The sequence below is a fragment of the Pseudomonas sp. C 49-2 genome (assembly GCF_003970195.1).
Classification (GTDB): Bacteria; Pseudomonadota; Gammaproteobacteria; order Pseudomonadales; family Pseudomonadaceae; genus Aquipseudomonas; species Aquipseudomonas canadensis.
The window spans coordinates 1-46,431 of the sequence record NZ_RXYG01000027.1; the positions used below are offsets into that span (position 1 = coordinate 1).

The following is a 46,431-nucleotide window of genomic DNA, read 5'->3' on the forward strand; positions in this document are numbered from 1 at the left end:
ACCTTGCGCCGTGCGCTGAAAACCCATCTGCCGGATTACATGGTGCCCGCGCACTTCATGTTCCTGGCGCAGATGCCGCTGACCCCCAACGGCAAGCTCGACCGCAAGGGCTTGCCGCAGCCGGACACCGCGCAGTTGCAAGGCGTCTGGGTTGAGCCGGTAACGCCGTTGCAGCAGCAGGTCGCGGCGATCTGGGCGCAGGTGTTGGGGGCCGAGCGTATCGGCTTGAACGATCACTTCTTCGAGCTGGGCGGGCATTCGTTGCTGGCCATGCAGGTGATCTCGCGTGTGCGGCAACTGCTTGGACGAGAGGTCGCCTTGCGTACCTTGTTCGAGGCGCCGCAGTTGGAAGGCTTTGTGTTGGCCTTGCAGGCTGCGGACCAGACGCTGGCGCCGCCGATGCTGGCGGTCGGGCGTGACCAGCCGTTGGCGCTGTCGTTTGCTCAGGAACGCCAGTGGTTCCTTTGGCAACTGGACCCGCACAGCGCGGCTTACCATATTCCCAGCGTGTTGCGCCTGAACGGGCACTTGGATCAACAGGCCTTGCAGCGCAGCTTCGACGCATTGGTGATGCGTCATGAGAGCTTACGTACCCAGGTCCACCAGGACGGCGAGCGTGCGGTTCAAGTGATTCGCCCAGCCACTGCGCTGGTGATTGCACGGGCAGATGCCGACGCCGCCCATCTTCAACAGCAGGTCGAAGCCGAGATTGCCCGGCCCTTCGACTTGCAGAGTGGCCCACTGCTGCGCGTTACCTTGCTGCGCCTGACTGACGATGAACATGTGCTGGTGCTGGTGCAGCATCACATCGTGACAGACGGCTGGTCGATGCAAGTGATGGTCGACGAGTTGGTACAGCTATACGCCGCCTACAGCCAGGGCCAGACGCCGCAGTTGCCGGAACTGGCGCTGCAATACGCCGATTACGCGCACTGGCAGCGCCAGTGGATGGCGGCGGGCGAGCGCGAACGTCAATTGGCGTATTGGCAGCAACTGTTAGGCGGCGAACAGCCGGTGCTGGAACTACCCACTGCGAATGCGCGGCCGGCGGTGCAAAGCTACCGTGGCGCCAGCCTGCAACTTGAATTGCCGCCCGCGCTGGCGGCCGGGCTCAATGCTCTGGCGCAGCGTGAAGGCGTCACGTTGTTCATGGTGTTGCTGGCGTCTTTCCAGAGTCTGCTGTACCGCTACAGTGGCCAGCAGGACATCCGCGTCGGTGTGCCAATCGCCAACCGCAGCCGGGTTGAGGTGGAACGCCTTGTCGGGTTCTTCGTCAACACTCAGGTGTTCAAGGCGGATATCGATGGGCAGCTCTCTGTCGGCCAATTGTTGCAGCAGGTCAAGCGCCGCAGCCTGGACGCCCAGAGCCATCAGGACCTGCCGTTCGAGCAATTGGTGGAGGCCCTGCAACCAGAGCGCAGCCTCAGCCATAACCCGCTGTTCCAGGTGATGTTCAACCACCAGAGTGAGGCGGGGCTGATGACGTCGGGGCAGTCACTGCCGGACTTGCGCGTAGAAGGGCTGGATTGGGGCAGCCAGACCGCGCAGTTCGACCTGAGCCTGGACACCCAGGCTTCGGCGGAGGGTATCCACGCCACCCTGACGTACGCGACCGACCTGTTTGCCCCCGCCGTTCTCGAGCGCATGCTGGCCCATTGGCAGAACCTGTTGTGGGGCATGCTGGATGATCCGCAACAGCGGGTCAGCCAGTTGCCGCTGCTGGAGCCTGTCGAACAGCAGACCCTCGTAAGGCAATGGAATGCCACGGCGCGCGACTATCCACAACAGCCGGTGCATCAATTGATCGAAGCGCAGGTTGCGCAGACGCCGGATGCCCCCGCACTGGTCTTCGCCGCGCAGCGCCTGAGCTATGCCGACTTGAACCGGCGCGCCAACCGCCTGGCCCATCGCTTGATCCAGGCTGGCGTCGGTCCGGACGTGTTGGTCGGATTGGTCGTGGAGCGTTCCATCGAGATGGTGGTCGGCCTGCTCGCCGTGCTCAAGGCCGGCGGTGCCTATGTGCCGCTGGACCCGGATTACCCGCCTGAGCGCCTGGCGTACATGCTTGAAGACAGCGGCGTGAAACTGCTGTTGACCCAGTCCCACCTGCTGGAACAACTACCGCGTGCCGAAGGCATCGAATGCCTGTTGCTGGGCGACTCTGGGTTCGAAGACTTCCCTGACACCAATCCCGGCCTTGCGCTGGACGGCGAGAACCTCGCGTATGTGATCTACACCTCCGGCTCCACCGGCCAGCCCAAGGGCGCGGGCAACCGCCATTCGGCGTTGACCAACCGCTTGTGCTGGATGCAAGAGGCCTACCACTTGACCCCTCGCGATACGGTGTTGCAGAAGACACCGTTCAGCTTCGACGTGTCGGTTTGGGAGTTCTTCTGGCCGTTGATGACCGGTGCGCGCCTGGTGGTCGCGGCGCCGGGGGATCACCGTGATCCGGCGAGGATGGTGGCGCTGATCAACGCCGAACAGGTGACGACGCTGCACTTTGTGCCATCGATGCTGCAGGCGTTCATGCAGGACGCGTCCGTCTCCAGTTGCCAGAGCTTGCGCCGCATAGTGTGCAGCGGTGAAGCGTTGCCGGTGGACGCGCAGCAACAGGTCTTTGCCAAATTGCCTGCGGCCAGCCTGTACAACCTGTACGGGCCGACGGAAGCCGCCATCGACGTGACCCACTGGACCTGCGTCGATGAACAACGCGACACGGTACCCATCGGCCAGCCGATCGCCAATCTGCAGACTTACGTGCTGGATGCCCAGTTGCAAGCGGTCCCCGTCGGCGTGGCGGGCGAGTTGTACTTGGGCGGCCTGGGCCTGGCGCGCGGCTACCACCGCCGTCCCGCGTTGACTGCTGAGCGTTTCATTGCCTCGCCGTTCGAGTCGGGCGAGCGCTTGTACCGCACGGGTGACCGTGTGCGCCAGCGCGCCGACGGTGTGATCGAATACCTCGGGCGCCTGGATCACCAGGTCAAGTTGCGTGGCCTGCGTATTGAACTGGGTGAAATCGAAGCGCGCATCCTCGAAACCGCTGAAGTCCAAGAGGCGTCGGTGCAGGTGGTCGATGGCAAGCATCTGGTCGGCTATCTTGTACTGCAAGCGCCCGGTGAGCACTGGCGCGAACCGCTCAGTGCGCACCTTGCGGCGCATTTACCCGACTACATGGTTCCGGCGCAGTGGGTGTTGCTGGAACAGATGCCCCTGAGCCCGAACGGCAAACTGGACCGCAAGGCCTTGCCCAAGCCCGACGCGTCTCAGCACCAGCAGGTGTTCCGCGCGCCACACACCGAGCAGGAACAGCGCCTTGCAACGATCTGGGGCGAGGTGCTGGATGTCGAGCGCGTTGGCCTGGATGACAACTTCTTTGAACTGGGCGGTCACTCGCTGCTGGTATTGATGCTCAAGGAACGCATCCGCAAGGCCACCGGCAAGACGCTGTCGGTCAGCCAATTGATGCTTAACCCCACGGTCGCAGGGCAGGTGAATTGCCTGGGCAACGGCGCGGGGCAGTCGCTGATCGTCAAGCTCAACAGCCAGACCGAAGGCACGCCGCTGTTCCTGTTCCACCCAAGCTACGGTTCGGTGCATTGCTACAAGGCCATCGGCCTGGCACTGCGCGAGCAACGGCCGGTGATGGGCGTGATCTGCCGCGCGTTGGCCGAGGAGGGCAGCGCCGTACCGAGCTGGCAAGCGATGGTCGAGGACTACACCGGGCAATTGCTCGATGCGTTGCCCGAAGGTCGCTATCGTCTCGCGGGCTGGTCCATGGGCGGTAACCTGGCCATGGAAGTCGCCTATGCCTTGGAGCAAGCCGGGCGTGAGGTGGAAGTGGTCGGCTGGATCGATGCTTCGCCGCCTTACTGGCTCAAGGCTTACTGGGACGCAGCGGTGATTGCGGATGACGATGATCTGTCGGTCAACCAGCGCCGCGTTGAACTGTTGCAGGTGATGTTCCCGGCGTCGAGCCAGCAGATCCACACCGCCTGGTTGGACAGCCAGGCATTCTTCAGTGATCAAGCGCAGCAATGGCAGGCACTGGGCGCCTGGGCTGAAGAGGCGTTGGGCGAGACGTTCCGGGAAATCAAGGCAAGCTTGCTTGAAGGGGATGAAGCGCAGATCTCCTGGGAGCTAGACCGCACCCTGGGCCAGCGGCTCAAGGACGCCGACTTCAAACCGCTCAAGGCGCCGATCCGCTGCTGGTGGGCCGCCGGCAGCCGTGCAGGCCAGCATCGCCAATTGATTGAAGCGACCATGGAGCAGGTGGTGGGCCAGGGGTGTGTCCAACAGTCGGTGCTGATCGACTCCACCCACGATCGCATCATCGATAACGCTGCGTTTGTGCAGAGCTTCGCCGATGCGATGAAGTAACGGTCGGCAGCAACCCAAGCCCCTGGCCTCTACGGCCAGGGGCTTTTTTGTGCCGGGTGTACGGGCAGGCAGGCACTAAAAAGCCCCTGGTCATTGCGCATGGCCAGGGGCTTGGTTGGAACCGCTAGCGTCTATGCATCAGAAGTTCCAGCGGGTGCTGAGCATGATGTTACGCGGGTCACCGTAGTAGACCGAATTGTAGAAGCCGATGTTGGTGTAGTACTTCTTGTCGAAGATGTTGTTGACATTGAGGCTGGCCGATACGTTCTCGGTGACCTGGTAACGGGCCATCAGGTCCACCAGCCAGAGCGGATCCTGGGAGAGTTTATCCTGGCTGCCGGTGGTGTAGTTGTTGGTCAGCACCTTCCAGCCCGTACCCTGCCAGCGCACGCCGCTGCCCAGGGTCAGCTTGTCGAGGGCGCCGGTCAGCTTGTAGCTGGTGTAGAGGTTGATTTGGTCTTCCGGCTCCCAGGTCGAGAGTTTTTCACCGTCTTTGTCGCGCATGATCTTGTGCGTGTAGCCCGCCTGCAACTGCCAGCCGGGGGCCAGCTCGCCGGAGACTTCCGCTTCATAGCCCTTGGTCTTGGCCTCGGTGCCCTTGGACGCGTAGTCAAGACCAGGGTAGCTGTCGGGTATGTAGTCATTGTCGTCGATGGCACGGTTTTTCTCGTGTACTTCGAAGTAGGCGAGGCTGGCGTTGAGGCGGCCATCGAAGAATTCGCCCTTGAAGCCGACCTCATAGTTCTTGCCTTCATCCGGTTCGATCGGCTTGTTGTTGCGGTCGCGGTAGTCGTCCTGAGGCAGGTAGATCTCGGTGAAGCTGGCATAGGCCGAGAGGTTCTCGGTGAAGTCGTAGGTTAGGCCGGCGTAAGGCACGACCTTGCCGGTGTCCTTGACCTGGCTGGTGCCGCTGACCTCGTAGTTGTTGACTCGGGTACCCAGGATCAGGTGCCAGTCATCGGCCAGGCTGAAACGGCCGGTGATGTACTGGGCGCTCTGGCGGGTCAGCTCGTCGTTGCGCTTGGTCTGCGGGCCACGGTCAGGCTTGGGTGCGTCGCCGTCCCAATCGAAGTAATCGTGGCTGTTGTTGTAGTTGGTGGCGTTGGTGTAGTCGCGGCCCAGCCAGCGGGAGCGCGAGACCGAGGCGCCGACCACCAGTTCATGCTCGCGGCCGAACAGGCTGAACGGCCCGGTGGCGTACAGGTCGCCGGTGTCGCTGGTGGTCTCGCCATTGTAGGTACGCGTAAGCAGCGAAGCCTTGCCGGTGGCTGCGTTCGGTGCTAGCAGGGCGGACAACGGTGCCTTGTAGCCGTTGATCTGGTGGTTGTACTGCGCCTTGCCAACCCAGCCGTTATCGAACGTATGTTCCAGGGTCGCGAACCCGGTGCGGGTGTACTGGGCCCACTTGCTGTACTTGGCGCCGTTGTTGAACGAACGCGAGGTGCTGATGCGGTTGCCCTCGGAATCATACAGCGACGCTGCCCCTGACCAGCTGGAGCCTTGTGGGTCGCTGTCCTGGTAGTCACCGCCGACGGTCAGCAGCGTGTCCGGCGCCAGATCGAATTCCAGGATGCCGTAGTACACGTTGGTCTTGCGCTGGTAGTGATCGAGGAACGTGTGTTTGTCCTGGTAGGCCGCCACCGCACGGCCGCGCACGTTGCCGGATTCGGTGAGCGGACCGCTCACATCCACTTCCGAGCGGTAGTTGTCCCAGGAACCGGCGCCCAGGTCGATGTAGCCCTTGAATTCCGAGGTCGGCTTCTTGCGGACCATGTTGATGGTGCCGCCAGGGCCACCGGCGCCGGTCAGCAGGCCGGTCGCGCCCTTGAGGATTTCGACGCGGTCGTAGATCACTGTGTCGGTCAGGGTGTGGCCGGACGAATACTGGGCGTCTTGCAGGATGGGAATGCCGTCGTACTGGAAGTTCTGGATGGCAAAGCCACGGGAGAAGTAGCTGGTGCGTTCGCTGTCATACGCGGCAACAGTGATGCCGGGGGTATGGCGCATCACGTCGTCGATCGACTTGAGGTTGAAGTCATCCATGGCCTGGCGGGTCACCACCGAGATCGATTGCGGCGTCTCCCGTGGCGTCAGCACCATGCGGGTCGCGGTCGCGATGGTTCCGGGTGTATAGGAACCCGAACCTTCGGTAATGGTGCCGAGCTGGTTGGCGGTCACCTGGGTGGCGCCCAGCTCCAGGGCGGACGAGCGGCCGGCAGTCAGTGTCATTGTGTTGCCTTGCAGGTCGAAGTCCACGCCGGTGCCGGTCAGCAGCGTGGTCATGGCCTGGCCAGGCTGCAACTTGCCCTTGACCTTGTGGCTGCGTTTGCCTTCGACGTCGGTCGGGCTGTACAGCACTTGCAGGTTGGCCTGCTTACCAAATTCTTGAAGAGCGCTACCCAGCGACTGTGCAGGGACATTCAGCTCGATCTCCTGCGCCTGAACATAACCGGCGACTGGCAGCGTCAGCGCAACGGCAATCGCGCCAGGTAGCACGTGGGTGTTCAAGAGGCGGCGCATGGAGAGTGCCTTGCTCAAGGGACTCAGACCAAATGTTGCTGGCATGGGTGAATTCTCTTCTAGGTATTTAGTGGGCAGATTTTAAATATTTGTTGGGGTTGGTTCTCATTACCACTAGTGAGACGTTCCTACCTGCAGAAACCGGAAAAGAAATTCACGCCGGTTCCATTTCGTGCACCACTTGGCCGGCGCGCAGGCGCACCAACTGGTCGGCGATGTCGAAGTAGCGGTCGTCGTGGCTGATCACGATGATGGTCTTGCCCAGGCGCTTGAGGTCCGGGAGCAACTCGGTATAGAAAACGCGGCGGAAGGCCGGGTCCTGGTCGGCGGCCCATTCGTCGAACACCAGCACCGGCCGTTCTTCCAGCCAGGCATTGACCAGAGCCAGGCGCTTGCGCTGGCCGGTGGACAGGTCGGTGGTGCTGAACACGCCGTCCTTGACGCTGACCTTGTGCGCGATTTCCAGGCGCTCCAGGTACTTGGTCGCGCTGTCCAGTGACTGGGTGGCGCTGCCTTGGACCAGGTCATCGAACAGGTAATAGTCAGCAAACACCGTGGTGAACAACTGGCGGTAGTCGTCGCGCGCCGGATCGGTCACGGTTTCGCCATTGAGGCGAATTTCCCCGGCCTGGGGTTGGTACAGGCCCAGCAACAGCTTGATCAGGGTGGTCTTGCCGCAGCCGTTCTCGCCCACGATAAACACGATGTCGCCCTGCTTGATGCTCAGGTTGATCGGCCCAAGGTGGAACGGTTGGCTGCCTTCCACCGGCGGCGGGCTGTAGCTGACGCCGCGCAGTTCCAGGCTGTTGACTACTGGCGTGGGGGCTTCGCTGCCATCCATCAACAGGTGGGGTTCGGGCGACGAGAAACGGTCGGACAATTCGGTGATACGCGCAAACGCAATCCGCGCCTTGCCGATGATTGGCAAGTAACCCACCACGTGCTCCAAGGGGCCTTTCATGTACAACAGCACCAGTACGAAGCCAGTGATCACCGCCGGGTCCGGGTTGGGGCTGTAGGCCTGCATCGCCAGGGCCAGGCCGATGACCACGAAAAACAGCATCGAGCCGAAGGTTTTGGCGACGATATAGATGTTCACCGAGCGCACCTGGATATCGCTGATGCGGTCGGCGGTTTCCTGGATGCGGTGGGTGTTCATGCGGTAGCGGCGGGGCCGGTGGATGCGCAATTCCTTGGCGCCCGAGGCGATTGCGGAATAGTAGCGTTGCAGCTCGTCTTCCTGGTCGCGGGCCTCATCGAAACCGCGAATGCCCTTGGCACCGGCGATGAATTGCACGCTGCTGCCAATGATGATGGCGACCACCATCATCAGGAACATCGGCACCGACAGGTAGGCCAGGTAGCCCAGGCAGCCCAGGGTCACCGTCGTTGCGATGGCCAGCGGAGTGAACGCGAAGGAAAAGTCACTGATGGTGTCGACGTCATGGGTCAGCACCGGAATCAGGCGGTGGGAGCGGTACTGTTCGATCTGTTCGATGGGCGCCGACAGCACCTTTTCACCCAGGTCCTTGCGCAGGGCCGCGATAATTCGCTGGCCGACGTAGTTGGTGCCGATATCCGAGACGATCGAGCTGGTCAGGGCCAACAGGCACAGCGCCGCAAACGTCAGGATCACCCCCTGCGTCATCCCGGTCGTAGAGTGCAGGGCGTTATTGATCGTCGCCAGCAGCAACGTGATGGCCAGGCCGCCGGCCATGCCCAGGGCGACGGAGACCGTCACGATGGTGCGAAAGGGCCTGAGCAATGCGAGCAGACCGTTGAAGGCGCCGCGCTTGGGGTCGGTCATAAATACTTCCCGGAAAGTGAAAAAAGAGGGGGCTGGGCACACAGACCCTTACCCATGACAAACGAAGGATTGGCGCGACTATTTAGCTCGGTGTGCCGGGCGGTGGCGGGGGTGGATAAATTGCACGGGGGCTGGTTCGTTCTTGTGGTGTAGGCGCACGCGTATTGGCGTGCCTGATCTATCCAGCGAGAGCGAAACAATGACGAAAAAGAATCTGGTGTACGTGTGGTCCCTGCGCAATGCCGCGGCCGACAAGGCCGGGCAGCCGGTGGCCTACAAGGATCATGAGCGCTACATGATGTCGGTGCTGGAATCCCTGGCGGGGGCGCTGAACGACACGCCGCTGGGCGAGGCCTACAACCTGGTGGGCGTGGTGTATGACGATGACGAGCAGAACCCGCGGGATCAGCAATTGGTGGCCGACTACGGTTTTGCCTACCAGCCGGGGCGCCAGTGGCTGTATCCGGCCGACCTGCGCGTGCAGGGGCGGCTGGTCAATGACTTGCTGCTGAGCGTGCCGTCGACCTATCGACGCCTGCCACGGGGCAGTGCGGAACATATCGCCGGCAAGCAGGATTTCGAACGCCGCCTGCATGACACGCTGGTGGAATTGAAGGCCGATATCGTGGTACTGGACGGCCTGCTGGTGATCCTGGATGAGCTGGTGCGCCCCGGTGCGCCGTTTGCCCGGCGCATCATGAATATCCATCCGGGCATTACCCGTATTGAATCGCCGTACGAGCGCCGTGGTGCCTACGCCACCTGGAACGCCTTGTATGGCGCACGTGGTCTGACGGTTACGGATTGGGCGACCAAGGCCACCACGCCTTCGGAACCGCTGTACCTCACCGGTGCCTCGTTCCACTACGTCGACAACGGCATTGATTCGGGTGAAGTGTTCCACGACGTGCTCAAGACCGAGATCACGCCGGAAGACACCATCCTCGAATTGCGCTGGAACAACTTCAACAACAGCCTGTTCCCGGCGTTGCATGAAGGGCTGGCGTTGTTGGCGCAGAAGGGAATCTAAGCGGGCACGGTTAAGAATGTGGGAGCGGGCTTGCTCCCACATTAAATCTCCTGGGTGTTACAGGTCGCGCACTACGCGGAACCCAATCCAATCCCCCCGCGTCTGCGGATAGATGGTGTTGCGATTGCCCGAGCGCGAAAATACCGGCGCCTCACCCCAGTCATTGCCCCGGATCATGTAGCCCTCGCAGTTAGGCTCCATCCACGCGCTGCCATCGGTAGGCGCGCCGATGTAGTTGGGGTGTTCGCAGTCGGCCACTCGTTCGTAGACGTTGCCATGCATGTCGTACATGCCAAACGCATTCGGCGGGTAACTGCCGACCGGCGACGAGTAGCTGTAGCCATCTGCGGGGCCATAGGTATTGGCGTGCTTGGCGATGCTGTAGTCCTTGCCTTCATCGAACGGGAAGGGGAACGGCCCGGTAGAACCGGCGCGCGCGGCGTACTCACGCTGGGACTCGCTGACCATGTGGTACTGCTGGCCGGTCTTTTTCGACAGCCAGGCCACATAGCTTTTGATGTCGTCCATGTCCATGCACACCGCCGGCTGACGCGGGCCTTGGGGATAGCGCGGCTTGCTGGCGATGCATTCGCGGCCGGGGCGGGTGTCGCCATCGGCGATCTTCACGCCGGTCTGGCGCACGTAGCTGTCCCATTCGCCGGCGGTGATGTGGAAGCGGCTCATGGCGAATGGCTTGGCGAAGGTCACCTCATGCATCGGGCCTTCATCCGGCTCGCGGCCGACTTCATCCTCGGGCGTGCCCATGGTGAAGGTGCCGGCGGGCAGCACCACCATTTCCGGGCAGTCCTTGCAATCCTTGAACACCTTGCCGGGTTGCGGCGCGGCGGCCTGGGCCAGGTTGGGCAGCAAGGCGCCGCACAGGGCGGTGAGCGCCAGGGCCGTGAGGGGTTTGTTCATGTGGGCCTCTCATTCAAAGGGGAAAAGGTGTGCGTCACGCCCGCTGGCTCAGCAAGGTCATGAAGCGCTGGATCTCGGCGGAGGAATTGAGCAGGCCGGGAGCGGTGCGGATCACCGGGCCGACATCGCGGTCCACCGCGTCGATCACCACGCGGTTTTTCATCATGTAGGCCGCCACGGCATCACTGTCCTGGCCTTTGACGCGGAAGAAGGTGAAGCCAGCGGACAGTTCAGGGCTGTGCGGGGTGACCAGTTCAATCTTCGGGTGGGCCAGCAATTGCTCTTTCAGTTCGGTATTGAGTGCGTGAATCCGCGCCTGCACCTGCGCCTTGCCCAGTTGCAGGTGCAGCTTGAAGGCCTCGTCCGCCGCCCAGCGATGCTCGAAGGCGTGGTAGCCGCCCGGGGTCATGCGGGTGGCGAAGTCCTTGTCTTCGGAAAAGGTCGGCACCATCGGGGTCACGTCGTTGTTTTGCGGGTCGCGGGCGCAGACCAGGCCCGTGCCGCGTGGGCCGAACATCCATTTGTGGGTGCCGGCGATGAAAAAGTCGCAGTGCATGTCCGGGAAGTCGAGGTTTTCCACGCCGAAACCGTGCACGCCGTCCACCACATAGAGGATGCGGTCCTTGTCGTCACGGTTGCGGTTGTGTTCTTCCACCAGCTTGCCGATCTCGCCGATGGGCAGCTTCACGCCGCTGCCGGACTGCACCCAGGTCATGCCGAGTACGCGGGTGTTGGCGCGGATATTACGCTGGATGTTGCCCAGCACCTCGTCGACCGATACGCGGTTGGCGTTGTCGAACAGGCGAATCTTGCGGACCTGGGTCTGCTCCTTGCGCACCCGGAAATCCAGGCTGAACTCGGTGGCGTAGTGTTCGTGGACGGTGGTGAGGATCTCCTGGTCAGGCCGCACCTTGATCCCGCCATAAATCATTGCCAAGCCTTCGGACGTACTTCCGGTCAGGGCGATTTGCGGTGGTGTAGCCTTCAGGTAGCGGCCAGCCCACTCGCGCACCTGGCCTTCGCGCTTCCAGGTTTCCTGCAGGTCCCAGTCCATGGCCAGCCCTGGGTTGCGGTCGATCTGCGCGCGGTAGCGCTCGATGGCCTCGCGCACCGGCTTGGGGTGAGTTGCCACCAGAAAGTTGGAAAAATGCAGGTAGTCCGGGTCCTGGTTGAACAGTTGCTTGAGTCCCGTCCATGGGTCATCGGTTGCTGCGTTGGCGGCGATGGCCTGCGGAAGCAGGGCGGCGCCCAGTGGCAGGCTGGCGGCAAATACCCCAGCCTGCTTGAGAAAGGTACGGCGGTCGGTCATGGACGGGCTTCTAGATGATTAGCGGTTGGCCAAGGGCTTGGCGGCTTTTTGGACCTGGTCCCACACCCGCAGGAAGTTGCCTCCCCACAGCTTGGCGATATCGGCTTCGGAGTAACCGCGCTGGATCAGTTCGGCGGTGACGTTGCGTATTTCGCCGACGTTGTTCCAACCCTGGACGCCGCCGCCATCGTTGAAGTCCGACGACAGGCCGACATGGTCGATGCCGATCTTGCGCACGGTGTAGTCGATGGCATCGCCCAGGTCCTTGAGGGTGGCCTTCGGTTCTTCATCGAGGATGCCGTACAGCGCGCTGGCGTACTCGCCGAACTTGTGTTCCGGCCAGGCGGCGATGATCGCGTCGCCCGGCATCAGCGCCACGGCCAGGTTAGGCAGCGGCGGCAGGTCGAAGCGTGCGCGCAGGGCGTTGAGTTTGTCCTGGGTCGGCTGGCTCAGCGGGCGCAGGTAGGCAGAGAAGCCTACGATCTGCACCACGCCGCCACTGTTTTTGATCAGTTGCAGCTCTTTGTCGCTCAGGTTGCGCGGGATATCCACGGAGGCGCGCGGCGCCGAATGGGACGCCACCATCGGCGTGCGGCTCAATTGCGCCACTTGCTCCAGCGCCTTGGTCGACATTTGCGACACATCGATGATCACCCCCAGGTCATTGAGGCGGTGCACCGCTTGTTTGCCGATGTCCGACAGGCCATCAAGGGCGTCGGTGGAATCATTGAAAAACGGCAGTGGTCGCGATGAGTCGGACCAGGCGTTATTGCCCACATAGCTGAAGCCGAACATGCGCATGCCGCGCGCCGCCCACAGGTCCAACTGGTTCAAGTCGTTGCCCAGCGGGTAGGCGTTGAGCATGCTGATAAAGATCGCAAACTTGCCTTCGCCATGCAGGCGCCGGAAGTCATCCGGGGTGTAGGCGATGGCGACCTGATTGGGGAAGTCGCGCACCATGCCGCTGATGATCTTGTAGCGCACTTCCTGTTCGTTGCGCGCGGCCTCGACAAAACCGTCGGTGGGTTTGTGCGGGGCGTTGGGGCCGTTCCAGATTTCCGGCCAGCCGAAGATGGTCAACGCTGCGCCGGACAAACGCCCGCGTGCCGCCTTGATCAGGTCGAACTGGCCTTCGCCGTCCTTGTCCGCCTCGTTGCCGGCGGTGCCGAAATCCACGGGCACGGTGATATGGCTGTCGAACGACAGCAGCCGGTCCTGCATTTCGTTGGCCTGCTTGATCACCGCCAGCGGGTAGCCGGCATTGCCCTTGAACCAGTGATCCCAGACCAGGAAACCGGCCCCGGCCCCGATGGCCAGTGCCAGCGGCAGGCCGATGTACAGCGCCTTTTTCGAACGTGGTTTTGTCATTGCCATCTCAGTCAGTTGAGGCCTTCGCTATCAGGGAAGAACGAGTGATCGGCGGCAAAATTTAGGCGGCGAGGGCGCCTCGGTAAATTTCCCCGGCGGGCAAACGTTCTAGCTCTGATAAAGCCGTTTCCTAAGGTAGACAATGACCATCTCTCGACGTGGGTTCATCGCAGGCCTGGCGCTGACAGGCGCTGCCGTGCCTGCCGCTTTCTATGCCCATCGCGAGTTGACGCGCGAAGAAGAATTCCCCATCACCCCCGGCGAAGCCACGGTGGACCTGGCCGACACCGCCGGCCAGCATTTGGCAAACACCCTGCGTGGGGTGTGGGACCTGCGCCTGGAAGGTCGCGACGCCGGCCTCAAAGGGCTGCCACTGCAAGATTTGCAACTGCTGCTCGACATCGCGCCCCGTGGACGCGGTTTGCGCGGTTACCTGGACACCGCCGCCCACCTGCGCGCCGAAGAAGGCGAGCCGCGTTACCGTGTGCTGGGTGACCTGCTGACGGGGGAGAGCGCTGTGCTCTACTGGCGCCTGATCGACCGTGATTCGGTTGACGGTACACCCGCCTATGAATTCAAGATGACCCTTGATGAGGTCTGGGCGGCCTTTGCCAACGCTGGCAGCAGCACCCTCAGTGGGCAGATCCTCGACCTGGATCGGCCACTTGCATGGGTTGAGCGCGATAATCGCTTCATCGCCCACAAGCAGTGGTTCCCCGAAGCCCGCCAACGCATCGGACTCAACCCGACCCTGCTGGCCTGGCTGATCGCCCCCGAACACCGCCTGTTCCACCAACTGTGGCACGCCACCCGTGACCAGTGGCACAAGCTCTCCGAAGAAAAGCGCGATGCCCTGCGTGGCATCGGCTGGCAACCCGGCCCACGCGGTCAAGAGCGCGATGCCCGGGGCAAACGCAAGGACCGTAACGGCTCGGGTATCGACTTCTTCTTCATGCACCGCCACATGCTCGGCACCGCGCGCTCCATGCAGGATCTGCCCTCGTGGCCGCAATTCCCCGAACCGCAACCGGCCCTGGAGCGTGATCGCCTGGGCTTTCTGCGTTACTTCGACAACCACGACGGCTTCGCGCTGCCGCCCACCTGGTCGGCGCCGGACGACACCGAATACACCCAGTGGGTCAGCGACATCAAGGCCGCCGAGACCTATCACAGCAACTTCCAGGTGTGGGAGTCCCAATACCGCGACCCGCGCTACCTGGCCAAATTCACCCTGGGTCAGCTGGGCTCCGAAATGGAGCTGGGCCTGCATGACTGGCTGCACATGCGTTGGGCCTCCGTGCCGCGCGACCCCTCCAACGGCGCCCCCGTGCCCATGGCCCGTGACCCCGCTGACTTCGCAGCGCGCTGGTATGCAGCGGAAAACGACTTCCTCGGCGACCCGTTCTCATCCCATGTCAACCCGGTGTTCTGGCATTTCCATGGCTGGATCGACGACCGCATCGAAGACTGGTTTCGCGCCCATGAGCGCTTCAATCCGGGCGAAGTCCAGCGCCTGCAAGTCAACGGCGTGGCCTGGTTCGCACCGGGCCGTTGGGTAGAGGTCGGCGATCCCTGGCTTGGCCCGGATACCCATGGCTGCAGCACCACGCCGGGGTTGCAGGTGGGCAAGTCGATGGAGATGGACCCGGAGGTCATGAAGCTGGCCCTGCGCATTACCTTTGGCGAAGACGAGGGTATGTTGCAGGGCCTGTTCAAACGGGTGCCAAAGCGGCCGTGGTATGCGCGTCACCTGAAGCTGAAAACCCCTTGAATGGGGCTGTGGTGGGCGCTCCCACCACAGATTGAACCAACCCAGTTCCTCCTTGTCCCCGCTTCCCATGTCACCCCCCGCCTGCCAAATCCCTTAATTTTCCAAGCCTGCCGGAAGCCTCTCCAGGCCCCCGGCTGCGCCCGCTTTTTTTTGATGCGGGGCGCACAGCACCCGATTCAAGCGGCAGCTGAAAACGGACTTTCTTCTCCACCGTGACTTATCAGGCAGGTTACCCCATGCAGTTCAGCGAATTATTGGCAGCGATTTCCACCCATGCGATCCGTCTGCAACTGGAAGAAGGCGACCTGATCATCCTGGGCGATGACGAAGCGCTGGACGATGCGCTGTGGGATCAATTGATCGCCCACAAGCCCCGGTTGCTCGAACTGGTGGCCGAACATGGCGGCGACTGGCTGAGTCCGGCCTACCGCATCACCCCGGACATGCTGCCGCTGGTCAGCCTCGACCAGGCAGCCATCGACCGGATTGTCGCCGCCATCCCCGGCGGTGCGGCTAACGTGCAGGATATCTACCCACTGGCGCCGCTCCAGGAAGGCATGCTTTACCACCATCTGTCGGCGGAGCAGGGCGATCCGTACGTGTTGCACGCGCAGTTCGAGTTCGACAGCCGTGGGCGTCTGGAGGCCTTTGCCGAGGCGCTGCAGTGGGTGATCGATCGCCACGACATTCTGCGTACCTCCATGGTCTGGGAGCGTCTCGATGAGCCGTTGCAGGTGGTGTGGCGCAAGGCGGCCCTGTCATGCGAGGCGGTTGATTTCGATCCGCGTAGTTATCGTATGGACCTGGGCCAGGCGCCGTTGCTGCGCCTGGTGTTTGCCGAGGATTCGCTCACTGGGCGGGTGGCCGCGACCCTGCTGTTCCACCACACCATTCTCGACCACACCGCCCTGGACGTGGTGCGCCATGAAATCCAGCTGTACCTGGCCGGCGAGCACGCCCAGGCGGGGGAGCCGGTGCCGTTTCGCAGCTATATCGCCCAGGTACGTCATGGCGTCAGCGAGCAGGCCCACGAGACGTTCTTCCGCGAGATGCTGGCGGACATCGATGAGCCGACGCTGCCTTTCGGTTTGCAGGACGTGCAGGGTGACGGCCTGGGCATTGACGAGGCACGCATCCCCGTCGACAGCCTACTGAGCCGCCGCCTGCGTACCCTTGCGCGCCCCCTTGGCGTCAGCGTGGCCAGCATGATGCACCTGGCGCTGGCCCGCGTTTTGGGCGTGGTCTCCGGGCGTGACGCAGTGGTGTTCGGCACCGTGATGCTCGGCCGCATGGGCGCTGGCGAGGGTGGTGAACGGGCCCTGGGCATGTTCATCAACACCTTGCCCCTGCGTGTGGATGTGGGCGAACAGGGCGTGCGTGCCGGGGTCAAGGCCACCCATGAACGCCTCACCACCTTGCTCAACCACGAACATGCATCCCTGGCGCTGGCTCAGCGTTGCAGTGGCGTGGCGGCACCGACGCCGTTGTTCAGCGCCATGCTCAACTACCGCCACAGCGCCGCCACGGACATGGCCGAGGTGATCGAAGTCGCTGAGGGCATCCGTGTACTGGGCGCCGAGGAACGCACCAACTACCCGCTGACGGTCAACGTCGATGACCTGGGTGAAGACTTCGCGCTGACCGTGATGGTCGACGCGTCCATCGGTGCCGAACGGGTCGCCACTTACCTGCACACCGCCCTGGCAAGCCTGGCAGGCGCCCTGGAGCAACGACCGGACATGCCGCTCAGCGGCCTGAACATCCTGCCCGACGCCGAACGCCACACTCTGCTGCACCGCCTCAATGAAACCTCCGCGCACTACGCCGACACCGCCTTGATCCATCAGCAAGTCGAAACCCACGCCGCCGCCCAGCCCGAAGCCATCGCCTTGCGCTTCGACAACCAGCGCCTCACCTACCGCCAACTCAACGAGCGCGCCAACCAGGTTGCCCATCGCCTGTTGGCCCAAGGCATCTGCCCGGACGACCGCGTGGCGATCTGCGTGGAACGCGGCCCGGAGATGATCATCGGCTTGCTGGGCATTCTCAAGGCCGGTGCGGGCTATGTGCCGATCGACCCGGCTTACCCGCTGGAGCGCATCGCCTATACCTTGGCGGATAGCGCGCCTGTGGCCGTGCTGGTGCAAGCCAACACCCGTCATCTGGTCGGCGACCTGCCGCAGATCGACCTCAATGGCTTGCGCGGTGAGTCCCTCGTCAACCCACGGGTCACTGTCAGCCCGGCTCACCTGGCCTACGTGATCTACACCTCCGGCTCTACCGGCCAACCCAAGGGCGTGATGATTGAACACCGCCAGGTCGCTCGACTGTTCACGGCCACCGAGCACTGGTTCGGTTTCAACGCCAACGATGTGTGGGCGTTGTTCCATTCGTTCGCCTTCGATTTCTCGGTGTGGGAAATCTGGGGCGCGCTGATGCACGGCGGCCAGTTGCTGATCGTGCCGCAACTGGTCAGCCGTTCGCCGGATGAATGCTATTCGCTGCTGTGCGAGGCGGGCGTGAGCATCCTCAACCAGACGCCGAGCGCCTTCCGCCAATTGATTGCGGCCCAGAGCCAGCACCCGCAATCCCATTCCTTGCGCCAGGTGATCTTCGGCGGCGAGGCGTTGGAGCCGGGCATGCTCAAGCCGTGGTACGCCCGGGCGATCAACGCCGGCACGCAATTGGTGAATATGTATGGCATCACCGAAACCACCGTGCACGTGACCTATCGCGCCCTGGAGGCGGCGGATGCGCAATTGGTCGGCGTCAGCCCGATTGGTGTGCGCATTCCCGATTTGCAGTTGTACGTGCTGGATGCGCGTCGCGAGCCGCTGCCGTTGGGGGTGGTCGGTGAGTTGTACGTCGGCGGCGCCGGGGTGGCGCGCGGTTACCTCAACCGTGAGGCGCTGACCGCCGAGCGTTTCCTGGCCGACCCGGCCACCGGCCAGCGCCTGTACAAGACCGGCGACCTCGGCCGCCTGCTGGCCGACGGCAGCGTCGAATACCTGGGCCGTAACGATGACCAGGTGAAGATCCGCGGTTTCCGTATCGAACTCGGCGAGATCGAAGCGCGCCTGGCAACTGCCCCTGGCGTGCGTGACGCGGTGGTCATCGCCCGTGAAGACGAGCCGGGCGACAAGCGCCTGGTGGCCTACGTGATCGCCGAAGGCGAATGGCAGGCCGCCGACCTGCGTGACCACCTGCTGCTGAGCCTGGCCGAGCACATGGTGCCCAGCGCCTTTGTGCAGATGGACAAATTCCCGCTGACCACCAACGGCAAGCTCGACCGCAAGGCACTCCCCGCGCCGGATGCCGACGCCCTGGCCCGTCGCGGCTACGCAGCGCCACAAGGCGCGGTGGAAACCGCCATCGCCGCGATCTGGCAAGACCTGCTCAAGCTCGATCAGGTCGGCCGTGACGACAACTTCTTCGAATTGGGCGGCCATTCGCTGTTGGCGGTCAAGCTGATCGAGCGCATGCGCCAGGTCGACCTCAGCGCCGACGTGCGCGTGCTGTTCGGCCAACCGACCCTGGCGGCACTCGCTGCCGCTGTGGGTGGGCAACAGGAGGTGCAGGTCCCGGCCAACCTGATTACCCAGGCCAGCCAGCACATCACCCCGGACATGGTGCCCTTGGTGGAGCTGGACCAGGCCGCGCTTGACCACATCATCGAGAACGTACCCGGCGGCATCAGCAACGTGCAGGATATCTACGGCCTGGCGCCGTTGCAGGCCGGCATTCTCTACCACCACCTGGCGACCACCGAGGGGGATCCCTACGTATTGCAGGTGCAGTTCAGTTTCAATGATCAGGCGGCGGTGGACGCGTTCATCCAGGCATTGCACAGCGTGATCGAGCGCAACGATATCCTGCGCACCGCGATTCTCTGGGAAGGCCTCAACGAGCCGGTGCAGGTGGTCTTGCGCCAGGCAACACTGGCCGTTGAGCGTAGCGACGAGTCTCTTGCCCAACTGCAACAACGCTTCGACCCGCGTCACTTCCGCCTCGATTTGAGCCGCGCTTCACTGATGCGCTTCGCCTACTCGCAAGAGCAGGGCCGTTTGGTCGGCATCCTGTTGTTGCACCACATCCTGCTGGACCACACCGCGTTGCAGGTGCTGGTGGACGAAATGAGCGCCAGCCTGTCCGGCAACAGTGCGCAGTTGCCCGACGCCGTGCAGTACCGCAACTATGTTGCCCAGGCGCGACTCGGGGTCAGCCAGGCGCAGCACGAAGCGTTCTTCAGCGAAATGCTCGGCGATATCGATGAGCCGACCCTGGCCTTCGGCCTGCAGGACGTGAATGGCGACGGTAGTGGCATCCTTGACGCCCACCTGCCGCTGGAGCCGGCGCTCAGCCTGGGTTTGCGCGAACAGGCGCGGCAACTGGGGGTGAACACCGCCAGCCTGGTGCATTTGGCTTGGGCCCAGGTGCTGGGGCAGGTGTCCGGCCAGCAGGACGTGGTGTTCGGCACCGTGTTGCTCGGCCGCATGCAGGGCGGCGAGGGCGCCGACCGTGCGCTGGGCATGTTCATCAACACCTTGCCGCTGCGGGTCAGCCTCGGCACTGTCGGTGTGCAAGCCGGCGTGCGTGCCACCCATGCACGCCTGGCGCAATTGCTCGGGCATGAGCACGCCTCATTGTCCCTGGCCCAGCGTTGCAGCGGCGTGCCGGGTTCGCTGCCGCTGTTCAGCACCTTGCTCAACTATCGCCACAGTGCACCGGGGGAGGCGCCGGGGGACAGCCCATTCGCCGCCTCCGGCATCCAGATTCTCAGTTCCGAAGAGCGCAGCAATTACCCGCTGGTACTCAACGTCGATGACCTGGGCACAGGTTTTGCGCTGACCGTCCAAGGTGTGGCGACCCTGGATGTGCAACGCGTGGGCGACTACATGCTCACCGCGCTGCGCAACCTGGTGGCCGCATTGCAGCAGGCGCCGACCACACCGTTGCAGGCAGTCTCGATCCTGCCGGCTGCCGAGCGCCATCAGTTGCTGGTGGACTTCAACGCCACCGCCCGTGAATACCCGTCGCAGCTCACCGTACACCAGTTGTTCGAAGCCCAGGCGCTGGCCCGTCCGGAAGCCGTGGCGGCGGTGCATGGGCAGCTGTCCTTGAGCTACCGCGACCTCAACCGGCGTGCCAACCGCCTGGCCCACCACTTGCTCAACCAGGGCGTGCAACCGGGCGAAAGCGTGGCGATCGCACTGCCGCGTTCCCTCGATCTGCTGATCTGCCAGTTGGCGATCCTCAAGTGCGGCGCGGTGTATGTGCCGCTGGACGTCAACGCGCCGGTCGAGCGCCAGGCGTTTATCGTGCAGGACAGCGGTGCGCACCGGGTGCTCAACAACCTGGCCGACCTGAACCTGGACGCCCAGTCGCCGCGTAACCCTGAACTGCGGCAGTCTGCCGAAAGCGTCGCCTACATCCTCTACACCTCCGGCTCCACCGGGGCGCCCAAAGGCGTGCAAGTGCCGCACCGTGCGATCTCGCGCCTGGTACTCAACAACGGTTACGCCGATTTCAATGCGCGTGATCGCGTGGCGTTCGCCTCCAACCCGGCGTTCGACGCGAGCACCCTCGACGTGTGGGCGCCGTTGCTCAACGGTGGCTGCGTGGTGGTGGTCGAGCATGCGGTACTGCTGTCCCAGGCGGCGTTTGCGTCGTTATTGCAGGAGCAATCCGTCAGCGTGTTGTGGATGACCGCCGGGTTGTTCCACCAGTACGCCGACGCGCTGATGCCGGTGTTCCGCCAGTTGCGCTACCTGATCGTTGGCGGCGATGTGCTCGACCCGCAGGTGATTGGCCGCGTACTTGAACACGGCAAACCCCAGCACCTGCTCAATGGCTACGGGCCCACCGAAGCCACCACCTTTTCCACCACCTTTGAGATGACCTCGGTGGGCGAGGGTGGCATTCCCATCGGCCGGCCGATTGCCAATGCCCAGGCCTATGTGCTGGACCCACGCCAGCAACCCGTACCGTTGGGCGTGGTGGGCGAGCTGTACATCGGTGGCGCGGGCGTGGCCAAGGGGTATTTGAACCAGCCGCAACTGACCGCCGAAAAATTCATCCCGAACCCGTTTGGTGAAGGCTTGCTGTACCGCACCGGTGACCTGGCCTGCTGGCAGGTAGACGGCACCTTGCTGTACCAGGGGCGCAATGACCTGCAGGTGAAGATCCGTGGTTTCCGTATCGAACCGGGCGAGATCGAGACCTGCCTGGCCAGCTTCCCGGGTGTAAAAGACGCCGTGGTGCTGGCCCGTGAAGACGAACCTGGCGACAAGCGTCTGGTGGCCTACTACACCGCCCGTGAGCCGTTGGACATCGAAACACTGCGCGCCCACCTGCAAGGCCAACTGCCGGATTACATGGTGCCGTCGGCCTACGTGTGGCTGGCGCTGTTACCGCTCACCGCCAACGGCAAGCTCGACCGCAAAGGCCTGCCGGTACCCGACCAGAGCGCGCTGCTCAGCCGTGGTTTCGAAGCGCCGGAAGGCGAAGTGGAAACCCAGCTGGCGCAGATCTGGCAGGACGTGCTCAAGCTCGACCGCGTTGGCCGTCACGATCACTTCTTTGAGTTGGGCGGGCACTCGTTGCTGGCGGTCAGCCTGATCGAGCGCATGCGCCAGGTCGGCCTGAGCTGCGACGTGCGTGTGTTGTTCAGCCAGCCAAGCCTGGCGGCGCTGGCCGCCGCCGTGGGCAGTGGCCGGGAAGTCGTGGTGCCGGCCAATGGCATTCCAGCGGGTTGTACCCAGATCACGCCGTCGATGCTGACCCTGGTGCAGCTCGACCCGGTGGCCATCGAACGAATCGTCGCGAACGTGCCGGGCGGTGCGGCGAACGTGCAGGACATTTATCCGTTGGCGCCGTTGCAGGAAGGCATTCTTTACCACCACATCAGTGCCGAACAGGGCGATCCGTACCTGCTGCAATCGCGCATGGCATTCGACAGTATCGAGCGCCTGCACGCGTTCATGGGCGCGCTGCAACAGGTGGTGGCCCGCCATGACATCTTGCGTACCGGGGTGGTCTGGGAAGGGCTGGACAGCCCGGTGCAGGTGGTGTGGCGCCAGGCGCAGCTGGTTGTCCAGGAGGTTGCCTTGGACCCGGCGGACGGCGGCGTCATCGAACAATTGCACGCGCGCTTCGACGCCCGCCATTACCGCCTGGATATCACCCAGGCGCCGCTGCTGCGCATGGTTTACGCCCAGGATCCGCAACACACCCGCGTCGCGGCGATCCTGCTGTTCCACCACCTGGCGCTGGACCACACCGCCATGGAAGTCGTGGGCCAGGAGATGCGCGCGTTCCTGTTCAACCAGGCGCAGGACTTGCCCGAGGCGGCGCCGTTCCGCAACTACGTGGCCCAGGCGCGCCTGGGTGTCAGCATGGAGGAGCACGAAGCGTTCTTCCGCGACATGCTCGCTGACGTGGATGAGCCGACCCTGCCGTTCGGTGTGCAAGATGTACAGGGCGATGGACGTGACATCGAAGAAGCCGAATGGCCGGTGGATGCAGCCCTGGCCCGGCGGGTGCGCGAACAGGCGCGGCAGTTGGGCGTCAGCGCGGCGAGCCTGATGCACCTGGCCTGGGCGCAGGTACTGGGTCTGGTGTCTGGGCGTGACGACGTGGTATTCGGCACCGTATTGATGGGCCGCATGCAAGCCGGTGACGGCGCGGACCGTGCGCTGGGCATGTTCATCAACACCTTGCCGCTGCGGGTCAATGTAGCAGCGCCGGCTGCGGTTGCGGTCAAGGCGACCCATGGGCGCTTGAGCGCCTTGCTTGGCCACGAACATGCGTCCCTGGCGCTGGCCCAGCGTTGCAGCGGCGTGGCGAATGCTTCGCCGTTGTTCAGTGCCTTGCTCAACTACCGCCACAGCACGCCTGGAGAAATGGCTCGCGACGGCCATGGCATCTGGGAAGGGGTGCAACTGCTCGGTGGTGAGGAGCGCAGCAACTACCCGCTGACGTTGAGTGTGGATGACCTGGGCGAAGGCTTCGGCCTGACCGTATTGGCGCTGCCGCAGATCGGCGCCCAGCGGATGTGTGCCTACATGCATAACGCCATCGAGCAGTTGGTCGAGACGCTGGAAAGCGCACCCAAGACCCCACTCAATCAATTGCCGATCCTGCCGGCAGCGGAGCGCGAAACCTTGCTGCGCGAGTTCAATGCCACCGCCAGCGATTTCCCCACGGGCCACACGGTGCATGGGGCTTTCGAGATCCAGGCCGAGCGCCAACCCCACGCCATCGCCGTGGTGCAAGACGGCGAATCGCTGACCTACCAACAGCTCAACACACGTGCCAACCAGTTGGCCCATCATCTGCTGCAACAGGGCGTACAGCCTGATGACCGTGTCGCCCTGTGCTGCCGTCGCGGCCCGCAGATGCTGGTGGGCTTGCTCGGCATCCTCAAGGCCGGTGCCGGTTACGTGCCCGTCGACCCGGCGTATCCCGCCGAGCGCATCGCCTACTTGCTGAAAGACAGCACGCCTGTAGCGGTGTTGGCCGAAGCCAGTACTCGCGATCTATTGGGCGGGGTTGCCACCCTCGACCTGCACGATCCGCGCTTGCAGCAGCACGCCGTCAACAACCCGCAACTCGGCAGGCTGACCCCGGAGCACTTGGCTTACGTCATCTACACCTCCGGTTCCACCGGCCAGCCCAAAGGTGTGATGGTGGAGCACCGTACCGTGGAAAACCTGGTGCACTGGCACTGCGAGGCCTTTGGCCTGGATGCGACGGGCCACACCAGCAGCGTCGCCGGTTTCGGTTTTGATGCGATGGCCTGGGAGGTCTGGCCGGCGCTGTGCGTGGGTGCCACCCTGCATCTGCCACCGGCCGATGTGGGCAATGAAAACATCGATGAGCTGCTCGCCTGGTGGCTGGCGCAACCGCTGGACGTCAGCTTCCTGCCAACGCCTGTGGCCGAATACGCCTTCAGCCAGAACCTGCAACACCCCACGTTGCGCATTCTGCTGATTGGTGGTGATCGCCTGCGCCAGTTCACCCAGGAACGCCGCTTTGCAGTGATCAACAACTACGGCCCCACCGAAGCCACGGTAGTTGCCACCTCCGGCCGCGTGCGCGCCGGGCAGGTGCTGCATATCGGCCGGCCCATCGCCAATGCCAGCGTCTACCTGCTGGACGCGCACTTGCGTCCGGTGCCGGTGGGGGTGGCGGGCGAGTTGTATGTCGGCGGCAGCGGCGTGGCGCGCGGTTACCTGAACCGTCCGGACCTGAGCGCCGAACGCTTCCTGCAAGACCCGTTCAACGAGGGCCGCATGTACCGCACCGGCGACCTGGCGCGCTGGTTGCCGGATGGCAATATCGAGTACCTGGGGCGTAACGATGACCAGGTGAAAGTGCGTGGCGTGCGGGTGGAACTGGGTGAAATCGAAAGCCGCCTGGCCGCACTGGACGGCGTCGCTGAGGCGGTGGTGCTGGTGCGCGAAGGGCGCTTGATTGCCTGGTTCACCGAACAGCAACCGTTGGATATCGACACCCTGCGCGCGCAACTGCAAGGCCAGTTGCCGGATGCCCTGGTGCCGGTCGCCTACGTGAAGCTGCATGCATTGCCCCTGACTGCCAACGGCAAGCTCGACCGCAAGGCCCTGCCGGAACCGGATCAGGCGGCGTTGCTGACTCGCGAGTACGCAGCACCTCAAGGCGAGGTTGAGAGCACCCTGGCGCGTATTTGGGCCGAGGTGCTGCACGTGCAACAGGTCGGGCGTCATGACCACTTTTTTGAACTGGGCGGCCATTCGTTGCTCGCCGTCAGCCTGATCGAACGCATGCGCCAGGTCGGCCTGAGTGCCGATGTGCGTGTGCTGTTCAGCCAGCCGACCCTGGCGGCGCTGGCGGCCGCCGTAGGCAGTGGGCGCGATGTGTCGGTGCCGGAAAACCGTATTCCGGCGGACTGTCAGCGCATCACCCCGGATCTGTTGTCCCTGGTGCAACTCGACCAGTCGACGATCGACCACGTCGTCGCCCAGGTGCCCGGTGGCGCCGCCAATGTGCAGGACATCTACCCGCTGGCGCCGCTGCAGGAGGGCATTCTCTACCACCACATCAGCGCAGGGCAGGGCGACCCTTACCTGCTGCAATCGCACCTGGCGTTCGACAGCCTCGACCGCTTGAATGCCTTCGCCCAGGCGCTGCAACAGGTGATCGACCGTCACGACATCCTGCGCACCGCCGTGGTCTGGGAAGGCCTGGCCCAGCCGCTGCAAGTGGTGTGGCGCAAGGCCCGCTTGCAGGTGCAGGCGGATGAGATCGACCAGTTGCACCAGCGCTTCGACCCGCGCCAGTACCGTGTGCCGATGAATCAGGCGCCGCTGATACGCCTGGTGTACGCGCCGGACCCGGCCAACCAGCGCGTGGTCGCGATCCTGTTGTTCCACCACATTGCCCTCGACCACACCGCCCTCGACGGCGTGCGCCACGAGATGCAAGCCAGCCTGCTAGGGTTGCCAAAGCCCGCCGGTGACGCGACGCCTTACCGCAACTACGTGGCCCAGGCGCGATTGGGTGTCAGCGAGGAGGAACATGAGCAGTTCTTCCGTGGAATGCTCGGCGATATCAGCGAACCGACCCTGCCATTCGGCCTGCAAGACGTGCGCGGCGACGGCAATGCTATCGAAGAGGTCCAGCTGAACCTGGCCCCAACCCTCAACCAGCGCTTGCGTACCCAGGCGCGCTTGCTCGGTGTAAGCGCCGCCAGCTTGTTCCACCTGGCCTGGGCGCGGGTGCTCGCCAGCACCTCCGGCCAGGAAAACGTGGTGTTCGGCACCGTGCTGCTGGGGCGCATGCAAGGCGGCAAAGGCAGTGATCGCGCGCTGGGCATGTTCATCAACACCTTGCCGCTGCGCGTGGATGTCGATGGCAGCGGCGTGCGCGTGGCGGTCAAACAGACCCATGCGCGACTGACCGCATTGCTCGGGCATGAACACGCATCCCTCGCCCTGGCCCAGCGTTGCAGCGGTGTCGCCGCGCCGCAGCCGTTGTTCAGCGCGATGCTCAACTATCGCCACAGCGACAGCCAGCAGGCGCCGGTGTCCCAGGCCTGGGAAGGCATCCAGACCCTGGCCAGCGAGGAGCGCACCAACTACCCGTTGACGCTGAACGTGGACGACCAGGGCGACGGCTTCCGCCTCACTGCCATGACCGCGAAGTCGATTGGCGCGCAACGCCTCTGCGGTTATCTGCAAGTGACCTTGCAGGGGTTGGTCGAGGCGCTGGAGCAGGCGCCGCAGTTGGCGGTCAATCGCGTACCGGTGCTGGAGGCTCAGGAGCGTCAGCAATTGCTGTCGGGTTTCAATGCCACCGAGGTGGCCTATGACCTCGACCAGACCCTCCACGGCCTGTTTGAAGCGCAAGTGACGCGCACACCGGACGCCATCGCCGTCAAGGCAGGTGAGCTGGCATTGACCTACGCCGAACTGAATGCGCAAGCCAACCAGCTGGCGCATCACCTGATCGAAATGGGCGTTCAAGCCGATTCGCGGGTCGCGATCTGCGTGGAGCGTGGCCTGGACATGGTGGTCGGCCTGTACGCGATCCTCAAGGCCGGTGCGGCCTATGTGCCGCTGGACCCGGCGTATCCGCTGGAACGTATCGCCTACATGCTGGAAGACAGCGCGCCTGTTGCGGTGCTGGCCCAAGGCGCTACGCGTGGTTTGCTGGGCGACGCGCCGGTGATCGATCTGGATCGCCCGACCTGGCAACACCACGCCATCGACAATCCCCGCGCACAGGCCCTCAGCGCCTACGTGATCTACACCTCCGGCTCCACCGGCCAGCCCAAGGGCGTGATCAACGACCATCCCGGCGTGGTCAACCGCTTGTTGTGGATGCAGGACGCCTACGCCCTCAAGGCCCACGACCGGGTGTTGCAGAAAACCCCGTTCAGCTTCGACGTGTCGGTGTGGGAGTTCTTCTGGCCGCTGTTCACGGGTGCCTGCCTGGTCATGGCGCGTCCTGGCGGGCATAAAGACCCGGCCTATCTGTGCGAGGTGATCGCCGCCGAACAGATCACCACGTTGCATTTTGTACCGTCGATGCTCGACGTATTCCTGGCCCACGGCGATGTCAGCCAGGCGGCCGGCCTGCAACGGGTGATGTGCAGCGGCGAAGCGTTGCCGGGCAGTCTTGTGAGGCGCTTCAAGCAGCAACTGCCGGGCATCGGCCTGTACAACCTGTACGGCCCGACCGAAGCCGCCGTCGACGTGACCGCGTGGAACTGTGCGCGCCCGGACGTGCCGGACAACACGCCGATTGGCAAACCCATCGCCAACACCCGCATGTACGTGTTGGATGGGCAAATGCAGCCGGTGCCCCTGGGCGTGGTGGGCGAGTTGTTCATCGGCGGCGTGCAGGTGGCGCGGGGCTACCTCAATCGTCCCGAGTTGACCGCCGAACGTTTCCTCAAGGACCCGTTCACTGATGGGCGCCTGTATCGCACCGGCGACCTTGGGCGTTACCTGCCCGACGGCAATATCGAGTACCTGGGCCGCAACGACGACCAGGTGAAGATCCGTGGCCTGCGTATCGAACTGGGCGAGATCCAGGCGCGACTGCTGGAACATCCGCAGGTCAACGAAGCCGCGGTGGTGGCCCGCGATGACCGGCTCGTCGCCTACTACACCGGCGTTCGGGTAACGGACCTGCGCGAACACCTGCTGCAACACCTGCCGGACTTTATGGTGCCCGCGCTGTTCGTGCACCTTGACGCGTTGCCGTTGAGCCCCAACGGCAAGCTCGACCGCAAGGCGCTGCCGGCGCCGGGCAACGAAGCCTTGACCGTGCGCGAGTACGAGGCCCCGGTGGGCGATACCGAAATGCTCCTGGCGCAGCTCTGGGCCGAACTGCTCGGCGTGGAGCGGGTAGGGCGCCAGGACAATTTCTTTGAATTGGGCGGGCACTCGCTGCTCGCCGTAAGCTTGATCGGGCGCTTGCGCCAGGAAGGCATGGAAGCCGATGTGCGTGCGTTGTTCGAACAGCCGACCCTGGCTGGCTACGCCGCGATGACTGAACGAATGGAGATCGTCCTGTGAGCATTCACGAACTGCTGGCGACGCTGAAAACCAAGGACGTACAACTCGCGCTGAAGGGTGAGCAGTTGTCGGTGCTAGGCAACAAACAAGCGCTGAGCGATCCGGTGATTCTTGCCGCCTTGCGCGAACACAAGCCGGCGTTGATCGAACTGATCAAGGCCGGCGAGTATTCGGCCGCCAACGAGGTGCCGGCCAATGGCATCCCGGCCAACGCCGAACGGATCACGCCGGCCATGTTGACCCTGTCCGAGCTGAGCCAGGAGGAGATCGACCGCATAGTTGTCACGGTCGACGACGGCGTGGCAAATATCCAGGACATCTACCCGCTGGCGCCGCTGCAGGAAGGCATTCTGTTTCACCACGTCAGCACCGAGCAGGGCGACCCTTATGTGATGCAGTCGCAGTTCGCCTTCGACAGCGTCGAGCGCTTCGACGCGTTTGCCCTGGCCCTGCAAGGGGTGATCGACCGTCACGACATCCTGCGCACCGGCGTGGTCTGGGAGGGGTTGCAACAGCCGTCGCAAGTGGTGTGGCGCAGCGCGCGTCTGCCGGTACAGGCGCTGGAACTGGACCCGGCTGACGGTGATATTGCTGCCCAACTGCACGCGCGGTTCGATGCTCGCCATTACCGGCTGGACGTGACCCAGGCGCCGCTGTTGCGCCTGGCCTGGGCGAAGGACCCGGCGCAGGGGCGCATCGTCGCGATGCTGCTGTTCCATCACATGGCCCTGGACCACAGCGCCCTGGAAGTGGTGCGCCATGAAATGCAGGCGTTCCTGCAAGGCCACGCCGGGCAACTGGGTCACGCCGTGCCGTTTCGCAACTATGTTGCGCAGGCGCGGCTGGGTGTCAGCGAGCAGCAACACGAGGCGTTTTTCCGGCAGATGCTCGGCGATGTGGTCGAGCCGACCTTGCCCTTCGGCTTGCAGGATGTGCAGGGCGATGGCCGTGACATCAATGAACTGGATTGGCCGCTGTCGGACGCACTCAACCAGCGCCTGCGCGCCCAGGCTCGATCGCTGGGCGTCAGCGTTGCCAGCCTGTTCCACCTGGGCTGGGCCCAGGTACTGAGCGTGCTGGCCGGCAAATCCCAAGTAGTGTTCGGCACCGTGCTGATGGGCCGCATGCAAGGCGGGCATGCCACGGACCGCGCCTTGGGCATCTTCATCAACACCTTGCCGTTTCGCGTGGACGTGGCTGGCGACGACCTGCGCAGCGCGGTCAAGGCCACCCACACGCGACTCACCGCGCTGCTGCGCCACGAACATGCGCCCCTGGCGTTGGCGCAAAGGTGCAGTGGGGTGGTGGCGCCGACGCCGTTGTTCAGTGCGTTGCTCAATTATCGCCACAGCGGCACCGGCACCAACAGTGAAGCCGTGGCGGCGTGGCGGGGCATCGAAACATTGCGTTCGGATGAGCGCACCAACTACCCGCTGACCCTGAGCGTGGATGACCTGGGCGATGGGTTTATCCTGCGTCTGTTGGCGACCACCCAGGTCGATCCGCAACGCGTCTGTGCCTACCTGCAAACCGCCCTGGACAACCTGGTGACCGCGTTGGAACAGGCGCCACACACCGCACTCGACCAAGTGTCGGTACTACCTGCCGATGAGCAGCAGTTGTTGTTGGAACACTTCAACGCCACCCGGGCGGATTTTCCCCAAGGCACCACGCTGCACGCTCGCGTCGAAGCCCAGGCCGCGCTCACGCCGGACGCGATTGCCGCTGTGCATTCGGGCCGTCAGCTGACCTATGCCGAACTCAACCAGCAAGCCAACCTGCTGGCCCATCACCTGCTGGCGCTGGGGGTCAAGCCGGACGACCGGGTTGCCATCGTTGCGCGCCGTGGCCTGGACACCCTGGCCGGCCTGCTGGCAATCCTCAAGGCCGGCGCCTGTTATGTGCCGGTCGACCCGTCGCACCCGGCCGAGCGCCTCACGTACCTGCTGACCGACAGCGCCCCGGTGGCGGTGCTGACCCAGCACGCCTTGCTCGAGCGCTTGCCGGCCCTTGAAGTGCCGGTGATCAACCTTGATCGCTACACCTGGCAGCACCACTCAGCGAGCAACCCCAAGGTAACGGTCAACCCGTCCAACCTCGCCTATGTGATCTACACCTCCGGCTCCACCGGCCTGCCCAAAGGCGTGATGGTAGAGCATCACACCGTGGCCAACCTGGTGGACTGGCACTGCAACGCCTTTGACCTGCGCGCCGGGCGCCACACGGCCAGCGTCGCCGGGTTCGGCTTTGATGCAATGGCCTGGGAAGTCTGGCCGGCGCTGTGTGTGGGCGCGACCCTGCATCTGCCACCGGCCCATGACGGCGCCGAAGATATCGACGCGCTGTTGGCCTGGTGGTGTGCGCAGCCGTTGGACGTGTGTTTCCTGCCCACGCCAGTGGCCGAGTACGCCTTCAGCCAGCAGATCGAACACCCGACGCTGCGCACCTTGCTGATCGGTGGCGATCGCCTGCGCCAGTACAACCGGGCGCAGCGCTTTGACTTGATCAACAACTACGGGCCTACCGAAGCCACGGTGGTTGCGACTTCGGGCAAGGTCGAGGCCGGCCAGCCGCTGCATATCGGCAAGCCCATCGCCAATGCCACGGTTTACCTGCTCGATGAGCAACAGCGCCCCGTCCCATTGGGTGTAGCAGGGGAGTTGTACGTGGGCGGCAAAGGCGTGGCGCGGGGTTACCTGAACCGCTCGGAACTCACTGCTGAACGCTTCCTGCAAGACCCGTTCAGCGCCGGGCGCATGTACCGCACTGGCGACCTGGCGCGTTGGTTGCCAGACGGTAACATCGAGTACCTGGGTCGCAATGATGACCAGGTAAAAATTCGCGGCATGCGCATCGAACTGGGTGAAATCGAAACCCAGCTCAACCAAGTGGCAGGTATCCAGGAAGCTGTGGTGCTGGTGCGGGAAGAACGGCTGGTGGCGTATTTCACCGAAAACCGTCAACTCGACCCATTGGCTGTGGGCGACATCCGCGCCCATCTGGTGGCGCACCTGCCGGACTACATGGTGCCGGTCGCCTACGTGAAGCTGGACGCGTTGCCCCTGACTGCCAACGGCAAGCTTGACCGCAAGGCCTTGCCGGCGCCGGACATGGCCGCCGTGTTTACCCGCGAGTACGCCGCTCCCGAAGGCGAAATCGAAAGCGTGCTGGCGCACATCTGGGCCGATGTGCTGCACGTCGAGCGCGTCGGGCGTCGCGATCACTTCTTCGAACTGGGAGGGCACTCGTTGTTGGCGATGCGCATGGTCTCGCAGATCCGCCAGCGCCTGGGCGTCGAGTTGCAGCTCGGCGATTTGTTTGCCAATGCCGAACTGGTGGCCGTCGCCGAGGTGCTGGCCCGGTCCGGCCGCAGCACCTTGCCGGATATCCTGCCGGCCAATCGTGATGAGCAGGTGCCGCTGTCCTTTGCCCAGCAGCGCCTGTGGTTCCTGGCGCTGATGGAAGGCGCCAACACCGCCTACAACATTCCTATCGGCCTGCGTTTGCGTGGGCAGTTGCATGTCGAGGCGCTGCAGCGGGCGCTCGCCCGTATCGTCGCGCGCCACGAAACCCTGCGCAGCCGCTTCGCCCAGCATGGCGATGACGCCCAGGTGCTGATCGTGCCCGCCGAAGATGTGCTGCCCCTGCAAGTGCAGGACCTGCGCCGCCACCCGCAACCCCAGCAGGCGCTGGATGCGTTGATCCACGGCGAGGCTTCGGCGCCGTTCGACCTGGAGCGTGGCCCGCTGCTGCGCGGGCGCCTGGTGGTCATTGCCGACGATCACCATGTGCTGCTGCTGACCCTGCACCATATCGTTTCCGATGGCTGGTCCATGGGCGTGCTCACCCGCGAGTTGATGGCGTTGTATCAAGCCTTCAGCCACGGCCAGCCCGATCCATTGCCGCCGCTGCCGATCCAGTACGGCGACTTCGCCGTATGGCAACGCCTGTGGCTCAGCGGCGAAGTGCTGCATCGCCAGAGCACCTATTGGCAGCAGGCGCTGGCCGGTGCGCCGGCCTTGCTCACTTTGCCCACTGATCGCCCGCGCCCTGCGCAACAGGACTACGCCGGCAGCAGTGTCGAGGTGCGCCTGGACGAACGCCTCACCGCCGGGCTCAAGGCCTTGAGCCAACGCCACGGCACCACCTTGTACATGACCTTGATGAGCGCCTGGGCATCTTTGCTGGCGCGGCTGTCCGGGCAACAGGACGTGGTGATCGGCTCGCCCGTCGCCAATCGCACGCGCAGCGAGGTGGAAGGGCTGATCGGCCTGTTCGTCAACACCCTGGCCGTGCGCATCGACACCTCCGGCGAGCTGAGCACCGAGGCGCTGCTGGCGCGGGTCAAGGCGCTGGCGCTGGAAGCCCAGGCCCATCAAGACCTGCCGTTTGAGCAGGTGGTAGAAATCACCCGGCCGCCGCGCAGCCTGGCCCACAGCCCGCTGTTCCAGACGCTGTTGACCTGGCAGGACAGCAGCGCGCCGACCCTGGCCTTGGGCGACCTGGCCCTGGAAGGCATCGTCGAGAACAGCCATTTTGCCAAGTTCGACCTGTCCCTGGACTTGAGCGAAGTGCAGGGCACGATCATCGGCGCGCTGGAGTACGCGGTGGCGCTGTTCGATGAGTCGACGGTGCAGCGTTACGTCGGCTATTTCACCCGCGTGTTGCAGGCCATGGTCGATAACGACCAGGCGGTGCTGGAGCAGGTGCCGCTGGTGGAAGAGCGTGAACGTCAGCATTTGCTGTTCGACTTCAACGCCACCGAGGTGGCCTACGACCTCGACCAGACCTTGCACGGTATGTTCGAACAGCAGGTGGTGCGGACACCGGATGCCGTCGCCGTCAAGGCTGATCACCTTGTATTGACCTATGCCGAGCTGAACGCGCAGGCCAACCAGCTGGCACATCACCTGCTGGAAATCGGCGTTCAGCCCGATTCACGGGTCGCTATCTGTGTGGAACGCGGCCTGGATATGGTTATCGGCTTGTACGCGATCCTCAAGGCGGGTGCCGCCTATGTGCCGTTGGACCCGGCGTATCCGCTGGAGCGCATCGCCTACATGCTGGAAGACAGCGCGCCGGTCGCGGTGCTGGCCCAGGGCGCGACACGCGGGTTGTTGGGGGATGTGCCGGTGGTCGATCTGGATCGGCCGACCTGGCAGCACCAACGTCAAGACAACCCCGGTGTAGAAGGCGTCAGCGCTTACGTGATCTACACCTCCGGCTCCACCGGCCAACCCAAGGGAGTGATCAACGACCATCCCGGCGTGGTCAACCGCCTGTTGTGGATGCAGGACGCCTATGGCTTGCAAGCCCATGATCGTGTCTTGCAGAAAACCCCGTTCAGCTTCGACGTGTCGGTGTGGGAGTTCTTCTGGCCGCTGTTCACTGGCGCTTGCCTGGTGATGGCGCGTCCTGGCGGCCATAAAGACCCGGCGTACCTGTGCGACGTGATTGCGGCCGAGCAGATCACCACGCTGCACTTCGTGCCGTCGATGCTGGACGTGTTCCTGGCCCATGGCGATGTCAGCCAAGCCAAAGGGTTGGTGCGTGTGATGTGCAGCGGCGAAGCCTTGCCGGGCAGCCTGGTGCGGCGCTTCAAGCAACAATTGCCGGGCGGCGAACTGCACAACCTGTATGGCCCGACCGAAGCCGCCGTCGATGTGACCGCGTGGAACTGCGCCGGGCCGGTAACGCCGGACAACACGCCGATCGGCAAACCGATCGCCAACACCCGCATGTACGTGCTCGATGCACAGATGCAGCCGGTGCCGTTGGGTGTGGTCGGCGAGTTGTTCATCGGCGGCGTGCAAGTGGCGCGCGGCTACCTGAACCGCCCTGAATTGACTGCCGAGCGTTTCCTCAAGGACCCATTCACCGACGGTCGCCTGTACCGCACCGGCGATGTGGGCCGCTACTTGGCGGATGGCACGATCGAGTACCTGGGACGCAATGACGACCAGGTGAAAATCCGTGGCCTGCGCATCGAACTCGGGGAAATCCAGTCGCGCCTTACCGACTATCCGCCGGTCAACGAAGCCGCCGTGATCGCCCGCGACAATCGTTTGATCGCCTACTACACCGGGGTGTTCAGCGAGATCGACGGGTTGCGTGCGCACCTGCTGCAGCACCTGCCGGAGTTCATGGTGCCGGCCATTTTCGTGCACCTCGACACCTTGCCCCTGAGCCCCAACGGCAAGCTCGACCGCAAGGCCTTGCCTGCGCCGGGCCTGGAGTCGGTGGTGGTGCGCGAATACGAAGCGCCCCAGGGCGACACGGAAATCGCCTTGGCCAGCCTGTGGGCCGAGTTGCTCAACGTGGAGCGCGTGGGCCGTCACGACAACTTCTTCGAATTGGGCGGGCACTCGTTGCTCGCGGTGAGCCTGATGGGGCGCATGCGCCGCCTCGGGTTGTCGGCGGATGTGAAGGTGTTGTTCGGTCAGCCGACCTTGTCAGCCTTGGCGGCGGCCTTGGGCGGTGGTCGGGAAGTGGCGGTGCCGGCCAATCGCATTGCCGCCGATTGCACCGCGATCACGCCGGATATGTTGCCGTTGGTTCAACTGGATCAGCCATCCATCGAGCGTATCGTCGCCTGCATTCCGGGCGGCGCAGCCAATGTGCAGGACATCTACCCGTTGGCGCCGTTGCAGGCCGGCATGCTGTATCACCATCGTGCGGTACAGGGTGCTGACGACTATGTGCTGCGCGCGCAGTTTACATTCGACAGCCAACAGCGCCTGGAGGCGTTCGCCCTGGCCTTGCAGGCGGTGATCCAGCGCCACGACATCCTGCGTTCGTCGTTCCATTGGGACGGCCTGGAAGAACCGGTGCAGGTGGTGTGGCGCGAGACGTCGCTGCGTGTCGAACGCGGCGTGGTGCCGGAACGGCTTGATCTGTCGCAAGCCCCGTTGATGCGCCTGGTGGTCAATGCGGACAGTGCCACGTTGCTGTTTCACCACCTGGTGATGGACCACATCGCCCTGGAGATTCTGCAACAGGAGATGCAGGCGTTCCTCATGGGCACTCAACACACCTTGGGCGTGGCTGTGCCGTATCGCAACTATGTGGCCCAGACCCGCGTGGGTGCAGAGGATCACGAAGCGTTCTTCCGCGAAATGCTCGGTGATATTGATGAGCCGACCCAGGTCGAACGCCTGGGCGAAAATGAGCAGATTCAACGCCCACTGGATGCGGACTTGAGCCAACGCCTGCGCACCCAAGCGCGGCAATCCGGCGTCAGCGCCGCCAGCCTGATGCACCTGGCCTGGGCCCAGGTGCTGGGCAAGGTCTCGGGCCGCGACAACGTGGTGTTCGGCAGCGTGATGCTCGGCCGCCTGCAAGGCGGTGAAGGCGCCGAGCGGGCCATGGGTGTGTTTATCAATACCTTGCCGCTGCGGGTCGACCTGGGTGAGCACTCGGTGCGCGACGCACTGCGGGCCACCCACGCACGTCTCAGTCAATTGCTCAGCCATGAGCAGGCGCCACTGGCGTTGGCCCAGCGTTGCAGCGGCGTGCCGGCGGCGACGCCGCTGTTCGACACGTTGTTCAATTATCGTCACAGTGCGCCGCAGGCTGCCAGCGAGGCGTGGCAAGGCATTCGGATGCTCAAGGCTGAAGAACACAGCAACTATGGCCTGTCAGTGAGCGTGGATGACCTGGGCGACGGTTTCTTCCTGAAAGTCGTGGGGCAGGGCGCGCGCCGGTTGTGCAGCTACTTGCAAGTTGCCGTAGAACAGGTGGTGCAGACGTTGGAGCAGGGCAGCGCGATGGGCATCAGCCACTTGCCGATCCTGCCTGCTGCCGAATGCCAGCAACTACTGGAGTTCAACGCCACCACGCGACCATTCCCGCGTGAACACACGGTGCAACGCCTGTTCGAAGCCCAGGCCCAGGCGCGTCCTGGCGCATTGGCGGCGCTGCATGGTGGGCAGTCACTGAGTTATGGCGAGCTGAATTCCCGCGCCAATCGCTTGGCCCATCACCTGCTGGGCCTTGGGCTGCGTCCCGGTGATAACGTGGCGATCCTGTTGCCGCGCTGCCTGGACCTGCTGATCAGCCAACTGGCCGTGCTCAAATGCGCCGCCGCCTATGTACCGCTGGACATCAACGCACCCGCCGAACGCCAGGGCTTCATGGTCCAGGACAGCGGCGCGGCCTGGTTGTTGACCCGCAGCGATATTGCCGTCGACTACGGTGTACAACGGTTGGACCTGGACACCTTGGTCCTCGACCCACAACCCAGCCACAACCCCGACCTGTCGCAGTCCTCGGACAGCGTGGCGTACATCATGTACACCTCCGGTTCCACCGGCACGCCCAAAGGTGTGTTGGTGCCCCATCGCGGCATCACGCGGTTGGTGATCAACAATGGCTACGCCGACTTCAATGCCAGCGACCGCGTGGCCTTCGCCTCCAACCCGGCATTCGACGCCAGCACCATGGACGTATGGGGCCCGCTGCTCAACGGCGGCCAGGTGCAGGTGATCGACCACGCCACCTTGCTGGATCCTGCAGCCTTAGGCGTAGCCTTGGCGGATGTAACGGTGCTGTTCGTCACCACGGCATTGTTCAACCAGTATGTGCAGCTGATTCCCCAGGCCCTGGCGGGCTTGCGCATCCTGCTGTGCGGCGGCGAGCGTGCCGACCCGGCCGCCTTTCGCAGCCTGTTGGCCCAGGCGCCTGCGTTGCGCCTGGTGCATTGCTATGGGCCGACCGAAACCACCACCTACGCCACCACCTATGAGGTGCGCGTGCTGGCTGAGGACGCCGACAGCGTGCCGATTGGTCGGCCGATTTCCAACACGCAGATTCATGTGCTGGATGCGCACCTGCAGCCGGTGCCCGTGGGCGTGACCGGTGAAATCTGCATCGGCGGGGATGGCGTGGCGCTGGGGTATCTGAATCGACCTGATCTGACCGCTGAAAAGTTTGTGCAGGATCCGTTGAATTTGCACGCCTTGATGTACCGCACCGGCGACCTTGGCCGTTGGACGGCGGACGGCCTGCTGGACTGCATCGGGCGCAATGACGATCAGGTGAAGATCCGTGGTTTCCGCATCGAGCTGGGCGAGATCGAAGCGCGCCTGGCGACCTTTGTCGGTATCCAGGACGTGGTGGTGCTGGCTCGCGAAGATGCGCCGGGCGACAAGCGCTTGGCGGCCTATTTCACCTGGGCTGATCAGCCTGTCGACCTCGACAGCGTGCGCGCCTATCTGCAAGGCCAATTGCCGGAATACATGGTGCCGTCGGCCTTGGTGCCGCTGGATCACCTGCCGTTGACCGCCAACGGCAAGGTCGACCGCAAGGCCTTGCCGGTGCCGGCCCTGGAAACGTTCAATCGCCGTGAGTTCGAGGCTCCGGCCGATGGGCTGGAACACACCCTGGCCCAGCTATGGGCCGAGGTGTTGAAGCTGGAACAGGTCGGTCGTCATGACAGCTTCTTCGAGTTGGGCGGGCATTCATTGCTGGCGATCCGGCTGGTCAACCTGATGGAAGAAGCGGGGTTGCAGGTGTCCCTGGCTGAGCTGTTCCAGCATGCCAGTGTGGCGTCCGTTGCCGCGATGCTGCGTCAGCGTACGGATGAGCCGGTGCGTGACACGTCGGTGATCACGGTGCGCAGGGGTGGTTCGCAAGCGCCGCTGTTCCTGGTCCATGAGTTCAGCGGCATGGACGTGTACTTCCCGGCGCTGGGTCAGCATTTGCCGGGTGACTATCCGATCTACGGCTTGCCAGGCGTGGCGCTCGGCGAACCGCATCTGAACACGATGGAGGGTCTGGCTGCGCGGCTGGTCGGGTTGATCCGAGGCGTTCAACCCCATGGGCCTTACCGGGTTGCCGGCTGGTCGTTTGGCGGGGTGCTGGCCTATGAAGTGGCGATGCAACTGCTGGGGCTGGATGAACCGGTGGCGTTTCTCGGTTTGATCGACAGCTACCTACCGCGCATGACTGACCAGGGCAAGGCGCGCTGGAGCGGGCCGGACGCGCTCAAGCGGCATTTGCTGTTGCAGTGCACGGCGTACTGGAAAACACAGGGAGGTGTGGATGAGTTGGCGAGCCTTGGGCAGTTGGAGGCGCAGGTTGGACAGTTGGACTTTGCAGGCTTGCTGCAACGTTGTCGCGATGAAGGTGTGCTGCACGCGCAAATGGCAGCGGCGACGGACGCGGACCTCTTGAACTACATCGAGCGGGAAGTCGGTCACGGGCATGCGTTGGCGCATTACAGCCTGTTTCCGTTGCCGATCGCGGTGCATCTGTTCAGTGCGAGTGAGCGGCCGACCGAGTTGTCGCGGCGCAGTGAAACCTTGGGGTGGAATGAGGTGTTGGCGCCGGGGCAATTGCGCCAGGTGGCGGTGCCGGGGGATCACCAGAGCATGATGCAGGCGCCGCACATCCAGGCATTGGGCCAGGCGATGGCTGAGGCCTTGGTGACATGCACGCCGCAGGTTCAGGCCCCGCATCATCCCTTGCTGCGGATTCAGAGTGGCCGGGCAGGGTATGCGCCGGTGTTCTGTGTGCCGGGGGCAGGGGACAGCGTTACCGGGTTTATCGGTTTGAGTGAGGCGTTGGGACGCGACTGGCCGTTGTTTGGTTTGCAGCCGCGCGGGTTGGACGGTGAGGCGGTGCCCCATAGCCAGGTGGAAGCGGCGGCGGCTTGTTACTTGAAGGCGTTGGAGCAGGAGTGTCCGCAGGGGGCGGTGCATTTGGTGGGGCATTCGTTTGGGGGCTGGGTTGCGCTGGAGATGGCGTTGCGGTTGCAGGCGGCGGGGCGGGAGGTGGCTTCGTTGACGGTGATTGACAGTGAGTCTCCGGAGCGCGCCGTTAGGCCTTATACGACGACGGCGGCGTTGGTGCGGTTGATTGAGTCGATGCAGTTGTCGGCGGGGAAATCGCTGGGGATAGATCTGGAGAATTTTTCCGGGAGTGATGAGGTGGCGCAGCGGCGGCAGTTGCATGCAGGGATGGTCGGCGTTGGTCTGTTGCCGGGGCGGTCGGCTGTGGATGCGATGGATGGGCCGGCGCGGACTTATGCGGCGGCGTTGCGCACGCGGTATCGGCCTGGGTTGCGCTTTAACGGGGTGGTGCGGTTGGTGTTGGCTGAGGATCCGGCGTTGGATGCGGCGGGGAATCAGCGGGAGCAAGGGTTGATGGTTGAGGGGTGGCGGCGGCAGGGGAGTGGGTTGCAGGTTTGGTATGGCGGGGGGAATCACTTTACGTTGCTCAAGGCGCCCAACGTTTTGGGGTTGGCGCGGTGGTGGTTGGATGGGGTTGTTGTTGGGGAGGTGGTGTCTTGAGCGGGTTGTTTGGGTACATATCCGTTTCTTCGGTAACGGCTACTTATGGTTCCGCTCTTACAGCGGCTCACTTTTGGAAAGGCCGGAAGCCGGCCCAGCCAAAAGTAAGCAAAAGGCCTTCGCCCCACCACTCGGCACCTCGCCTAGGCTCGGTGTGCCCTCACTCCGGCTTTGGAGCGTGGGCCGCTGCGATGGGCCATCCTTGGCCCAGCGCGGCTAACCCGGCGTCCTGCCGGGTTACCCACGCTCCAAAGCCTGCGTTCGGCCAGCGTGGTTTTACGGGGCGCCGAAGATCAAAAGCCAGATCAAAAGCGACTCGCTTCGCATCGTGGATACGCTTTTCGTCTTCTGTAGGAGCCGGCTTGCCGGCGAAAAACGTGAGGCCGCTGCGTTCATTCTGGTTTGCTGCGTCATCGTTAACGACCATCGCTGGCAAGCCAGCTCCCACACGACCGCGTTTGCCCTTGCCTTTGCTCCACACCACTCAAGCCGGCTGTCAGGCCGCTGTGCTCTTGCTTTTGATTTTGATCTTAGGCGCCCCGTCAAACACGCTGGCCGAACGCAGGCTTGAATCCGTGGGTAACCCGGCAGGACGCCGGGTTAGCCGCGCTGGGCCAAGGATGGCCCATCGCGGCGGCCCACGGATTCAAGCCGGAGTGAGGGCATGCCGAGCCTAGGCGAGGCACCGAGTGTTGGGGCAAGAGCGTTTTGGTTACTTTTGCGCTTTTCAAAAGTGACCCGCTGTAAGAGCGGAACCAATAGTGGCCGTTACTCAAATAACGGATATGTTCTCGATCAAAGGTCATCTATGCAAAAGCCAACGCTACGCAAACTAGGAATGCTCGCCACACTGGCCATCGCCATAGGCTTGATCATCTATACGGTCCAAGCTCCCGCCGACGCACCGCAATACCTCACCGCCACCGCCGAACGCGGCAACATCGAAAACGCCGTCCTCGCCACGGGCCTGCTCGAAGGCATCAAACAGGTCGACGTCGGCGCCCAAGTCTCCGGCCAATTGAAATCCCTCAAGGTCAAAGTCGGCGACAAGGTCAAAAAGGGTCAATGGCTAGCCGAAATCGACCCATTGATCCTGCAAAACACCTTGCGCAAAGCCCAGGTCGACGAAGAAAACCTCCAGGCCCAACGCCGCGCCACAGCGGCGCAGCTCAAGCAGGCCAAGTCCGTATACGAACGCTACAAAGGCCTGCAGATTGACGAGTCAGTCTCCCGCCAAGACTTCGAAGACGCCGAGTCCACCTTCCAGGTGCAACAGGCCAACTTGCTGTCCCTGGACGCGCAGATAAAAAGCGCCCACATCCAGATCGACACCGCCAAGGTCAACCTGGCCTACACCCGCATCGTCGCGCCCATCGACGGCGATGTGGTGGGCATCGTCACCCAGGAAGGCCAGACCGTGATCGCCAACCAACTGGCGCCGGTGCTGCTCAAGCTGGCCGACCTGGACACCATGACCGTCAAGGCCCAGGTCTCCGAGGCGGATGTGATTCACATCAGCCCCGGCCAGCAGGTCTACTTCACCATCCTCGGCGAGGCCGACAAGCGTTACTACGCCAAGCTGCGCGGCACGGAACCGGCGCCACAGAATTTCCTGGAAACCCAGACCGCCGGCACGCCGAAGCAGAACACCGCAGTGTTCTACAACGCGTTGTTCGATGTGCCTAACCCCGACCACCGTCTGCGCATCGCCATGACCGCCCAGGTACGTATCGTGCTCGACACCGCCGAGGCCGCACTGATGGTGCCGGTGGCGGCGCTGGGGGCGCGCAACAACGACGGCAGTTACTCGTTGCGGGTGCTGGACGCGAAAGGCAAGGCAGTGTCGCGGGAGGTGAAGACCGGGATCAACAACAACGTCAAGGTGCAGATCCTCGAAGGCCTGGCCGAAGGCGACAAAGTGGTGATCGGCGACGCCACGCCCGCTGTGGCGGGGAACTGACGCATGACTCAGCCACTGCTGGAACTCAAGGGCATCACCCGTAGCTTCATGGCCGGCGAGCGTGAATTCATCGCGCTCAAGGGCATCGACCTGACGATTCACGCTGGGGAAATGGTCGCGATCATCGGCGCCTCAGGCTCAGGGAAATCGACCCTGATGAACATCCTCGGCGGCCTGGATTACGCCACGGCCGGCAGCTACAAGATCAACGGCATCGAAACCCGTTCCCTGGGGGATGAGCAGTTGGCCGAGCTGCGCCGTGATTACTTCGGTTTTATCTTCCAGCGCTACCACTTGCTGGCGCATCTGAGTGCCTTGCACAACGTGGAAATGCCGGCGATCTACGCCGGCACACCGGAAACCCAACGCCACAGCCGCGCACGGGAGTTGCTCGCGCGGCTGGGCTTGTCCGGTCACACCACCCATCGTCCCAGCCAGCTCTCCGGTGGCCAGCAGCAACGGGTGAGTATCGCCCGCGCCTTGATGAACGGCGGCGAAGTGATCCTCGCCGACGAACCGACCGGCGCCCTCGACACCCACAGTGGCAAAGAGGTGATGCGCATCCTCGCCGAGCTGCACGCGGCGGGGCACACGGTGATTATCGTCACCCATGACCCCAAGGTCGCGGCGAACGCCCAGCGCATCGTCGAGGTCAGTGATGGCGAGATTGTCAGCGACAAGACCAATGAGAGTGCTGGCCTGGAGTTGCCCAGCGAAACGCCCATCGAGCCAAAACGCAGTGGCGCCCGGCGTTTGGTGGCGAGCCTGGGGTTGTTCAAGGAGGCCTTCAACATGGCCTGGGTCGCGCTGGTGTCTCACCGCATGCGCACGTTGTTGACCATGCTCGGTATCGTTATCGGCATTACTTCGGTGGTGTCGATCTCGGCCATCGGTGAAGGCGCCAAGCGTTATGTGCTCAAGGACATTCAGGCGATCGGCAGCAACACCATCGACATTTTTTCCGGCACCAGTTTTGGCGATAGCCGCGCCTCGGCCATCGAGACCTTGATGCCTTCGGATGTGGACGCGTTGAACCAGTTGTATTACGTCGACAGTGCCACGCCGGTGGTGGGCCGCAACCTGTTGCTGCGCTTTGGCAATATCGACCTGGATGCGCAGGTCAATGGGGTGAGTGACCGCTATTTCAAAGTGAAGGGCTTGAAGCTCGAAGCCGGTATCGCCTTCAGCGAAAGCGATGCGCGGCGCCAGGCCCAGGTGGTGGTGATCGACCACAACACGCGTCACCGACTGTTCGGGCCGAACGTCGACCCGCTGGGCCAGGTGATCTTGGTGGGTAACCTGCCGTGTACCGTGATTGGGGTCACCGCTGACAACAAGAACATGTTCGCCGCCAGCAAGGCGCTGAACGTGTGGGTGCCCTATGAAACAGCGGCAGGGCGCTTGCTGGGGCAGCGCCATCTGGACAGCATCACCGTGCGCATCAAGGACGGCCAGCCGAGCAAGGTGGTCGAAGACAACGTCAACAAACTCATGCTGCAACGCCACGGCACCAAGGACTTCTTTACCAACAACCTCGATAGCATCATGCAGACCGTGCAGAAAACCAGTCGCTCCCTGGCGTTGCTGCTGTCGTTGATCGCGGTGATCTCGTTGCTGGTGGGGGGCATTGGCGTGATGAACATCATGCTGGTGTCTGTCACCGAGCGCACCCGTGAGATCGGCATTCGCATGGCGGTAGGGGCGCGGCAGTCGGATATCCGCCAGCAGTTCCTGGTGGAGGCGGTGATGGTGTGTTTGATCGGCGGGCTGATCGGGATCTCGCTGTCCTATGCCCTGGGCTTTCTGTTTTCGTTGTTTGTGAAGGAATGGGAGATGGTGTTTTCCCTGGGCTCGATCATCACGGCGTTTGCCTGTTCGACGTTGATCGGCATTGTGTTTGGCTTTGTGCCGGCCAGGAATGCGGCGCGGCTGGACCCGATCGAGGCGCTTGCCAGAGATTGAGGTTTGTCAGCCAATAGAGATTAAATGTGGGAGCGGGCTTGCTCGCGAATGCGGTAGTTCAGCCAATGAATCTGTTGACTGACACACTGCATTCGCGAGCAAGCCCGCTCCCACATTTTGAACAGGTATGTCTTAAAAGCCTGTGTTGTCCTCAGTGGCATACATCCATCGCAACAACGAATGCCGCCCGCTGATCCCCAGTTTGATCGACGCGCGCTTCAGGTAGCTCTCGATGGTGTTGACCTTCAACGCCAACTGCTCCGCCAACTCCGGCGCGGTCCGCCCGGCGAGCAGGCCCACGCACACCTCAAGCTCACGGTTGGATAGGGTCAGCCCCGACTGTACCAACCGTTCTTCGATGCGCCTGCGCAGGGTTTCGAGGCCCTGGTTTTCCGGCACCACCGCGTCGCTGTCCTGACGGCACGGTTGGATCGCGGCGATGTGCTTTTCCACCATGGGCAGCAGCAAGGTGGAGAAGTCCTGCAACATGCTGCGCTCCTGGGGCGAAAAGCTTTCGGACTGGTGCGAGCGATACACCGACAAGACGTAGCGCACGTCATCCTTGCGGCGGGTGAGGTGCAATTGTGCGGCCGGTTGTTCGTCGCCCAACGCCTCCACCGAATCGGTGTAGACCGGGCTGATCTTGCGGCGGGTTTGCCCGTCGGCGCTGACCTGCAATTGCGTGATATGAGTGGCGTCCACTGCCAGTTGGGTGAGGATCAGGTCATGTAGCATGCGTGGGAAATGGCGGCTGCCGGTGCTGGCGATGACTTTGCCAATATGAGGGAACAGCTGTGAGTTCATCATTTCGTCCATGAGGCGTGCAGGTATTCGGCTTTATAGCAGCGGGGATTAAGATTCAAGCCAATGCGAATAACCTACCGTGATAGTCCTTCCCGCCGGACCTATGCTAGTACAGCCTGGCGACGGGAAGGGGATCCAATCTTAAATAATCGGATTAAAAACTCACAAGCTTAGAAGGACGCGTGAGGGTAGGCGTGCACTTGGCCAGTGCCTGTTGCACATCCGCCAACAGGTCGGCCACATCCTCAAGCCCCACCGACAAGCGCACCAACCCTTCGCTGATACCGTGCGCTGCACGTTCCTGCGGGGTGTAGGTGGAGTGGGTCATGCTCGCCGGGTGCTGGGCCAGTGACTCGGCATCACCCAGGCTGACCGCCCGGGTGAACAGCTTGAGCGCATTCATGAAGCGCCGACCGGTTTCGATGCCGCCCTTGAGCTCGAAGGCAATCATGCCACCGGGTAGTTTCATCTGCTGTGTCGCCAGTTCGTACTGCGGGAAAGAGCGCAATCCCGGGTACGTCACCGACTGCACGGCCGGATGCGCCTGCAGGGCTTCGGCCACGACCTGGGCATTGCTGCAATGACGGTCCATGCGCAGGGCCAGGGTCTTGAGGCCGCGCATCAACAGCGAAGCGTCCTGGGGCGACATCACCGCCCCAGTCAAGTCCTTGAGGCCCTGCAGGCGAATGCGCTGGGCCAGTGCCTGGCTACTCACCGCAATGCCCGCCGTGATATCGCCGTGGCCGCTGAGGTATTTGGTGGCCGAATGCACCACCACATCGGCGCCCAGGTCGAGGGGGCGTTGCAGGTAGGGCGTGCAGTAGGTGTTGTCGACCACCAGGGTGACGTTCGGCTGCTGGTGGGCGAGGGCGGCCACGGCAGCGATATCCACCAGTCGCAGGTTGGGGTTGGCCGGGGTCTCGCAGTAGATCATGCGGGTGGCGGGGCTGAATGCGGCTTGCAGGGCCGCCAGGTCAGTCAGGTCGACATGCCGCACCTTGATACCGAATTCGCCGATGCCATGGTGAAGCAGGGCAAAGGTGCAGCCGTACAGGGTCTGGCTGACGATCACTTCATCGCCAGGGCGCAGTAGGGTCCAGAACGTCGCGGCGATTGCGCCCATGCCGGAACTGAACGCCACTGCGGCCTCGCCGTTTTCCAAGGTGGCCATGCGTGATTCCAGCAGCGCCAGGGTTGGGTTGGAAATGCGCGTATAGAAGTGGCCGCTCGCTTCACCGGCAAAACAGGCGGCGCCGTATTCGGCGGTTGGGAAAGCAAAGGTGGCTGACAGGTAAATCGGAGGGACGAGTGCGCCGTGATGGTCTTTTGGGTCATAGCCGTGGTGGATGGCGCGGGTGGAAAAGCCGAATGCATTGTGTTTATTGTTCATGTCGGACGCTCCTTATTTCCTACAATGCTATGCTCATAACCACAGATGAACTTTGCAATATTTGCTGCTAATTCCCGTGTCCTGGGATGAAAATCTTATAAAAATAAAGAATAGAGGCACGTTATGCCCGTCAGTCTGGACCGTACCGACAAAGCCCTTTTAAACGCGCTTCAAGGCAATGCCCGTCTCACGGTGGCCGAATTGGCCGACCGCGTGTCCCTGACCACCTCGCCGTGCTGGCGGCGGGTGCGGAACCTGGAAGAGAGTGGGGTGATCAGCGGGTATCAGGCGATTCTGTCGCCCAAGGCGCTGGGGTATGGGGTGACGGCGTTTGTCAGCATCATGATGGAGAGTCACACCCAGGAGATTGCCCGGGCGTTTGAGCAGCGGTTGCTGGAGATTCCTGAGATTGTGGCGTGTCATAACGTGTCGGGGCGGTATGATTTCTTGTTGGAAGTGGTGGCGAAGGATCTGGAATCGTTTGGGGAGTTTGCGCGGGAGGTGTTGCAGACGTTGCCTTGTGTTAAGGAGATTTATTCGAGTTTTTCTTATAAGTCGGTGAGGGGGTTGAGGGTGATTCCGTTGCCGGGGTGATGGGGGGGTGTGTTGTGTACATATCCGTTGCTGCGGTGATGGCTGATATGGGTTCCGCCCTTACGGCGGCTCACTTTTGAAAAGCGCAAAAGTAAGCAAAACGCTCTTGCCCCAACACTCGGCACCTCGCTTAGGCTCGGTGTGCCCTCACTCCGGCTTGAATCCGTGGGCCGCCGCGATGGGCCATCCTTGGCCCAGCGCGGCTAACCCGGCGTCCTGCCGGGTTACCCACGGATTCAAGCCTGCGTTCGGCCAGCGTGTTT

Annotated in this window: 15 protein-coding genes; 8 read left to right on the top strand and 7 right to left on the bottom strand. The window is 63.3% G+C overall.

Annotated features, from left to right (window positions below):
• Positions 1-4,380: non-ribosomal peptide synthetase (locus EJ576_RS28950; protein ID WP_126571705.1), on the top strand; the 4,380-nt coding region annotated here is incomplete at its 5' end.
• 138 nt (positions 4,381-4,518) lie between these two features.
• Here EJ576_RS28950 and EJ576_RS28955 read toward each other — a convergent pair.
• The gene (locus tag EJ576_RS28955; protein WP_122726227.1) at positions 4,519-6,900 is read right to left on the bottom strand and encodes a TonB-dependent siderophore receptor; all 2,382 of its coding nucleotides are present in this window, start codon (positions 6,898-6,900) and stop codon (positions 4,519-4,521) included.
• A 154-nt stretch (positions 6,901-7,054) separates the two neighbouring features.
• Positions 7,055-8,707: a cyclic peptide export ABC transporter gene (locus tag EJ576_RS28960; protein WP_016977212.1), complete on the bottom strand. Its 1,653-nt coding sequence runs from the start codon at positions 8,705-8,707 to the stop codon at positions 7,055-7,057.
• Between the two features lie 199 nt (positions 8,708-8,906).
• On the opposite strand from EJ576_RS28960, the gene EJ576_RS28965 reads away from it, so the two are divergent.
• Positions 8,907-9,737 carry a N(5)-hydroxyornithine transformylase PvdF gene (locus EJ576_RS28965; protein WP_123476671.1) on the top strand — a complete coding sequence of 277 codons (831 nt, stop codon included), beginning with the start codon at positions 8,907-8,909 and terminating at the stop codon, positions 9,735-9,737.
• Positions 9,738-9,794: 57 nt separating this feature from the next.
• Here the strand turns inward: EJ576_RS28965 and EJ576_RS28970 are convergent, their stop codons facing one another.
• The 3 genes from EJ576_RS28970 to pvdM are packed head-to-tail and all read right to left on the bottom strand — an operon-like array spanning position 9,795 to position 13,332.
• Complete coding sequence (locus tag EJ576_RS28970) at positions 9,795-10,655, bottom strand: formylglycine-generating enzyme family protein (RefSeq protein ID WP_123476673.1); 861 nt, start codon at positions 10,653-10,655, stop codon at positions 9,795-9,797.
• Between the two features lie 34 nt (positions 10,656-10,689).
• Positions 10,690-11,964 (bottom strand): aminotransferase class V-fold PLP-dependent enzyme, encoded by a 1,275-nt coding sequence (locus EJ576_RS28975; RefSeq protein WP_126571706.1) that lies wholly within the window; start codon positions 11,962-11,964, stop codon positions 10,690-10,692.
• An 18-nt stretch (positions 11,965-11,982) separates the two neighbouring features.
• Complete coding sequence (pvdM, locus tag EJ576_RS28980; RefSeq protein ID WP_122726220.1) at positions 11,983-13,332, bottom strand: pyoverdine-tailoring dipeptidase-like protein PvdM; 1,350 nt, start codon at positions 13,330-13,332, stop codon at positions 11,983-11,985.
• A gap of 142 nt (positions 13,333-13,474) precedes the next feature.
• On the opposite strand from pvdM, the gene EJ576_RS28985 reads away from it, so the two are divergent.
• From EJ576_RS28985 to EJ576_RS29015, 5 genes are all read left to right on the top strand, one after another.
• On the top strand, positions 13,475-15,103 hold the full coding sequence (locus tag EJ576_RS28985; RefSeq protein WP_122726218.1) for a PvdJ/PvdD/PvdP-like protein: 1,629 nt from the start codon (positions 13,475-13,477) through the stop codon (positions 15,101-15,103).
• Positions 15,104-15,339: 236 nt separating this feature from the next.
• Positions 15,340-28,167: a non-ribosomal peptide synthetase gene (locus tag EJ576_RS28990; protein ID WP_126571707.1), complete on the top strand. Its 12,828-nt coding sequence runs from the start codon at positions 15,340-15,342 to the stop codon at positions 28,165-28,167.
• The gene (locus EJ576_RS28995; protein WP_126571708.1) at positions 28,164-39,458 is read left to right on the top strand and encodes a non-ribosomal peptide synthetase; all 11,295 of its coding nucleotides are present in this window, start codon (positions 28,164-28,166) and stop codon (positions 39,456-39,458) included. The genes EJ576_RS28990 and EJ576_RS28995 overlap by 4 nt, the downstream gene beginning before the upstream one ends.
• An 808-nt stretch (positions 39,459-40,266) precedes the next feature.
• Positions 40,267-41,418, top strand: a complete 1,152-nt coding sequence (macA, locus tag EJ576_RS29010; protein ID WP_123476684.1) for a macrolide transporter subunit MacA — start codon at positions 40,267-40,269, stop codon at positions 41,416-41,418.
• Positions 41,419-41,421: 3 nt separating this feature from the next.
• Positions 41,422-43,380, top strand: coding sequence for a MacB family efflux pump subunit (locus tag EJ576_RS29015; protein ID WP_122728142.1), 1,959 nt, complete (start codon positions 41,422-41,424; stop codon positions 43,378-43,380).
• Positions 43,381-43,512: 132 nt separating this feature from the next.
• On the opposite strand, the gene EJ576_RS29020 is transcribed toward EJ576_RS29015, so the two are convergent.
• Both EJ576_RS29020 and EJ576_RS29025 read right to left on the bottom strand, forming a co-directional pair.
• Positions 43,513-44,184: a response regulator transcription factor gene (locus EJ576_RS29020; RefSeq protein ID WP_122728144.1), complete on the bottom strand. Its 672-nt coding sequence runs from the start codon at positions 44,182-44,184 to the stop codon at positions 43,513-43,515.
• A gap of 154 nt (positions 44,185-44,338) precedes the next feature.
• Positions 44,339-45,574, bottom strand: a complete 1,236-nt coding sequence (locus EJ576_RS29025) for a methionine gamma-lyase (RefSeq protein ID WP_126571709.1) — start codon at positions 45,572-45,574, stop codon at positions 44,339-44,341.
• 123 nt (positions 45,575-45,697) lie between these two features.
• Between EJ576_RS29025 and EJ576_RS29030 the strand changes: the two genes are divergently transcribed.
• Positions 45,698-46,168: an Lrp/AsnC family transcriptional regulator gene (locus tag EJ576_RS29030; protein ID WP_028615836.1), complete on the top strand. Its 471-nt coding sequence runs from the start codon at positions 45,698-45,700 to the stop codon at positions 46,166-46,168.
• Positions 46,169-46,431: the final 263 nt, after the last annotated feature.

What these genes read in the sequence shown, in the direction of transcription:
- EJ576_RS28955 (WP_122726227.1), bottom strand. Translation starts at nt 6,900, where the DNA reads ATGCGCCGCCTCTTGAACACCCACGTGCTACCTGGCGCGATTGCCGTT.
- EJ576_RS28960 (WP_016977212.1), bottom strand. Translation starts at nt 8,707, where the DNA reads ATGACCGACCCCAAGCGCGGCGCCTTCAACGGTCTGCTCGCATTGCTC.
- EJ576_RS28965 (WP_123476671.1), top strand. Translation starts at nt 8,907, where the DNA reads ATGACGAAAAAGAATCTGGTGTACGTGTGGTCCCTGCGCAATGCCGCG.
- EJ576_RS28970 (WP_123476673.1), bottom strand. Translation starts at nt 10,655, where the DNA reads ATGAACAAACCCCTCACGGCCCTGGCGCTCACCGCCCTGTGCGGCGCC.
- EJ576_RS28975 (WP_126571706.1), bottom strand. Translation starts at nt 11,964, where the DNA reads ATGACCGACCGCCGTACCTTTCTCAAGCAGGCTGGGGTATTTGCCGCC.
- pvdM (WP_122726220.1), bottom strand. Translation starts at nt 13,332, where the DNA reads ATGACAAAACCACGTTCGAAAAAGGCGCTGTACATCGGCCTGCCGCTG.
- EJ576_RS28985 (WP_122726218.1), top strand. Translation starts at nt 13,475, where the DNA reads ATGACCATCTCTCGACGTGGGTTCATCGCAGGCCTGGCGCTGACAGGC.
- EJ576_RS28990 (WP_126571707.1), top strand. Translation starts at nt 15,340, where the DNA reads ATGCAGTTCAGCGAATTATTGGCAGCGATTTCCACCCATGCGATCCGT.
- macA (WP_123476684.1), top strand. Translation starts at nt 40,267, where the DNA reads ATGCAAAAGCCAACGCTACGCAAACTAGGAATGCTCGCCACACTGGCC.
- EJ576_RS29015 (WP_122728142.1), top strand. Translation starts at nt 41,422, where the DNA reads ATGACTCAGCCACTGCTGGAACTCAAGGGCATCACCCGTAGCTTCATG.
- EJ576_RS29020 (WP_122728144.1), bottom strand. Translation starts at nt 44,184, where the DNA reads ATGAACTCACAGCTGTTCCCTCATATTGGCAAAGTCATCGCCAGCACC.
- EJ576_RS29025 (WP_126571709.1), bottom strand. Translation starts at nt 45,574, where the DNA reads ATGAACAATAAACACAATGCATTCGGCTTTTCCACCCGCGCCATCCAC.
- EJ576_RS29030 (WP_028615836.1), top strand. Translation starts at nt 45,698, where the DNA reads ATGCCCGTCAGTCTGGACCGTACCGACAAAGCCCTTTTAAACGCGCTT.